General features: G+C 66.7%; 64 protein-coding genes (2 of these 64 running past the window's edge). 25 read left to right on the top strand and 39 right to left on the bottom strand.

What is annotated here, in order from left to right; translation table 11 throughout:
* Positions 1-28, top strand: the final stretch of a protein-coding gene (gene cbiE / locus NY1_RS06440) for a precorrin-6y C5,15-methyltransferase (decarboxylating) subunit CbiE (protein ID WP_084534713.1). Its footprint begins 1,340 nt before the window's first position; the window shows 28 of its 1,368 coding nt (coding positions 1,341-1,368); its start codon lies off the left edge, out of view; its stop codon occupies positions 26-28.
* A gap of 3 nt (positions 29-31) precedes the next feature.
* Here the strand turns inward: cbiE and NY1_RS06435 are convergent, their stop codons facing one another.
* From NY1_RS06435 to NY1_RS06420, 4 genes are all read right to left on the bottom strand, one after another.
* Entirely contained in the window at positions 32-2,131 is a 2,100-nt protein-coding gene (locus tag NY1_RS06435; RefSeq protein ID WP_067709429.1) for an amylo-alpha-1,6-glucosidase, read from the bottom strand.
* The gene (locus NY1_RS06430; RefSeq protein ID WP_233434231.1) at positions 2,128-3,255 is read right to left on the bottom strand and encodes a glycosyltransferase family 4 protein; all 1,128 of its coding nucleotides are present in this window, start codon (positions 3,253-3,255) and stop codon (positions 2,128-2,130) included. The genes NY1_RS06435 and NY1_RS06430 overlap by 4 nt, the downstream gene beginning before the upstream one ends.
* Positions 3,256-3,591: 336 nt before the next feature.
* Positions 3,592-4,608, bottom strand: coding sequence for a zinc-dependent alcohol dehydrogenase family protein (locus NY1_RS06425; protein ID WP_067709425.1), 1,017 nt, complete (start codon positions 4,606-4,608; stop codon positions 3,592-3,594).
* Positions 4,609-4,674: 66 nt separating this feature from the next.
* Positions 4,675-6,030 (bottom strand): TIGR01777 family oxidoreductase, encoded by a 1,356-nt coding sequence (locus tag NY1_RS06420; protein WP_067709423.1) that lies wholly within the window; start codon positions 6,028-6,030, stop codon positions 4,675-4,677.
* A 140-nt stretch (positions 6,031-6,170) separates the two neighbouring features.
* On the opposite strand from NY1_RS06420, the gene NY1_RS06415 reads away from it, so the two are divergent.
* Positions 6,171-6,848, top strand: a complete 678-nt coding sequence (locus NY1_RS06415; RefSeq protein WP_067709422.1) for an HD domain-containing protein — start codon at positions 6,171-6,173, stop codon at positions 6,846-6,848.
* Positions 6,849-6,859: 11 nt separating this feature from the next.
* The gene (locus NY1_RS06410; protein WP_067709420.1) at positions 6,860-7,489 is read left to right on the top strand and encodes an HD domain-containing protein; all 630 of its coding nucleotides are present in this window, start codon (positions 6,860-6,862) and stop codon (positions 7,487-7,489) included.
* Here NY1_RS06410 and NY1_RS06405 read toward each other — a convergent pair.
* A complete protein-coding gene (locus NY1_RS06405) occupies positions 7,429-8,490 on the bottom strand; it encodes a GlxA family transcriptional regulator (RefSeq protein ID WP_084534703.1) in 1,062 nt (353 codons plus the stop codon). The two genes, NY1_RS06410 and NY1_RS06405, sit on opposite strands and share 61 nt — an antisense overlap.
* Positions 8,491-8,517: 27 nt before the next feature.
* Positions 8,518-9,108, bottom strand: coding sequence for a hypothetical protein (locus tag NY1_RS06400; RefSeq protein WP_157762075.1), 591 nt, complete (start codon positions 9,106-9,108; stop codon positions 8,518-8,520).
* Between the two features lie 81 nt (positions 9,109-9,189).
* On the opposite strand from NY1_RS06400, the gene NY1_RS06395 reads away from it, so the two are divergent.
* Together NY1_RS06395 and NY1_RS06390 are read left to right on the top strand one after the other, a co-directional pair.
* On the top strand, positions 9,190-9,459 hold the full coding sequence (locus NY1_RS06395) for a hypothetical protein (protein WP_067709415.1): 270 nt from the start codon (positions 9,190-9,192) through the stop codon (positions 9,457-9,459).
* A 399-nt stretch (positions 9,460-9,858) separates the two neighbouring features.
* Positions 9,859-10,224, top strand: a complete 366-nt coding sequence (locus NY1_RS06390) for a hypothetical protein (RefSeq protein WP_157762074.1) — start codon at positions 9,859-9,861, stop codon at positions 10,222-10,224.
* Between the two features lie 20 nt (positions 10,225-10,244).
* Here NY1_RS06390 and NY1_RS06385 read toward each other — a convergent pair whose 3' ends face one another.
* The 7 genes from NY1_RS06385 to NY1_RS06360 form a co-directional block, all read right to left on the bottom strand.
* Positions 10,245-11,246 (bottom strand): Rpn family recombination-promoting nuclease/putative transposase, encoded by a 1,002-nt coding sequence (locus NY1_RS06385; protein ID WP_084534702.1) that lies wholly within the window; start codon positions 11,244-11,246, stop codon positions 10,245-10,247.
* A gap of 126 nt (positions 11,247-11,372) precedes the next feature.
* A complete protein-coding gene (locus tag NY1_RS06380) occupies positions 11,373-12,131 on the bottom strand; it encodes a serine hydrolase domain-containing protein (RefSeq protein WP_067709409.1) in 759 nt (252 codons plus the stop codon).
* Positions 12,053-12,436, bottom strand: a complete 384-nt coding sequence (locus NY1_RS45365) for a serine hydrolase domain-containing protein (RefSeq protein WP_218028319.1) — start codon at positions 12,434-12,436, stop codon at positions 12,053-12,055. Before NY1_RS45365 ends, NY1_RS06380 begins: the two co-directional genes overlap by 79 nt.
* Positions 12,437-12,548: 112 nt before the next feature.
* Positions 12,549-12,863: a hypothetical protein gene (locus tag NY1_RS06375; protein ID WP_157762073.1), complete on the bottom strand. Its 315-nt coding sequence runs from the start codon at positions 12,861-12,863 to the stop codon at positions 12,549-12,551.
* Positions 12,864-12,984: 121 nt separating this feature from the next.
* Positions 12,985-13,437, bottom strand: coding sequence for a hypothetical protein (locus tag NY1_RS06370; RefSeq protein ID WP_157762072.1), 453 nt, complete (start codon positions 13,435-13,437; stop codon positions 12,985-12,987).
* A 35-nt stretch (positions 13,438-13,472) separates the two neighbouring features.
* Complete coding sequence (locus tag NY1_RS06365) at positions 13,473-13,934, bottom strand: hypothetical protein (protein WP_067709403.1); 462 nt, start codon at positions 13,932-13,934, stop codon at positions 13,473-13,475.
* A gap of 26 nt (positions 13,935-13,960) precedes the next feature.
* Positions 13,961-14,533 carry a TetR/AcrR family transcriptional regulator gene (locus NY1_RS06360; protein ID WP_067709401.1) on the bottom strand — a complete coding sequence of 191 codons (573 nt, stop codon included), beginning with the start codon at positions 14,531-14,533 and terminating at the stop codon, positions 13,961-13,963.
* Between the two features lie 105 nt (positions 14,534-14,638).
* Here NY1_RS06360 and NY1_RS06355 point away from each other — a divergent pair, with 105 nt between their 5' ends.
* Positions 14,639-15,547, top strand: coding sequence for an alpha/beta hydrolase family protein (locus NY1_RS06355; protein ID WP_067709399.1), 909 nt, complete (start codon positions 14,639-14,641; stop codon positions 15,545-15,547).
* 121 nt (positions 15,548-15,668) lie between these two features.
* On the opposite strand, the gene NY1_RS06350 is transcribed toward NY1_RS06355, so the two are convergent.
* The gene (locus NY1_RS06350; RefSeq protein WP_067709397.1) at positions 15,669-16,256 is read right to left on the bottom strand and encodes a TetR/AcrR family transcriptional regulator; all 588 of its coding nucleotides are present in this window, start codon (positions 16,254-16,256) and stop codon (positions 15,669-15,671) included.
* A gap of 70 nt (positions 16,257-16,326) precedes the next feature.
* Here NY1_RS06350 and NY1_RS06345 point away from each other — a divergent pair, with 70 nt between their 5' ends.
* Positions 16,327-17,211: an NAD(P)H-binding protein gene (locus NY1_RS06345; RefSeq protein ID WP_067709395.1), complete on the top strand. Its 885-nt coding sequence runs from the start codon at positions 16,327-16,329 to the stop codon at positions 17,209-17,211.
* A 110-nt stretch (positions 17,212-17,321) separates the two neighbouring features.
* Here the strand turns inward: NY1_RS06345 and NY1_RS06340 are convergent, their stop codons facing one another.
* Complete coding sequence (locus tag NY1_RS06340; protein WP_439955998.1) at positions 17,322-18,965, bottom strand: MFS transporter; 1,644 nt, start codon at positions 18,963-18,965, stop codon at positions 17,322-17,324.
* Between the two features lie 328 nt (positions 18,966-19,293).
* A complete protein-coding gene (locus NY1_RS06335; protein ID WP_067709394.1) occupies positions 19,294-19,683 on the bottom strand; it encodes a hypothetical protein in 390 nt (129 codons plus the stop codon).
* A gap of 106 nt (positions 19,684-19,789) precedes the next feature.
* On the opposite strand from NY1_RS06335, the gene NY1_RS06330 reads away from it, so the two are divergent.
* Positions 19,790-20,224: a putative quinol monooxygenase gene (locus NY1_RS06330; RefSeq protein ID WP_067709392.1), complete on the top strand. Its 435-nt coding sequence runs from the start codon at positions 19,790-19,792 to the stop codon at positions 20,222-20,224.
* A 43-nt stretch (positions 20,225-20,267) separates the two neighbouring features.
* Complete coding sequence (locus tag NY1_RS06325) at positions 20,268-21,209, top strand: enoyl-CoA hydratase-related protein (protein ID WP_233434226.1); 942 nt, start codon at positions 20,268-20,270, stop codon at positions 21,207-21,209.
* Between the two features lie 69 nt (positions 21,210-21,278).
* Here NY1_RS06325 and NY1_RS06320 read toward each other — a convergent pair whose 3' ends face one another.
* Positions 21,279-21,782, bottom strand: coding sequence for a hypothetical protein (locus NY1_RS06320; protein WP_067709389.1), 504 nt, complete (start codon positions 21,780-21,782; stop codon positions 21,279-21,281).
* 108 nt (positions 21,783-21,890) lie between these two features.
* Between NY1_RS06320 and NY1_RS06315 the strand changes: the two genes are divergently transcribed.
* Both NY1_RS06315 and NY1_RS06310 read left to right on the top strand, forming a co-directional pair.
* Positions 21,891-22,505 (top strand): hypothetical protein, encoded by a 615-nt coding sequence (locus NY1_RS06315; RefSeq protein ID WP_157762071.1) that lies wholly within the window; start codon positions 21,891-21,893, stop codon positions 22,503-22,505.
* 98 nt (positions 22,506-22,603) lie between these two features.
* The gene (locus tag NY1_RS06310; protein ID WP_067709385.1) at positions 22,604-22,885 is read left to right on the top strand and encodes a hypothetical protein; all 282 of its coding nucleotides are present in this window, start codon (positions 22,604-22,606) and stop codon (positions 22,883-22,885) included.
* Positions 22,886-22,971: 86 nt separating this feature from the next.
* Here the strand turns inward: NY1_RS06310 and NY1_RS06305 are convergent, their stop codons facing one another.
* Positions 22,972-23,901 carry a zinc-binding dehydrogenase gene (locus tag NY1_RS06305; RefSeq protein ID WP_067709383.1) on the bottom strand — a complete coding sequence of 310 codons (930 nt, stop codon included), beginning with the start codon at positions 23,899-23,901 and terminating at the stop codon, positions 22,972-22,974.
* Positions 23,902-24,031: 130 nt separating this feature from the next.
* Between NY1_RS06305 and NY1_RS06300 the strand changes: the two genes are divergently transcribed.
* On the top strand, positions 24,032-24,667 hold the full coding sequence (locus NY1_RS06300) for a TetR/AcrR family transcriptional regulator (RefSeq protein WP_218028318.1): 636 nt from the start codon (positions 24,032-24,034) through the stop codon (positions 24,665-24,667).
* A 32-nt stretch (positions 24,668-24,699) separates the two neighbouring features.
* Here NY1_RS06300 and NY1_RS06295 read toward each other — a convergent pair whose 3' ends face one another.
* The gene (locus NY1_RS06295) at positions 24,700-26,619 is read right to left on the bottom strand and encodes a PBS lyase (protein WP_067709379.1); all 1,920 of its coding nucleotides are present in this window, start codon (positions 26,617-26,619) and stop codon (positions 24,700-24,702) included.
* Positions 26,620-26,826: 207 nt separating this feature from the next.
* Between NY1_RS06295 and NY1_RS06290 the strand changes: the two genes are divergently transcribed.
* The 3 genes from NY1_RS06290 to NY1_RS06280 all read left to right on the top strand — a co-directional run bounded on the left by NY1_RS06290 (position 26,827) and on the right by NY1_RS06280 (position 28,908).
* Complete coding sequence (locus tag NY1_RS06290) at positions 26,827-27,588, top strand: hypothetical protein (RefSeq protein WP_067709377.1); 762 nt, start codon at positions 26,827-26,829, stop codon at positions 27,586-27,588.
* 94 nt (positions 27,589-27,682) lie between these two features.
* Positions 27,683-28,285 (top strand): HAD family hydrolase, encoded by a 603-nt coding sequence (locus NY1_RS06285; protein ID WP_067709376.1) that lies wholly within the window; start codon positions 27,683-27,685, stop codon positions 28,283-28,285.
* Positions 28,286-28,422: 137 nt separating this feature from the next.
* On the top strand, positions 28,423-28,908 hold the full coding sequence (locus NY1_RS06280) for a hypothetical protein (RefSeq protein ID WP_157762070.1): 486 nt from the start codon (positions 28,423-28,425) through the stop codon (positions 28,906-28,908).
* A 75-nt stretch (positions 28,909-28,983) separates the two neighbouring features.
* Here NY1_RS06280 and NY1_RS06275 read toward each other — a convergent pair whose 3' ends face one another.
* The 3 genes from NY1_RS06275 to NY1_RS06265 form a co-directional block, all read right to left on the bottom strand.
* Positions 28,984-29,709: a hypothetical protein gene (locus NY1_RS06275; RefSeq protein WP_157762069.1), complete on the bottom strand. Its 726-nt coding sequence runs from the start codon at positions 29,707-29,709 to the stop codon at positions 28,984-28,986.
* Between the two features lie 99 nt (positions 29,710-29,808).
* On the bottom strand, positions 29,809-30,147 hold the full coding sequence (locus NY1_RS06270; RefSeq protein ID WP_067709370.1) for a histone-like nucleoid-structuring protein Lsr2: 339 nt from the start codon (positions 30,145-30,147) through the stop codon (positions 29,809-29,811).
* A 106-nt stretch (positions 30,148-30,253) separates the two neighbouring features.
* A complete protein-coding gene (locus tag NY1_RS06265; protein ID WP_169815311.1) occupies positions 30,254-30,838 on the bottom strand; it encodes a DUF4352 domain-containing protein in 585 nt (194 codons plus the stop codon).
* Positions 30,839-31,104: 266 nt separating this feature from the next.
* Here NY1_RS06265 and NY1_RS06260 point away from each other — a divergent pair, with 266 nt between their 5' ends.
* Positions 31,105-32,238 (top strand): nuclease-related domain-containing protein, encoded by a 1,134-nt coding sequence (locus tag NY1_RS06260; RefSeq protein WP_067709368.1) that lies wholly within the window; start codon positions 31,105-31,107, stop codon positions 32,236-32,238.
* A 56-nt stretch (positions 32,239-32,294) separates the two neighbouring features.
* Here NY1_RS06260 and NY1_RS06255 read toward each other — a convergent pair whose 3' ends face one another.
* Both NY1_RS06255 and NY1_RS06250 read right to left on the bottom strand, forming a co-directional pair.
* On the bottom strand, positions 32,295-32,519 hold the full coding sequence (locus NY1_RS06255) for a DUF4190 domain-containing protein (RefSeq protein WP_067709366.1): 225 nt from the start codon (positions 32,517-32,519) through the stop codon (positions 32,295-32,297).
* Positions 32,520-32,731: 212 nt separating this feature from the next.
* Positions 32,732-33,409 (bottom strand): PAS and ANTAR domain-containing protein, encoded by a 678-nt coding sequence (locus tag NY1_RS06250; protein ID WP_067709365.1) that lies wholly within the window; start codon positions 33,407-33,409, stop codon positions 32,732-32,734.
* A 235-nt stretch (positions 33,410-33,644) separates the two neighbouring features.
* Here NY1_RS06250 and NY1_RS06245 point away from each other — a divergent pair, with 235 nt between their 5' ends.
* The gene (locus tag NY1_RS06245; protein ID WP_067709363.1) at positions 33,645-34,382 is read left to right on the top strand and encodes a dienelactone hydrolase family protein; all 738 of its coding nucleotides are present in this window, start codon (positions 33,645-33,647) and stop codon (positions 34,380-34,382) included.
* Positions 34,383-34,544: 162 nt separating this feature from the next.
* Here the strand turns inward: NY1_RS06245 and NY1_RS06240 are convergent, their stop codons facing one another.
* On the bottom strand, positions 34,545-34,856 hold the full coding sequence (locus NY1_RS06240; protein ID WP_067709361.1) for a hypothetical protein: 312 nt from the start codon (positions 34,854-34,856) through the stop codon (positions 34,545-34,547).
* Positions 34,857-35,312: 456 nt separating this feature from the next.
* Here NY1_RS06240 and NY1_RS06235 point away from each other — a divergent pair, with 456 nt between their 5' ends.
* Together NY1_RS06235 and NY1_RS06230 are read left to right on the top strand one after the other, a co-directional pair.
* Positions 35,313-35,867 carry a DUF8020 domain-containing protein gene (locus NY1_RS06235; protein WP_067709359.1) on the top strand — a complete coding sequence of 185 codons (555 nt, stop codon included), beginning with the start codon at positions 35,313-35,315 and terminating at the stop codon, positions 35,865-35,867.
* 18 nt (positions 35,868-35,885) lie between these two features.
* Positions 35,886-36,605: a cobalt-precorrin-6A reductase gene (locus NY1_RS06230; RefSeq protein WP_233434225.1), complete on the top strand. Its 720-nt coding sequence runs from the start codon at positions 35,886-35,888 to the stop codon at positions 36,603-36,605.
* A 3-nt stretch (positions 36,606-36,608) separates the two neighbouring features.
* Here NY1_RS06230 and NY1_RS06225 read toward each other — a convergent pair whose 3' ends face one another.
* The 4 genes from NY1_RS06225 to NY1_RS06210 all read right to left on the bottom strand — a co-directional run bounded on the left by NY1_RS06225 (position 36,609) and on the right by NY1_RS06210 (position 39,903).
* The gene (locus NY1_RS06225) at positions 36,609-37,154 is read right to left on the bottom strand and encodes a PadR family transcriptional regulator (protein ID WP_067709355.1); all 546 of its coding nucleotides are present in this window, start codon (positions 37,152-37,154) and stop codon (positions 36,609-36,611) included.
* A 48-nt stretch (positions 37,155-37,202) separates the two neighbouring features.
* Positions 37,203-38,735 carry a precorrin-3B C(17)-methyltransferase gene (gene cobJ / locus NY1_RS06220; RefSeq protein ID WP_067709353.1) on the bottom strand — a complete coding sequence of 511 codons (1,533 nt, stop codon included), beginning with the start codon at positions 38,733-38,735 and terminating at the stop codon, positions 37,203-37,205.
* Positions 38,732-39,367, bottom strand: coding sequence for a precorrin-8X methylmutase (locus NY1_RS06215; RefSeq protein ID WP_067709525.1), 636 nt, complete (start codon positions 39,365-39,367; stop codon positions 38,732-38,734). The genes cobJ and NY1_RS06215 overlap by 4 nt, the downstream gene beginning before the upstream one ends.
* Before the next feature lie 98 nt (positions 39,368-39,465).
* Positions 39,466-39,903 (bottom strand): Lrp/AsnC family transcriptional regulator, encoded by a 438-nt coding sequence (locus NY1_RS06210; protein WP_067709352.1) that lies wholly within the window; start codon positions 39,901-39,903, stop codon positions 39,466-39,468.
* A gap of 138 nt (positions 39,904-40,041) precedes the next feature.
* On the opposite strand from NY1_RS06210, the gene ddaH reads away from it, so the two are divergent.
* A complete protein-coding gene (gene ddaH / locus NY1_RS06205; RefSeq protein ID WP_233434224.1) occupies positions 40,042-40,926 on the top strand; it encodes a dimethylargininase in 885 nt (294 codons plus the stop codon).
* Here ddaH and NY1_RS06200 read toward each other — a convergent pair.
* The 3 genes from NY1_RS06200 to NY1_RS06190 all read right to left on the bottom strand — a co-directional run bounded on the left by NY1_RS06200 (position 40,895) and on the right by NY1_RS06190 (position 43,200).
* A complete protein-coding gene (locus NY1_RS06200) occupies positions 40,895-41,446 on the bottom strand; it encodes a hypothetical protein (RefSeq protein WP_067709350.1) in 552 nt (183 codons plus the stop codon). The two genes, ddaH and NY1_RS06200, sit on opposite strands and share 32 nt — an antisense overlap.
* Before the next feature lie 119 nt (positions 41,447-41,565).
* Positions 41,566-42,882 carry a precorrin-3B synthase gene (gene cobG / locus NY1_RS06195; RefSeq protein WP_067709349.1) on the bottom strand — a complete coding sequence of 439 codons (1,317 nt, stop codon included), beginning with the start codon at positions 42,880-42,882 and terminating at the stop codon, positions 41,566-41,568.
* 63 nt (positions 42,883-42,945) lie between these two features.
* Positions 42,946-43,200, bottom strand: coding sequence for a hypothetical protein (locus NY1_RS06190; RefSeq protein WP_157762068.1), 255 nt, complete (start codon positions 43,198-43,200; stop codon positions 42,946-42,948).
* A gap of 274 nt (positions 43,201-43,474) precedes the next feature.
* Between NY1_RS06190 and cobN the strand changes: the two genes are divergently transcribed.
* From cobN to NY1_RS06175, 3 genes are all read left to right on the top strand, one after another.
* Positions 43,475-47,083: a cobaltochelatase subunit CobN gene (gene cobN, locus NY1_RS06185; RefSeq protein WP_067709345.1), complete on the top strand. Its 3,609-nt coding sequence runs from the start codon at positions 43,475-43,477 to the stop codon at positions 47,081-47,083.
* Between the two features lie 346 nt (positions 47,084-47,429).
* Positions 47,430-47,939: a DUF8020 domain-containing protein gene (locus NY1_RS06180; RefSeq protein WP_084534697.1), complete on the top strand. Its 510-nt coding sequence runs from the start codon at positions 47,430-47,432 to the stop codon at positions 47,937-47,939.
* 138 nt (positions 47,940-48,077) lie between these two features.
* Entirely contained in the window at positions 48,078-48,467 is a 390-nt protein-coding gene (locus tag NY1_RS06175) for a PPOX class F420-dependent oxidoreductase (RefSeq protein WP_067709522.1), read from the top strand.
* Between the two features lie 3 nt (positions 48,468-48,470).
* On the opposite strand, the gene NY1_RS06170 is transcribed toward NY1_RS06175, so the two are convergent.
* Positions 48,471-48,851 (bottom strand): PPOX class F420-dependent oxidoreductase, encoded by a 381-nt coding sequence (locus NY1_RS06170; protein WP_067709341.1) that lies wholly within the window; start codon positions 48,849-48,851, stop codon positions 48,471-48,473.
* Between the two features lie 101 nt (positions 48,852-48,952).
* On the opposite strand from NY1_RS06170, the gene NY1_RS06165 reads away from it, so the two are divergent.
* Together NY1_RS06165 and NY1_RS06160 are read left to right on the top strand one after the other, a co-directional pair.
* Positions 48,953-49,669, top strand: a complete 717-nt coding sequence (locus tag NY1_RS06165; protein ID WP_067709340.1) for a DUF8817 family protein — start codon at positions 48,953-48,955, stop codon at positions 49,667-49,669.
* A 262-nt stretch (positions 49,670-49,931) separates the two neighbouring features.
* Positions 49,932-50,582 (top strand): HAD family hydrolase, encoded by a 651-nt coding sequence (locus tag NY1_RS06160; RefSeq protein ID WP_067709338.1) that lies wholly within the window; start codon positions 49,932-49,934, stop codon positions 50,580-50,582.
* Here NY1_RS06160 and NY1_RS06155 read toward each other — a convergent pair.
* From NY1_RS06155 to NY1_RS06140, 6 genes are all read right to left on the bottom strand, one after another.
* The gene (locus tag NY1_RS06155; RefSeq protein ID WP_157762067.1) at positions 50,579-51,070 is read right to left on the bottom strand and encodes an NsdA family TPR-like regulatory protein; all 492 of its coding nucleotides are present in this window, start codon (positions 51,068-51,070) and stop codon (positions 50,579-50,581) included. The genes NY1_RS06160 and NY1_RS06155 overlap by 4 nt on opposite strands.
* Before the next feature lie 275 nt (positions 51,071-51,345).
* A complete protein-coding gene (locus tag NY1_RS06150; RefSeq protein WP_067709334.1) occupies positions 51,346-52,215 on the bottom strand; it encodes an AraC family transcriptional regulator in 870 nt (289 codons plus the stop codon).
* A gap of 162 nt (positions 52,216-52,377) precedes the next feature.
* Positions 52,378-52,890, bottom strand: coding sequence for a hypothetical protein (locus tag NY1_RS42660; protein ID WP_157762065.1), 513 nt, complete (start codon positions 52,888-52,890; stop codon positions 52,378-52,380).
* 64 nt (positions 52,891-52,954) lie between these two features.
* Entirely contained in the window at positions 52,955-54,037 is a 1,083-nt protein-coding gene (locus NY1_RS06145; RefSeq protein ID WP_067709332.1) for an S-(hydroxymethyl)mycothiol dehydrogenase, read from the bottom strand.
* Positions 54,038-54,158: 121 nt separating this feature from the next.
* Positions 54,159-54,296: a hypothetical protein gene (locus tag NY1_RS42655; RefSeq protein WP_157762064.1), complete on the bottom strand. Its 138-nt coding sequence runs from the start codon at positions 54,294-54,296 to the stop codon at positions 54,159-54,161.
* A 143-nt stretch (positions 54,297-54,439) separates the two neighbouring features.
* Positions 54,440-54,933, bottom strand: the 3' portion of a protein-coding gene (locus NY1_RS06140; protein WP_157762063.1) for a TetR/AcrR family transcriptional regulator. 166 nt of this gene lie beyond the right edge of the window; 494 of the gene's 660 nt are visible here — the last part of the coding sequence; its start codon lies off the right edge, out of view; the stop codon is at positions 54,440-54,442.

Raw genomic sequence — 54,933 nt, 5'->3', positions numbered from 1 at the left:
ATGGTCGGTGGTCAAGCCCACCGGGTGACCCTCACTGCTCCTCGAGCCGCCAGTCATCGGGCAGCCCGATGACTTTCGCGCTCGTCCCGGTGGCCTCGATGGTGATGGTCGCCGACCCCAGCCGCAGATCCGCCAGCCGCACCGTGCCCGCGCGTTCGGGCAGACGCGGCGCGATGGTGAGGGTGCGGCTGGGTGCATCGGGTTGCAACCCGAGGAACGAGCGCATGAGCAGCAGCGGCGCCGCGCTCGCCCACGCCTGCGGCGAACACGAGGTGGGATACGGTACGGGCGAACGGAATTCGGTCCGCGCGAAGCCGCAGAACAGCTCCGGCGGCCGCGCGCCGTATTCGAGAATCGCTTCGAGCAGCCCGGTCGCCAGCCGTTCGGCCAACTGCATCGCACCGGGAATATGCCGGTAGCGCAGCAGCCCCGCGATCGCGATGGCGGTGTCATGCGGCCACACCGAACCATTGTGGTATCCCATGGGATTGAACCGGCTGGCAGTGGAAGACAGTGTGCGCAAACCGAATCCGCTGTTGAGATCCGCGCCCCCGAGCCGCTCCACGAGTTCGGCCGCCCGCTCATCGGGCACGATCCCGGTCCACAGGCAATGCCCGGGATTGCTGGACACCGCGTCGACCTGCCGTTTCCGGCCGTCCAAGGCGAGCGCGTAACACCCTTCGCCAGCCATCCAGAACGCCTCGTCGAACCGCTCACGCAACTCCTGCGCCGACTCCCGCAGCCGCGCCGCGGTGCCGTGATCGCCGAACGCCTCCGCCAGATCGGCCCGCCCGAGCCGCGCGGCATAGGTGTACCCCTGCACCTCGCACAACGCGATCGGCGGTTCGGCCAGCTGCCCATCGGCGAATCCGACAGCGTCCCAACTGTCCTTCCATCCCTGATTCGCCAGTCCGCGATCGGTCTTGCGCCGATACTCCACGAACCCGTCCCCGTCACCGTCCCCGAACGTATCGATCCACGTCAACGCCGCATCGGCCGCCGGCAGCAGTTCCCGGATCGCCCCCGGCTCCACGCCCCAGCGCAGGCATTCGGCCAGCAGCATCACGAACAACGGCGTGGCATCGACACTGCCGTAGTACACGCTGCCGCCCAGCACCCGTTCACTGCCGGGCCCGTACCGCCGCTCGTGCATGATCCGCCCCGGTTCCTCCTCGGTTACCGGATCATCTTCCGTCCCTTGCAGTTTCGCCAGCTGTCGCAGCGTCCCCACGGCCAGCGCGGAATCGAGCAGCAATGCCATCCACGAGGTGAGCAGGCTGTCGCGCCCGAACAGCGCCATGAACCACGGCGCGCCCGCCGCCACGTACGCCGTCCCGTCCTCGGGATCGTCGAGCCGCAGCGCCCCCAGATCGGTTTCGGTGCGCTGCAGGATGGTGTTCAGCCCGCTGCCGCTGGCGGTCAGCGCGGTGGTGGTCGCGCGCCACTGCCGGATCTTGTAGGCCGGGCTGTCCTCGTCGGTGGCATCGAATTTCATCGGCGCCGCATGATGTTCGACGATGGGCTGGCAGTGCACCACGGTATGCCAGGCCCCGCGCGCGGGCACCAGGATCTGCCACGACAGCGATCCGGGCTGGATCTCCGGTTCCCCGTCGGCGGTGATGGCCAGTTCGCGGCCGGAGCCGCTGCGCCCGGTGAGCCGCAACGCCCCTTCGGCCACACTGTATTCGCACCCGTGCCCGTGACCGCGGCCTTCCTTGACCGCGAACAGATCCGCGAAATCGGCGTCGGCGGTCAGGGTTACGGTCATGGCGGTGTCCTCGGCGCCGAGATTGTGCACCGTGATGGCCTCGCGCATGCCCTCGCCGATCATCCGCCGTCGCTGCACCAGCACGGTCGCGTCGGCCACGCCGTGCGGCGGCGGTTTGCGCGCCACGAAGCGCGCCCGGTACGGATCGCGCAGCACCACCGAAAGCTGTTCCGGTGGTTGCCCGTCCAGGCGCAGTTCCCAGCGGGTGAGCACCCGGGCATCGCGATAGAACAGGCCGTGCGCGGTGCCCGGGTGGATGTCGCCGAGCTGATCGGACAGGCAGAAGGTGCTCGCCTCGACCAGCGTGACCAGACCGGTGCCGCCGTCGATGGGGGTCGGCGGCCCGGCATTGAGCACCGTCACGGGTACACGCTCGGCAACTGGGTGTCGCGGGGCGCGATCACCGGTTCACGACGGCGTTCGGCGGTGCGAATAACGGTGTGCGCGGGCCGGTTCGGGGCCTTGGCGACGGCCCGATGGTAGGCCGCTTCGTAGCCGGCGGCGAAACGGTCGGTGGCGAAGAGCCGTTCGACGCGTTCGCGGCAGGCGAAGGGATCGATCTCCCCGATGCGCGCGATGGCGTCGGGCAGCTCGTCCGGATCGTCGCAGATGAACCCGGTGACGCCGTGCTCGATCACCTCTTCGACCGCGCCGCCGCGCAGCGCGATCACCGGGGTGCCGCACACCATGGACTCGATCATCACGATGCCGAACGGCTCCTCCCACTGGATGGGGAACAGCAGGCAGCGCGCGCCGGCCAGCAATTGCCGCTTCTCGGTCGCGTCGGCCTCACCGAACACATCGTCGTCCGGGGTCAGCAGCGGGCGCACGAACTCGTCGAAGAAAGCGCGTTCGGGCGGCTCGTTGCATTTGCCCGCGAGGATGAGGCGCAGTCCGGCGGCATGGGCGGCTTCGAGGGCCAGATGCGGTCCCTTGTACGGCGCGTACCGGCCCAGGAACAGCGCGTAATCCATTTTCTCCGGCCGGAAAGGCCATTCCTCGGGCCGGATCGCATTGTGCACGCGCCCAATCCAGTTCAGGTCCGGCGCCAGCTCCCGCTGCCGGTCGCTGATCGCCACCAGCCGCACACTGCGATCGAATGCCCGGTAGTACTCGTACATTTCGGCATCGACGGGCCCGTGCACGGTCACCACGGTCGGAATGCCGAGCATGCGATACGCCGCCGCATTGCCGGGCCCGGCGAAGGTGTGGTCGTGCACCACGTCGATCGGATGCCGCCGGTGCAGTTCCTCGACCACCTGCCACGCCTTGAGTGCATTGACGATCTCCGGATACGGCTGGCCCAGCTGCTGGGTCTGCGGCTCATCCCACACCCGCACGAAATCGGCCTTGGTGCCGGCCCGGCCCGCACCCAGCAAGGTCACCCGATGCCCGTGGTCGACCAGTTCATCGGCCAGCGCGGCCACCACCGCCTCGACGCCGCCGTATCCGGCGGGCGGAATATCGAAATACGGGGGAGCCACCAGAACAATATGAAGGGAATTGTTTTCCGAATTGCCGAGCCGAAGCGGTGCGGGATTACCACGTTTGCTGCTCAGCAGCTCCAACGCACTTCGTATCGAAGCATCGGGGGAAAGCTTGTTACTCATTTCAAAACTCCTCGTCGTTGAGGTTGAATTGAGCCAAACCGCCCTCCACACTGTCACTGCGACGTGCGCACAGCAAGGAAGAATGTCCTGTTCACACCGGTTCGTGATCACATGGTTATAGGTATGTTTATGCCCGGTCGATACGGGGTAACACCATTAATCACCCCCGCATTTTTTCCCGTGTTTCGCACGGAACCGCGGGCGGGGCGAAACTCAGGGCAGCAGCAGTGTTTTGATGGCTCGCCGTTCATCCATCGCCCGATAGCCTTCGGCCACCTCCGACAAAGGCAGGGTCAGATCGAACACCTTGCCCGGATCGATGCGCCGCTCGAGCACCCGCGCGATCAGATCGGGCAGGAACCGCCGCACGGGCGCGGGCCCGCCGCGCAGACCCACGTGGGTGCGGAACAGCTCCTCACCGCTGATCTCGACATCGTGGGGAACGCCGACGAATCCGACGGTGCCGCCGACCCGGGTGGAATGCCGGGCCTGCACCATGGATTCGTTCGTGCCGACGCATTCGAGCACCGCGTCCGCCCCGACCCCGCCGGTGAGGTCCTTGATCCGCGCGACGCCCTCCTCGCCCCGTTCGGTGACGATCTCGGTGGCACCGAATTCCAAGGCCAGTTTCTGACGCGACTCGTGCCGGCTCATGGCGATGATGCGTTCGGCGCCGAGCTCCTTCGCGGCGAGCACGCCGCAGAGCCCGACCGCGCCGTCGCCGACCACCGCGATGGTCGAACCGGGGCAGACCTGGGCGGCCACCGCCGCGTACCAGCCGGTGCCCATCACATCCGACAAGGTCAGCAGGCTCGGGATCAGATCGGCCTCGGGCTGGTCGGGGAGTGCGACCAGGGTGCCGTCGGCCTGGGGGATGCGGATCAGCTCGGCCTGGCAGGTGCCCATGAAACCGCCATGGGTGCAGGCGGATTGGTATCCGTACCGGCAGTTCGCGCAGGTGTTGTCGGAGTAGGCGAACCCGCCGACCACGAATTGGCCCGGCCGCACCGAGGTGACTTCCGCGCCCACCTCTTCCACGATGCCGACGTATTCGTGACCGATGGGCCGGGGCTTGGTGACCGGGTTGATGCCGCGGTAGTTCCACAGGTCCGAGCCGCAGACGCAGGTGGCGGCGGTGCGGATGATCGCATCGGTGGGTTCGGTTATGCGTGGATCGGGGCGCTCTTCGAAACGGATGTCGAACGGCGCGTACAGGACGGTGCCTCGCATGAGCAAGATCGTACGGGAGCGGTGGTGGGCGGGATCCGTGAGGCGTGCCCACCACCGCACCCGTGGTCAGTCCGGCTGATTCGTGCCCAGCAGGTGGCTCAGCGTGGAGCTCAGATCCGGTGTGCGGAAATGATGTTCGGCGGCGAGGAGCCGGGTCGGCGAGACGTGCTGGCTGGCATTGGCCAGTTCTTGGGCGCCCTGTTTGCCCAAGAGCAAGGCCGGGCCGAAGCTGGGGACCGGGAGCAGGGCGGGGCGATGCAGGGCGGCGGCCAGCGTCTTGGTGTATTCGCTGTTGCGCACCGCCTCGGGGGCGACGGCATTGACCGGCCCGGACAGCTCGGTGTCCCACAGCGCCCGGTGGTAGATATCGATGAGATCGTCGATGCCGATCCACGACAGCCATTGCCGGCCGTCGCCGATGCGGCCGCCGAGCCCGAGCGAGAACAACGGGCGCATGAGACGTAAGGTCCCGCCGCGCGGTGATTGCACGATTCCGGTGCGCACCTTCACAACTCGGGTACCACTGTCGGCGGCCGGGCCGGTGGCGTCCTCCCAGTCGCTGACCACATCGGCCAGAAAACCCGCACCGCGCTCGCTGTCCTCGGTCAGGACGGTGTCGCCGCGGTCGTAGCCGTAGATGCCGATCGCCGAGGCGCTCACCAGCGTGGGCACGCCGGTCTTGGCCGCCAGTTCGGCCAGTTTCCGGGTGGGGCCGATCCGGCTGTCGGCGATCTCCCGGCGATGCTGCTCGGTGAATCGGCCCGCGATCGACGCGCCCGCCAGGTGGATGACCGAGTCGACGCCGTCGAGCAGGCCGGGGTCGGGCGCATCCGGATTCCATTGCCACTCACCGTCATCGCGCGGCGCGTGCCGGACCAGCCGCACCACGGTGTGCCCGCCGGTGCTCAGGAACGCCGCGAGCGCGGTGCCGACCAGTCCGCTCGCGCCGGTGATCGCGATGACCGAGGGACCGAACCCGTGCCGGGCGGCACGCTGGTGCGCGGCGAGATCATCGGCCAATTGCCGGTAGCGGTAGTCGAACGTCGCCGACAGCAGCGCCTCGGGAATCGGCGTATCGATCCGGTCGATGACGCGGGTGTGCCCGTCGTCCACGGCCTCGAATTCGTGGGTGTGCCGCCAGCGCACCGCCAGCGCCGCGGGCAGCGACGCCAGCCCGTCGCGCGCGATCTCGTCGACGAACCGATACGGCGGCGCGTACCCGTCCGGGTCATGGCGCGCCACCCAGCGCAATCCGCCCGGCAACCCCAGCACCGCCCGCCCCCGCGCGAGCGAATCCGTCTCCTCGCGTAGCGATATGGGCTGCCACGGTGGCGTGAGGCGCGTGAACGCACCGGGACGCGCGTACCAGTCGAAGACCTCCGACAGCGGCGCGGGAACAACGGCGGACCGTTCGATACCCATGCCTCGACTCTAGCGTGACTGGCCAGTTTTTAGCGATATCCGGCATTCCGGCCACTTTTCGGGTGTCCGGGGCGCGGTGAGAATCGAGAAGCTCGATCGAACAGAGCACGGTGGGGATGCGTCCCCGGGAGAGGATCACCATGACTATCGACGCTGCCGCCCGCGCCGGGTTCGCGGTTCCGGATACCGAATTGGCCACTGCCGCAGACGCTCTCGCGCGTTCGGTGTCGCCGACGTTCGTGTACAACCACACGGTGCGCAGCTACCTGTTCGCGCGCGAGCTCGCCGCCGCATCGGGTTTGCGGGCCCAGGTGGACTACGACGAGGAACTCGTCTACGTGGCCTGCATTCTGCACGACCTCGGGGTGACCGAATTCGCCAACAACGACAAGCGTTTCGAAGTCGATGGCGCGGACGCGGCGGCGGCGTTCCTCACCGCGCGCGGGGTGGAACCGGCCCGGGTGCAACCGGTGTGGAATGCGATCGCGCTGCACACCAGCGATGGACTGGCACCCCACTTCGGCCCCGTCGAGGCCGTCACGCAGCAAGGGATCGCCGCCGACATCCTCGGCTTCGGCAAGCAGCAGTTGCCAGCCGGATTCGCCGAGCGGGTGCACGCCGCGTGGCCTCGCGAGAATCTCGGTTACGCACTCGGTGAGCTCATCGCCGCCCAGGTGCACGCGAATCCGGCGAAGGGTAGCCCGCACACCTTCCCCGGGCAGCTGCGCTCGCTGTACTACAAGGACGCACCGGAACTCACCTGGTTCGACTTCGTCGCCGGGGCGGGCTGGGGCGACCCGACGCCTGCGGCGCACTGACAGGAGCGGCGATGACTTCACTCGAACTGCCCGAAAGCCCACTGGCCGAAGCGGTTCTGTCCGTCGTACGTTCCTCGGAGTCGGCTTCGGTCGCCAACCACAGTATCCGCAGCTTCTTCTTCGCCGAGCTGCTGGCCGCCCATGAGGGCGCGCTGACCGACGCCGCCTACGACCGGGATCTGCTGTTCGCGGCGACCGTCATGCACGACCTGGGCGCCGGTGAACTCGCCAAGGGCACAACACGTTTCGAGGTGGAAGGCGCGGACCTGGCCGCAGCGGTCCTGCGACAGCACGGGGTGCCGGAAAAGGACGTCGATGCGGTCTGGGAGGCGATCGCACTGCACACCTCGCCCGGCATCGCCGAACGGCGCGGCCTGCTGGCCTATCTCACCCGGGGCGGGATCGGAATGGATTTCGGGCGCGGCGCCGAAATCGCCGCAGCCGTGGGGGAGCGGATCCACACCGCCTATCCACGCCTCGACATGGTGCGCTCGCTGGTCGACGCGATCGTCGAACGCGCATCCCGCTCGGACGCCGCGGCACCGCGCTACACCCTGGGCGGTGAGCTGTTGCGTGAACGTCAGGAGCGCGGTGTGACCGATATGGAACTCGCCGCCGCGTCCTGCCTGTGGGGCGAATAGCGCCCCCACATCGACTCCGGCCTCGCCGGATGCGCCGACTCGGCCGGGCGAGCGGTGCGAAAATTGGCCCGGTAATGGTGCGGCGCGATACCGGTATGCCGGGTGAAATGGTGGCGCATCGCGGTCGCGGTCGCGAATCCGGTACGGCGGGCGACGATTTCGACGGAATGATCGGTCGTCTCGAGCAACTCCCGCGCGTACCGGATCCGCGCGTGCAACAGCCACTGCAAGGGCGTGGTCCCGACCTGTGCCCGAAAATGTCGATTGAGACTGCGCACGCTTAACGCGGCGTGATCGGCGATCTCCGCCAGCGTCAACGGCCTGTCCAGATTGGCGGTCATCCAATGCAATGTGTCGCCGAGACCGCTCGCACCCGAACCCGGATCGGGATGAACGATGAATTGTGCTTGCCCACCTTGCCGTTGGGGCGGCATCACGATGTGACGCGCGGTGTCGGCCGCAACCGCCGCCCCCAGGTCATTGCGCACCAAATGCAGGCACATATCCAGGCCGGCAGCGACTCCCGCGGAAGTGCACAAATTGCCATCCTCCACATACAGCACCGCCGGATCGACGGTCACGCGCGGATAGCGCCGCGCCAGCTCAGCCGCATCCTGCCAATGAGTGGTCGCGCGCCGGCCATCGAGCAACCCCGCCGCCGCCAGCACGAACGCGCCATTGCACACCGAAGTGATCCGCACGCCCCGAGCCCAGGCGGCCCGCAGCCCGTCCAGCACCGCCCCCTCGGGCTCGCTCAGCGGATCGCTGAGACCAGGCACAACGATCGTGTCGGCATCCGCGAGCGCCTCCAGCCCCCACTCGGTACGCAACTCGAGCGCCCCGAAACTGCTTGCAGTGCGCACACATCGCCCCGGCGCCGCGATCCGTATCTCGTACACCGGGCTGTCGACCATGAGATTGGCGGTGCCGAACACCTGCCCCGGAATCGCGAGGTCGAAGCCCACCACCCCATCCAGGGCCAGCACGACAACAGGTCTCATGGCTAGATTTTAGCGAACCGCATATTTCTAGCCATCGGGACGCTCTCGCTTCGAGAGCCGAACGAGCACGTAGATATTGGCGATCGCGATCACCAGCTGCGGGGTGACCGCGAGCAGGGCCGCCGGCGGCGAATACATCGGATGCCACTCGTACGGCCGCGAGCCGGAGCCGAAAGCATCGCTGAGAACAGCAACGACGACCAGGACGCACACGATCACAGCAGCCCCACCGGCCACCCTCGCGAACCAACTTCCCCTGCGAATGTCGTTATTTTGCAACGCAATCGCCCCGACCAGTGCCACCACCGCCAACGGGCCGAGTACGCACAGCGTCGAGAGCCCGAGGAAGTTGCTCATGGCGAGAATCTTCCCGACCCGTGTAGTGGGTTGATCCACAACCTTTTCGGCGATGACCGTCCCGGCAACGAACGCCATCGGCAGCAAAGCCACCACAGCAACCCTGATCGGATTCCCCGTCCGCCACCCCGGTTCACTCACCGCCGACCCGATCACCTGCGGGGCATCGGATTCATTCGTTCCTGCTGGTTCCACCTCGCCAGCCTGGCACAGAACCGTCCACAACGACCGAAACGCATTGCCGCCGAACGCGGTACGCAAACCCCCTATAAGCGATCAGCAAGGTTTCGTTAACACCCTCCCGACAGAGTGATCTTGTCACCCGATCAAGGAGAAACCGACATGAAAACCGCAATCGCCGCCGCCATGATCAGCACACTCGGACTACTGACCGCCGGCACCGCCGCCGCGGCAGCACCCGAAACCCCGCAGCCCGCCTACACCGCCGCTTCCAAACCCTCAGGCGGCGGCGGGGGCGGCGCCTCGGGCACCCCCTGCTCCTCTCCCGGCACCAAATCCAACACCAAGCCCTGCGAAACCCGAGGCGGCAGTGGCCAACAGGGCGGCGGCTCCGGCGGCGGCAGCGCCCGCCGCGGCGTCGATCAGCGCTAACGCCGTCGTGAGGGTTCGAGACGGGAACCATCGACTCTGGTATCTGCGGCGCAGGTTCACTCCGTGGCGGAGGGTGGTTCAGCCGTTCCATATCGCGATCGAGAACACCTATTTCCGCTACGCGGTGCCCGCGGGAGCGGCGCACCCCATGGGTCCGGAAGAGGGTCGAAAGCCCCTGCCGAGAACCCTTCGCAAGGAGCGACGGCAGGCCGAGCGCGAGGAGAGCCTGGACCGGCTCAACGGACATCCTCCTAAACACTCACCGTTATGTCTCGTGGTCGTCTATTGAAGTAATCGAACAGCGCATTTCGCCAAGCGGCGGAGCATAATTCGCTTGCGCCGCGGACGAACTGGTGTGACCGTCGCAACGAGCAAGAATCGTCTCGGGGGAGAAAATCGATGAAATCTCGAACTTTCGGAAGACTAGCAGCGATCGCTGGAATCACCTGCGCCACAGCAGTTCTGCTCGCACCACCCGCCACCGCGGCCTACTATGTGGCGCCCGGCGTCTGGTGCGAAGGGGCTACCTGCACCAACGACAACGACGAGACCTATCTGATCTCCGCGCAGGTCAGCTGCACCACCTTCAACGAACCCGGCACCACTCCGGCCTTCCAGACCACCAGCTACCCCACCAGTCAGTGGGTCGACCCGCATTCCAGCGTCACCTTCGATACCTCGTGCGGCGCACCCGCTCTAGAGGCGGGGTGGTCGATCACCAGCGCAGTCCCACGCTCCCAGGTGCCCACCGGCTCCGTGGGGTGATCCCTGACCTGGTCCCGTGGTCAGGAGAAGACATCCTCCAGCTGGGTTGCTGTGAGCACCCGCACCGTCCACGTACGCAGTTCCTCGGAGCTCGCCGCTGCGATGCTGGCGGTTATCGGCCCCGGCAGGGTCCCGAACTTGGCGGTCAGCAGCTCGGTCAACGCCTCAGCCCGGCCCTCGGCCCGCCCTTCAGCGTGCCCCTCAGCGCGCCCGCGTGCCGCGCCTTCGGCCCGGAGCTGGTCGGCAGTGGTCATCATCGCCTCCTTGGCCTGTTCGCCGAGCTGGTCGATCAGCGAATCGAGATCGGTGGCTTTCGTTTCTCCTACATAGAAAATGTACTTCAGGAGGCATCGCAGGTCATCGACCCCGGTGGGTCCCGCCAGCAGTCTGGCGAACTCGGTGATCAGCGGCATGAGTTCGGTGCCGAGCCGGTCGTTGGCAGGTGCGATTTTCTGTAGCACGAGCATCAACGTGGCCGCAGGTGTGGCGTGGCGAGCCCGGATGGCTTCGACATCGACTGTTGTGATGTCGTCGAGGAGGAAGCTCAGGTGCGGCAGGTATGGACCGAGCGCCGTTCGGGTCGAGTCGTCGAGATCGATGAGTTCGGAGACTTCGGTCGGTGCGGACCATGCGCTGCCCTTGCGGTCGCAGTGCACGACGATCGGGATCACGGCGGGCAAGGTTTTTGCGTCGGTGTTCTCACGCAGATAACGGCACCAGATGTTGACAAGGTATTCCAGCATGCGGAACGCCATCAAAGGGTCGCTGCCGCTTTGATGTTCGATCAGAGTGTACAGATATGCCTCACGGCCGTTGATCCTGGCGCGAAAGAGCAGATCGCCGTAGCGAGAACGTAAGTCCTCGGACACGAAGCTGGTTGACAACAGCTTGAGGGAATCCCACTCCACTTGTGCTGCAACAGGTCCGGGAAGAAGGGGGCTGATGATCGATGCCGCGTCAGCGGGGCGGGACAGTACGCGTCGGAAGTACGCATCATGCGGATTCTGAGGTGACGCGGGCATCTGCACAAGCTAACTGCGCTGCGGCATCGCCACGAGCGATGAGAGGGTTGTCGGATTTTGCTGGGGGAGTTCGGGTGTGCCGTCCGATGTCGCTGCGCTCGCCTACTGCCGAGGTCAGCCGCCGCGCTAACGAATGGTGTCCGGCCGAATCGATGGCTGCCCATCCCCATTCGCAGGGAGGCGCTCGCAGGCGACTTCCTGGCCGTTTTGGAGGAACACGAGCGTGTCGCCGTCGAGGCGGAGAGCCGTTTCGGTCGTGACCGAGACGAATAGTGGAGGTCCTTCGCTGTTCCCTTTCAGGGAGCTGAAGGTCATCTGTGGTTGTCGGTCGAAGGTGACCTGAAGGTCGTGGTGGGTTGGGGTGACTGTGAATTCGAATCCGGGGTGGAGCCGGTAGCGGCCCCCGAAGCTTTCCAGGGTCGATTCGGTGGGTAGGTCGGGAGTGTCGATCTCGATCGGGCAGTCCGGCCAGTCGTGGGCTTTGGCGATGGCGGCGAACACGCGTTGCATCGCATAGACTCCGAGGTCGCTGTTGGTCATCACCGCCGCCCCGACGCCGATCTCTCGGTAGGCCAGCAGGTGGCATCGGAAGCCTTCGTTCCCGCCGCTGTGGCCGAATCTCGCGGGGCCGTTCGTGGCGAGGAAGGGGCCGAGGCCGACCGCGTTCAGGTCGCCGAGGGGGTCCGGGGTGGACGAGATGATCTGTGGGGTCAGCATTTCGCGGGCGAGGGGTTGTGAGATGAGCGCATCCGGTGCGCCCGGGTCCAGCACGAGTTCGCGCATCAGCGCCGGGAACGGGGCGCCCGTCACTTCCTCGATGAGCAGCTGCATCGCGATCGTTCCGCCCCCGGAGTAACGGAATTGTGCGCCGGGGACGGTGTCCACTCGTATTCCGGCCGTATTCGCCGGAAACTCCCCTCGCAGAATCTGCACCGTGGTCTGTCGGCGTCCAGATCGAGCACGCCCTGATCGACCAGTCGCAACATCGCCAGCGCCACAACCGGTTTGCTGATCGAGCACGCTTGAAATCTCGTTGTGCTTGTCACCGGCCGCCGCTCGTCGGCGGTCTGAACTCCGGATACCCCGGTCTGTGCGATCCGGCCGTCGGCGATCACCGCCCAGCTGGCTCCCGGCACGCCGAACTGTCCGAACGCCTCGTCGATGGCAGCCTCGTCTACGGACCCGATCATCCCGACTCCCCCTTCGCCCAACGGCATTGCGACGTCAGGCAATAAGTCGAGACGTCAGATCAAGCATATTCAGCGCAGATCACCATGAACATCGCTTCCAATCGTCGCGGGATCAATGCCCCTGTCGCTCTTCGGGTTCGGGCCCGTCATCCGCGTGCTGGCGATGCCATTCGAGCGAAATCACCGCCACCGCACCCACGAACAGCAACCCGCAGGCGATGCCGGCCACCGTTGCCCATCCGGCGAAGCCATACCCGGCCGCGACCAGAGTGAGCGCCAGCGCGAGGATCCCCAGCAGGAACATGAACACGCCGACCACGTTGACGCCGTCCTCGATGCCCTCACCGGCATGGTGGCGTGGCCTGCGCCATTGCCGCGGCACCGGCTCACGCGAGGACGGATACATGGCTCCTCCGCTCGTCGTCATGCGAAATCTCCCTTCACTACCCGTGGACGTTGGAAATGCGGTCGTGAAGGTTGCGTACCCGCGATGGACCGGTCCAACCGCCGCTGAAGCGTGGCGCGCGAACGCCTGGCTAATCCACGTCTCATTGAATGGGTTGGCGGGGCAATCGAAGGGGAGTGGTCGTGATCCAGAAATCGGTCACGCGGGTGAGGTCTTTCGCGTGCACGATGAGTCTGCCGGGCTTCGCTTCGGCGATGGCTGTGTCGACGACATCGTCGGCGGCTTGCTCACGGGCTGGATCGGGGAACTGCCAGGAGGGCACCCAGACCTTCCGCGTGGCAGGGAAGGCTTCTCCGGCTAGCTCGGTGATCTGGTCGATCACCCCGGCCGGCACATGGGACAGCAGGTAGAGCCGGGAATCGATATCGCCGGGTTCGTACCGTTCGCCCATGAGCTGGAAATACCAGGATGATTCGGGCTGGGACAGGTCGATGAATCCTTCGAGGGGGCCGTCGTACCACCCGAGCACGAGCGCCCTGTGAACGATCACGTCCTGGGGGCGCATGCCTGCCAATCGACTTTCCGGGCGCGACATTCAGACGACCTCTTCTACGGTGGCGGAAGCACTGATCAGATCGATGCCGAGTCGCTCAGATCTTCGACCCGCACCGGTTCGTGATTCACGAAAACCACTGCCACGCCGTAAGGTTCGCAGATCGGCAGTCCGCCCTCGGCGAAGCGCAGCAACCATTCGGTGCCCTCGTAAAAGTTGAGCTGGGGGTGGTCGACGGGGAAGGTTGCGGGATCGAACCGCTCGAATCGACGTGCGTCCTCGGGTGTCGAGCCGAAGGATTCGGGGGCGGCGATAAGCTCGGTGTGCAGGAATCGCAGGCCGAGTAGCAGGTAGTGGTCCAGGTCGCCCAGCACCGTCGCGATGAGCGCGGAATCAGCCGACTGCCCCTCTGGGAGAAGAACGTTCACCTCGATCGGATCGTCGAACAGACTGCTGCCGATCGTGGCCGATGGCGACCAAATGCTCCCGCCTTCGGGACCTGGTTGCGCCGTGAACGGTCCGATGCCTGCGATGAACACGACGCCATCATAGTGAGCGCGCGGTTTTACTTCTGGCAGCCGGCGAGCAGCAGACGGAGGGTGAGGCGGGGGTCGTAGTTCGGGTCGGTCAGCTCGGCGCCCGCGCAGATATCGCCGATGGCGCGCATCAATTGGTAGGCGGTGAAATCGGTGGTGGCCTCGCCAGCGTTGCGAGCCGCGGTGAGGAGGTCCTCGAAGACGGGGACCAGGCGGTCCAGGAACAGGGCGTGCAGGGCGGTGATGCCGTCGGGGTCGCTGCGCATCGCGGCGGCGAGACCGTGTTTGGTCGTCAGGAAGTCGGTGAAGAGGTCGACCCATTGGCGGAGCGCGGTGAAGGGGGAGGGTGTGGTCGCGAGCAGGGTGGGGCCGGCCTCGGCGCAGGCGTCGATCTGATGGCGGTAGACGGCTGCGACAAGGTCTGCGCGCGTGGGGAAGTGGCGGTAGATCGTGCCCATGCCGACTCCGGCCTCGGCGGCGATGCGGCGCACCGGCGCGTCCACGCCATCGGTGACGAAGACTGCGGCCGCGGCGTCCAGCAGGGACTTTTCGTTGCGCCGGGCATCTGCGCGTTTGGCCTGGGCCGGCGACGGCTCACTCACGCGGCACTCCTTTCCTTCAACTGTACTTGTCAAGCGGAACAGTGCTCCGTATATTCGGAACAGTGCTCCGCTTGGGAGTCTATCGCCCTCGAAGGGATCTTCCGCATGTTCGCCCCCACTCCGATCATCAGTGTCAAGCCCGTCACGCTGCCGACGCCCGAGCGCGGCGTCGACCTGGAAGTTCGCGTGTCCGCGCCCGCTTCCGGATCCGGCCTGCCGGTCGTCATCCTCGCCCACGGGTTCGGCAAGTCCATGTCCTCCTATGACCCGCTCGTCGACCACTGGGCCGCACACGGATTCGTCGTCGTCCAACCCACCTTCCTGGATTCGCGGACCCTCGGCGTCACTCCTGACGATCCGCGCTACCCGGATATCTGGCGCATCCGCGTCACCGACGTCGTGCGGGTACTCGACGACCTCGATCAGATCCTCGCCGCGATTCCGGGCCTCGGCGAGCGCGTCGACCGCGAGCGGATCGCCGTCGCGGGCCACTCCTGGGGCGGGCAGACCGTCGGCATGTTGCTCGGCGCCCGCGTCCTCGGCGCGGACGGGCAGCCCGGTCCCGATCTGACCGACGCCCGCGTGAAAGCCGGTGTGCTGCTTGCGACTGCGGGCCTGGGCGGGGACGACCTCTCACCGTTCGCCGTCGCGAACTTCCCCTTCATGAACCCGGACTTCAGCGGCCTGACCACGCCGGTACTGGTGGTCGCGGGCGATCATGATCAATCCCAGCTCTCGACCCGCGGACCTGACTGGTTCACCGACGTGTACACCCACAGCCCCGGCGCCCGCAGCCTGCTCACCGCCTTCGGAGGCGAACACCTGCTCGGTGGCATCCACGCCTACAACGCCGCCGACACCACCGACGAAAACCCCGAACGCGTCGCTCTGATCCGCGAGGCTACCTGGGCCTATCTGTGCAGCGCCCTCGAAATCGACTCCGCCGCATGGGAAAAACTGCAGGCCGACCTGGCCGGCACCGCCGATCCGATCGGCCGGATCGACCACAAGTAGCACCTGTCGCCGCGAACTCGTTCGCCGTCGCCGAGCGGGCTATCGCGTCGGCGTCTTCTGGCCGCACGGCATCACCGCGAGCCGCAGCTTTCGAGCCGGTCGGCGAGTGGCGTATGAAAGGTCAACGCGCTGGATGGTTTTGGCGCCGCAATCCTTCGAGCGTCAGTGCGATCAACCGTTCCGCTTGGTCTTCTCCCGCGTGTTCGCGCGTCCACGCGGCCGCGTTGATGAGGGTGAACACATCCTGCGCGCTGGCGTCCGGTGCGAGTGTGCCCGTCCCTTCCGCGCGCCTGAGGAGTTCGGCGCCGATATCGCTGATCCGCACGCAGGATTCGTGCATTTCGCTGGCATCGTCGCCGAGACTTTCGGCAAGCACCACGGCCAGCCCCTGATAGGTGGCGGCATGCCGGACCACCGCGCGCACCCACTCACCGACGGCGTCGACGGTGACCACTTGCTCGATCAGCCGATCGCCATGGACGAACAGTTCCTGATTGCGTTCGGCCAGCAGCGCCGCGATGAGCGCGCGGCGAGTGGGAAAGTGACCGTAGAGGGTGCCGATGCCGACTTCGGCGCGCCGGGCGACCTGGTCGAGCGGTGCGTCCGAACCGCTCGCCCGGAACACTTCGTCGGCGGCGGCGAGCAGGCGCAGGCGGTTGCGCAGGGCATCCGCGCGCGGACGGCGCGGCTTCGAGGTGGCCTCTTCCATCAGACCCCTTTAAGTCGAGGGAGCCTCGAGATATATTCCGAGGGTTCCTCGATTTTAATGGGAGTTCGTGATGATCCTGATTACAGGCGCCACCGGCTCGATCGGACGCCATGTGGTCCGCCAGTTGCGGAAGCGCGGCACACGCTGCCGGGCGCTGGTGCGCGCACCCGAACGCGCACGCGACCTCGACTGCGATCTGGTGGTCGGAGATTTCGACGACCCCGCCTCGATCGCTGCGGCACTGACCGGTGTCGACCAGGTCTTCCTGTGCTCGGCCGGCGCGCAACCCACGCCCGGACCCCAGCCGATGATCGCCCACCAGAGCGCCGTGATCGACGCGGCGGTCCACGCGGGCGTGCGCCGCATCGTGAAGATCTCGGTCATGGGGGCACGGGCGGGCGGCCCGCTGGCCGAAGGCGCGCACGCCGAGATCGAAGCCCGGCTCGAACGATCCGGACTGGAGTGGGTGATTCTGCAACCGAGCGGATTCATGCAGAACTTCCTCACTGGCGCTGGCGCGTTCACCAGCGGCGACGACCTGCTCGGCGCATACGGCACCGGCCGCGTGTCCTACATCGATTGCGCCGATATCGCCGACTGCGCCGCGGCCATCCTCGACGACGACTCCCTTACCACCCGACGATTCGTCCTGACCGGCCCTGAAGCACTCACCCACGCCGAGATAGCCGCTCTGCTCTCGCGCGCGGTAGGGCGCACCATCTCCTATATCGACCGGCCCGCAAAGGAATTCGCCGACAACCTGATCACCCAAGGGCTACCGGTGCAGTTCGCCGCTGACGTGGCCGCATTGTTCGAAGGCGTCGCGAACGGCTCCGCCGCCGAGATCACCTCCACCGTCCGCGATCTCACCACCCGCCCCGCCACGACCTTCGCCGAATTCCTGGCACGCGAACAGGATTCGCTACGACAGTGGCCGCCCCGTCACTACGGGTGAACAGGGGGCCGAAAGTGCCGCTCCTGCAGCCACTCGCTCGCTGCATGTGATGGGCTCGACGGGCTACTCCCACAATGACTCAGGAGGTCATCATGGGAGCTTTGAACAAACTATTGGCTGCGGTATTGGGCATCCTCGGAGCCGTGCTCGGCGCAGTGCTGGGAATCGTGGCGGGACTGATCTGGCTGGTCGGAATCATCTTGTCCGTCACCATCATTCTCGCGCCCATCGGCATCCCGGTCGTGAAGCTCGGAAAGAGCCTCTTCACCACCGCCGGCAACCTGATGCACCTGTCGTAAGCACTGCCGGGGCAGGGAGAACATCAACGCCCACATCACCGTCAGCACGCCGCCGACCGCCCACAGCACGCCGATGAATCCGTCATGGTTCAGCACACGGTCGGACGAGCCGCCGGTGACAGCGAAGTACACCGGTCCGGTCAGCGCGCCACCGAACGCGGCGCCGAGTTGGAACGCGGTATTGAACAGGCCCGAGGCCGAACCGGCGCTCTCGTGCGGAACCTGCGCCATAGCCAGATCGGCGATCGGTCCGCCGACCATACCGAGCCCGAATCCGAGCAGCACGACCGGAGCGATCATCGCCGACAGGGTCAAATCACCGTGCCGGCCGCTGATCTGTAGTCCGTAGACCGTGATTGCGGCCAGCGCGATCATGACGCCGGTCTGCGGCAGGCGGCGGGCCGAACGTCCGGCAGTCTTCGCCGCGAGCGTCGCGCCGGCCAGTTCGCCGAGCGCGAGCAGCACGAACGCCGAGCCGGACACGGCCGGGCTCATTCCCAGGCCCCACTGCAGGTACAGCGCCCAGGTCATGAAGTACAGCCCGCACAGCAGTCCGAGCATCAACTGCGCGGACAGGCCACCACGGAAGTGCTTGTCCTGGAACAACGACAGATCCACCAGCGGGGTTCTGTCCGTGCCGTGCCGCAGATAGCGCACGAAGACCCCGAGTATGAGCAGGCCGGCGGCGAGCAGGAACCAGCACCACAGCGGCCAGCCATGGGTGCGTCCCTCGGTGAGCGGGAACAGGATCAGCACCATCGCGGTCGCGGACAGGCCCACCCCGATCAGGTCGAGGCGGTCGGCCTCGGTCGTGGTGGTTTCGGCGATGAACTTGCGCCCCAGCAGGATCACTGCGATTCCCACGGGCACGTTGATCAGGAAGATCGGCCGCCAAGACAATCCGAACAGGTTCGCTTCGGTGAGAAATCCGCCCAGCACCGGTCCCGCGACACTGCCCAATGACAGCACCGCGCCGTAGAGAGCGAAAGCCCGGCTGCGGCCGGCACCGGTGAAGGTCGCGTGCAGAGTGGCCAGGACCTGCGGAATCATCACCGCAGCGGCAGCGCCCTGCAGTGTGCGTGCGGCGATCAGCATCCCAGGGCCGGCCGCTAACCCGCACAGCAGAGAGGCGAGGGTGAACCCGAAGGCGCCCAGTAAGAACATCTTTCGCCGACCATGGATATCACCGAGCCTGCCGCCGGTGATCAACGCGAGCGCGAAGGTCAGCGCATAGCCCGCGGTCACCCACTGCACAGCCGCCGGACCCGCGCCCAGGGACTGTTGCAGGGTCGGGATGGCGGTGACGACGACAGAGTCGTCGACGATGTTCATGAGTTCGCCGGTCAGCAGGACCGCCAGGGCGATCCTGGCGGTAGTCGTCAGCTTCGACGGCACGCCGGTAGGCGTAGAGGGTGGGGTGTACTCGGGCTTGTTGTCGAGCGCGGGGGAGTGCACGGTGGGCTCCTGTTCGGAAATCGAGGGAGCTCGCCGTCGAATGCGCCAAGGTCGGAAGACACGAAACCCGGGGCAGACGGCAGAGCTGCACCCGGGAGTACTGCAGGGTAGGTGACGCAACTCAGGCCAGTGCGACGTCCGCCCCGTACATGTCCGCGTGATCGGGACATGGGGGAACACGGACGGCTACATGGCCTGGGATATAAGTCACCACCTCGATTCCGCTGAAGAAGATCACTGAACTCGCGTATTGCGCGCGCTCGCTTACAGATCCTACCGACAGCGAATAATCGGCCAGCCGCCGGTTGCCGGATCGGCGTGCCATTGATCAATAGGGCTCGCCGATGCCGGACATCGCCAGGATTCTGCCCGCAGTCCGCACGAATCCGACCAGCCCCACGGCAGCGCCCGCGATCACTGCGCCGATGAGCCATGCTCGACTGTCGGAGTACACGTTCGCGGTGCGGCCCGCCAACGACGCATGAACGGCCACACAGAAAACGAGTCCCCCCACTCTGAGACGATGCCCCGGAATCCGGGCGACCATGACGCTATCGAGATAGAAGGCGTAAGCGAGCCTGAGAGTGAGAAAACTCAGCACCTCGCAGATGATCACGGTCGGAACGATCGCAATCCACCCGCCGAGCCACGCTTTCAAGAGCAAGAAGACAAAAACGTAACTCGATAACCGCAGGAGGGGCACAACGATCATCGTCACATGTCCCCGCCGTTTGCACCGGCCAACGGACGTACGATGCTCTGGCCGCCGCTGATCTCGCAGGAAGACTGCGGCACGTGGAATCGCAACGGGCACAAACCATTCGATGCGGGCGACGTTCAAGCAGACGATTGGTGCGGCAGCCGGACGCGAGATTCACCCACGGCGGCTGGACTTCGGCGAGCCCTGCGCGGCCGTCGCCGCGGAGCACCGTGGTGGAATCTGTTGGGAGGAGCGATGGTTCATGCCGATCCAGCACATCGTCACGATTCAGGTAGCGCCGGGGCGGGCGGGCGACTTCGCCGCAGCATTCGAAGCTTTGAAGGCCGTCGTGGAGCGCGAGGATGGTTGCGAGCAGTACGACCTGCTCCAGAACATGGTCAGCCCGGACACTTTGGTGATTCTGGAGCGGTGGGCCGGCCAGGATCTGCTCGACAAGCACATGCGGGCCGAAGGCGCCGAACACCAGTCGCTGATCGACGCGCTCATCGCGCTGTGGGCGCCCGGCACGACGCCCTCGGTGCTGCGTTTCGACAGTTGACCCCGCGCGATCGTGTTGAGGTACCCACAGCTGGCCGGGTTCGGTGGACAGCCTGCCGACCCTCCGCTATAGGTTGAACGAAGACCATGAGGAAACATCTGTTTCCTTGCAGCGCTGCAGAGATGGGCCGTATCGACGCATGACGTACACGACGATCACCTATGCCGTGGCCGACGCCATCGCGACGATCACGCTCAACCGGCCCGAGGCGCGTAACGGGTTCACCGCCGAGATGGCCGATGAGCTGGGGGCTGCGTTCGTCGCGGCGGATGCCGACGATGAGGTCCGGGTGGTGGTGCTGGCGGCGACCGGCAAATACTTCTGTGTCGGAATGGATTTGGCCGAGGGCGCGGACGAGGACATGGATGCCCCGGAGTGGGTCGAGTGGGCGACCCGGGTGGCTCGGCCGATGACGAATCTGAACAAGCCGGTCATCGTCGCGTTGCAGGGGCCGGCCGTCGGTGTCGGGATCACGATGACCTTGCCCGCCGATTTCCGGCTCGCAGCCGACGATGCGCGGTTCGGGTTCGTATTCGGCCGGCGCGGATTGGTGCCGGAAGCCGGATCGCTCTGGTATCTCCCGCAATTGGTCGGCCTTGCCAAGGCGAAAGAGTGGATGCTGACCGGGCGTCTGATCGATGCCGAGGAGGCTTTGGCGGCCGGACTGGTCACCAGTTTGCATCCCGCGGAACAGCTCTCGGACGCGGTCTATGCCCTGGCCAGCGAGCTCGCCACCGAGATCGCGCCCGCATCCGCCGCGGTGATCCGGCGCGGCCTCACCGCCATGACGGCGTACGGCAGCCCGGAAGCCGCTTTCGCCTTCGACCGCAAGTCCATTCCGCATGCCTTGCGAAGCACCGACCTCGTCGAAGGCATTACAGCGTTCCTGACCAAGCGGCCCGCCGAGTTCACCGGCGTTGCCCGCACCGATGTTCCCGAGCTGTCGGACTGGCTGGATCCTCGCAACCAACCGCCGGGCCGCTGAGCCACCGCATCGCGAGGGAGGGAGAGTTGGATTTCGGCATGCCAGAAGCCGGTTGCGCGGTTGCCCGGGTCATCGAGCCCGATCGTCATGTGAGCCAGCGCGTTGCCCGCCCGGCGTCGCGTCGTTGAGCCAGCCGGCGGTGGAGCGGTGTCGTGCGAGCCCGAGGATGTCGAATTCGTCGCACCCGAGAATTCCCCCTGTCACTCCCAGTCGCAGCAGCGCCATGGAGATGGGCCCGCTGTAGGGATACCCCGTCTGGCTGAATACCACCCGCTGGTCTTGCCAGATCATCGCGGACTGCGATCCGAATCCGGCGTGGACATCGTTGCTCGCGTACACGATTGGGCCCGCGCCCGACCACTTCTGAAACAGCGGGTGCAGCTCGTGTATCTGTACGACCGCGCGGCCGCGATCGGGCAAAACCAGCTCTGCGGCAAGCTTTTTGATCACCGTGGCCACCAGTGGCACCAGGCCGAATCCTCGTTCGAGAGCGACGACAGGGAGTAAACGCTCTCGCGCCAGGTCGCTCAATACGTCGAATCTCGCTATCACCGCGTCGAGTTCGTGCGCCATGTGTCCTCATCGGGGTCGGTGAACAGACCAGCGCGATGATATCGATCCACGCCGGGGGAAGCGACGCGGTTGCTGCTCGATCCAGCCGCGTGGGTGAAACTGATCGGCATGGAACAGCGGACAGATCTCGAGCGGCTCGAGGCCGCGTTCGCCGAATTGAGCGAGCGCGGGTTCGGGGCCGATTTCGCTCTTGCGTGGCGGTGCTTCACCAAGCGGGACGCGGTGGATGAAACCCCGCGCGGGCCAAAGGGATTCCTCTACAGCTATGCGCAGGCCTACGCCGACGCGTTCTTCGCGGAGGAGGGGTGGGGTGTCGCCGAACAGCCTGTGCCCGAGTCGATCCGGCGCGAGATCGAGGACATGAAGCCGCGATTGATGGCGGCGGCGGGAATCGACCCGGAATTCCATGCCGAGACGCTCGCCGGGGTGGAACGCGGCGACTACGACCACGATGCCCTGCATGACGACTATCGTGCGCTGTTCGAAGCATGGCAGGAGATCGGGGACAACTACTCCTCGGCCCGGACGCTGATGCGCGATGAACGCCGCCACCGCTGGCACACCCTGCTGCGCCCGCTGGTGATCGGCTGGTACAGCCCCGAGCACCTCGACGAGGTCATCGAGGTGCTGCGGAGCAACGGCCTCGATGTCACTGCGCCCCACGATGATCGGACGGTGATCACCGTGAATCCATCCGTGAGGGTCGGTCCGGCGGCGGGGTGAGCCTTCGAAAACAGTCCCGCTGGCTTTTCGTGAAGGTTTCTCCACCACCCCGGAAATCGGGGCGACCGCGGCGATCACGACGACACCATAATGGCCGGATGCAGCCTGCCAACCGCATCGTCGGAAGCTTCGTGGTCATGCTCGCTGTGGCCGTTGTCATTCCGGTGCTGGCGGCGTTGGCCTTCGCGACCATCGGTCACCCCGAATGCGCCAGCATCCCCGAGGATGTCGGTCCGTGCGGGTATTGGGCCCGAGTGTGGACTTACGGGCCGTTCATCGTGTTGTGGGGGTCGGTCGTCACCGTAGGGTCAGGGGCTGCGTTGTGGCTGGCCGCCATGGCCGTCTACGGGCTCGTCAGATTCGCGCGGCACCGGCGATGAGGATCGTGATCCAGGTGGTTCGGCAGCGAGCCGACTGTGGGGCGCCGACAGATTCGACGGAGCACGCTCGCCGCAAAGTTCTTGTCTCACCGTAGGTCCAGGACTGCTTTGCCGTGCAATCGGCGGGCCAGCAATACCTCGGTAGCTTCCCCAACTCGGTCCCAATCTCCCCGCCAGGCGACGCCGGCGTCCAGGGTCCCTGCGGTCACCTGTTCTGCCAGCCAGCTCAGATCCGGGCCCAGGTTCGGGCACGACAGGAGGAAGAACGTCGCGATCGAGCGATCGTGACGGCCCTGATCACCGAAAAATGCTCCGAACTCGAATCTTTCGTCCTGCCCGGCGGCGTGACCGACGGCAACCAGCGTGCCGCCTTCGCTCAACCGCTGATAGGCGTCCACGAGCTGGCGGCCCCCGATCAGATCCACCACTCCGTCCACGGGATCGCGTAGGGCCGACGGATCGGTCACCACTTCGTTGGCGCCCAGCGCTCGCAGTTGGTCGCCGTGACGGGACGGATCCCCGGTCGCGGCCACGACGTGCGCGCCGCCCATGCGCGCGAGCTGCACCGCATACCGGCCGACACCGCCGGTCGCGCCGGTCACCAGCACCCGCCGGCCCACGATCGGACCGAGCCGGTGCAGCGCGCGCAGCGCCGTCGTGCCCGCGACGGGGATCGTGGCGAGCGTTCCCAGATCCGCACCGGCAGGGGCGATTCCGAGCAGGCCCGTGTCAACCGCGCGCAACTGCGCCCACGCCCCGGCGGCGCCCAGAGTGATCACCGGCGTGCCGGCCGCCGGACCGGAACCATCGGCCGCGGCCCGCTCCACGATCCCGGCCGCGTCCCAGCCCAGTACCGCTCCGTCGGCGGCGTCGGCGAGAACGAACCGGATCTCACCGTCATTGAGCGAGGTCGCCGTCACCCGCACCAGCGCCTGGTTCGGAGCTGGATCCGGATCCGGAACCTCACCGATCCGCAGACCCGAGGGAACGGAACGATCGACAACCAATGCGCGCATGCGACAACGCCTTTCAACGGTGGATACCCCTCCGGGTGCGGTCGCGATGCCGACCGCGAAGACAATGTGCCACTCAGTGGCAAACGCTGTCAATGGGCAAAAGCTGCTCATGGGCGCTAGGGTGATGACCATGGCTGACGCGACCGACCAGCTGCCCCTGCGCGAGCGCAAGAAACAACGCACTCGGCAAGCGCTCATCGACACCGCCTTGGATTTGTTCACCGACCGCGGGTTCGACCACACCACCCTCGATGAGCTCTGCGACACCGTCGAGGTATCCAAGCGCACGTTCTTCCGCACCTTCACCAGCAAAGAAGACGTCGCCATGGCGCCCCTGCAAGACCTTTGGACGGTCTTCCTCACCGAGCTGGCAGACCGGCCCACCGAACCCGGGCCGCTCCTACTGACACTTCAGGACACCCTCCTGGCCGCAGTCGAGAAGATGCCGACCGACGGCTGGGCCGACCGCGCCGCGCGCAGCCACCACCTCGCCCGCACCACCCCCGCCATGGGCGCACACAATCTGCAGTTCTGCGACACGACCATCCAACAAGCCCTGGCCATCCTGGCCGAACGTTTCGACCTCGACCCCACCACCGACCCACGCCCACGCCTGATCCTGGACATCCTCATCGCCGCGTTCCACCGCGCCCTCGACACCTGGAGCCACAGCCGGCCCCGACACTCCGGCACCCTCACCTCCGGATTGCACGCCGTATTCGCGGTCGTGCCCGAAGCGCTCACCATGACCCCGCCGGGGCGATAGCAGGCTGACCGCCGACGCGGCATGGTCGCTGGTCAGCGCAGCAGCGCGGACGCAGCGGTCCTGATTCGCTCGTCCTCGGTGAACGCGCGCCATCCTCCGAAATATGCGATCCGCCGCGGGTTTTCGCCGATGGCCCGGGCCAGCGAACGGGTGCGATCGTCGACCTCGCCCATGCCGGCCAGGTGACACAGGGCGGCAATGCGGGCGGGTAGGCAGTCGCCCTGTGCCAGGGGCTGTGACAACTCGGTGAGAACGGCGGCGGGTTCGGTCGGGTCGCCGGTGATCCGCCATAGCGCGTGGGCGGCCTCGACCCGTGTCCACTCGTCAGCAGAGCTGGTCAAGGTGCGGAGTGTGTCGGCACACGCGGCGGCGTCAGGGCCGAGGTCGGCGACCAACGCAATGACGTTGTGCCGGGGCTCCGTTCGGGTCAGACGGTGGATCAACGAAGTAAGGCCGAGTTCGGGGTCGGCGCCGGTGCGCCACAGCGCCCACGCCACCGCCGGCAGATCCACCTCACGAGGCAACATGCGCGCGGCGTCCGCGGCCGCCGGGCCGATGGCTCCCATCGCCATCGCGGCCACGGCGAGAAGCTTCCCGTCGGCTGCCGCGTCCACGACGGCGGGCAAAGCGGAAGCCGCGGAGGGTCCCCAGGCCTGGACCACCCGGCACAGGTTCGAGGCGAGGTCTCGTCGGGCAGCGAGCGGGCCGAGCAGCACCTCGACATGGTCAACCAGTGGGATCAGCACCTCGCAGATGGCCGGCTGAACCATCCTTGGCATGTCCCGTCCGAAGTGAACAAGCCTGGTGTCGAACCCCAGCCGATCGCCGGACAATCGTTCCAGCAGACCGGGCAGACAACCCGGATGGTTCTGCCGGGCCAGCGCCCACACCGCCGCGTCGCCGACGGTGCTCGGATCGGAAGAGTCCCGTGGCGCCGAATCGGTGGTGCGGGTGAGCAATTGGTCAACCTGTGCCGCGGCGTCCGGGCCCAGGCACGCGAGCAGCGCCGCCGCACGGTAGCGGACCTCTGGCGCATCATCGCCGAGACTCCTGGTCAGCAACGGCAGCAGGTCGTCGGTGGTGGTACGCCACTGCGAGAGCACCTGCTGGGTGTGCCCGAGGGCGGCCACCCGGCGTTGCGGATTGTCGTCGCGGGCTGCGCCGACGGCGAAAACGGCAGCCGCGACCGGATCGGCGGTAAGCAGCGCGCCGGTGGCGTGCACGATCGTGGCGGGTGTGCCGCCGATCCACGCGGACTCCGGCCACAACGCGGAGCCGGAGTCCAGCACCGCCTCCACCAATGTGCTGACCTGACGTGCCGCGACCATCGGGTCGGACCCGGCCAACGCGTGCACAGCGGCAAGGCGCAATTGAAGATCGTCATCAGCCAGCAGCGCGACCAGCTCGGCCCGCAGCGCCGCGTCCGAGGCCCACGTGCAGGCGGCGCCGAACGCCAGCACGAGATCGGTTCGGGTGGCCCGGTCGACCTCGACCGCCCAACGACGGCGCAGCGCCGCCACTGAGTCCGGGTGCCGGATGCCCTCCGCCACAAGCAAAGTCGCGTGGCGACACACGAGCACGTCCGGATCGCCCAGCAGCGTCAGCAACTGTGGCCTGACGGCGTCCAGCGCGGGCAGCCACTCGCGGTCCACGAACTCGCCGGACACTTTTACAGCCTCACGGGCGAGCAGACCGATCAACTCCACCACCTCGTGCCGATGGTGCACAGCAGGATCGGAGGCGAGCTCGGCCAGCAGCGGAAGCGCGGCCGACGCTGCCGAGCAGACCCAGCCGCCCTGGTGATAGAGCTTGTTGGACACGTCGGCAAGCGCGTGCAACGCCGTGTCGCCGTCAGGGTCGGCGCACTCCCTCAGCAGGCCCGGCATGTCCGAGGCGTCACCGTAATTGTGTTCCAGCTCAGACCAGATGAGGTCGTTTGCGGTGTCGCCCATTCCAGGGATAGTAAAGCCGCGTAGCGACCAGGGCGTCTCCGGATGCCCGTCCCTATAAACAGATCGGGGACGTCGACGGGTATGTCTGGCCGCGACTCGAATTCGATTGTGCCGCCGAACCGCCCGTGACAGGCTCGGCGCAGGGTGTGCAGGTGATCGAACAGGTCACCGGCGGTTCGAAGATCGGGGGACGGCGTGAGCGCGACTGTGGAATACGAGTGGTTGTCCAAACGTGTGATGCGTCCGAAGCGGGCCGACAACCCGGCCACTCTCACACCCGATCCGCGCCGCAGATTCCGGACCACCGAGCTGGTTGCATGCCCGCGCTGCAACGGGAGGGGAACTGTCGGCGGTTACGACTCGGACATGGAGTGGGAGGGGGACGCCTGGACCTGCGGGGACTGCGGGGCCATCGGTTCGATCGCCGCGCAGACCGTGATCACTGACGAGCCGCCGGTATCGGTGGCGATGGTGCTGGCCCAGGATCCGGAGGGAGTTGCCCGCGCTGAAGCGGCCGCGCGTCTCGCGGTCGAACATCTCGCTGGCTGGGGTGTGCCGGGCACCGATCACATCGTGTGGCGCGTCGGCGGCCCGTTGCCCGCTCCGATGCGCGCGACCATGCCACATCCGCGCGCTGAAGTGATTCGGCGGCTGTTCTCCGATCACCGCAACCTCGGTCATGTGCAGGGCCCCAACGTCTTACGCCCTGACCAGCACGACGCGTTCGTCAAACGTGCACTGTGGCATCTGAATCTGGACACGGCCTGGCGTCGTGCAAGCGAACAGGACCTGACGGTGCCGTCGACAGTGGACCGTCCGCAGGTGGCCGGGCGATCCTTCACCGAACTCGGGAACCCGTTCGCCGCCATCGTCGAGGTGTGGGCGGAAGGTTACGCGTTCACCGACATCATCGATGATGCGATCCACCTCATCGCCCCCGATACCGTCCAACGGGCCTTCGCAGGTTGAGTCAGCTGTTCGGCGTTGCGATGGAACCGGTCCGAGGGGGCTTGAGAGGTTGGCGCGCGGATCCAGCCGACCAGAGCACCGGTAGGCTCGAGCCATGGGGGTGCGGGCGGTCATTTTCGACATCGGTGGAGTCCTCGAGGTGAACTCGGAAATGACGTTCATCGCGGATTGGCTGGACCGATTGGGGTTGACGTTCGAGGACGTCGCACCGGAGCTGTTCGAGATCTGGGCCGAAGGTGAGCGCGGCACCGTCACCGAATCCCAAGTGCGGGAGGCGATCCGCACCGGATTGTCGGTTGACGATCGGATCGCGGATGCGGTGATGGCGGATATGTGGCAGCAGTACCTCGGTGTCGCGAACTTCGAACTTATCGACTACCTGGCCGGATTGCGGCCTCGATTCCGGACGGGGCTGTTGAGCAACAGTTTCGTCGGAGCGCGTGAACGTGAAAGTGCCGCTTATGGTTTCGAAGACCTTGTCGATGACATCGTGTACTCCCACGAGGTCGGGATGGCCAAGCCGGATCCGCGGATCTATCTGCTCGCGTGCCAGCGACTCGGTGTCGATGCCGGCGAGACGGTATTCGTCGACGACTCCGAGATGGCGGTGACCGGAGCGGAATCGGTGGGCATCACCGCCATCCTGCACGAGAGCAATGCGAGGACTATCGCGTTGCTCGACGCGGCTTTGTTGTAGAGCTCGAGCCGGTGTCACGTTTGCTGAAACCTATACACGTTCAAGAGCATTGGCGGTCCTTGCCGGATCCCGCTGCGCTACTGTGTCTTCCGGTAGGTATTCGAACTGCTCGGGGGTTTTGCGTGAGGTTGTCCGGCTTGCTCGCTTCGGCCGCGATGGCGAGCGTTATCGGTGTGATCGCCGCGCCGACAGCGGCGGGATACGCCAATCTCTACGACGGTGTACCGATCGGTGGCTGCGCCTCGAGGGACGTGGCGAGCAACACCGGCGGCCCCGCCGACTGCAACTCCACGGCGGCGAAATATCGCTTGATCGAGCAGTATCAGCTGACCGCCGACACCCAGGACCAGCGCTGCGGCCCGCAAGCGACACTGAGTTACCACCATCGCACCGACGACGGTTACCGTCTCGCCCTGTACTGCTTCACCTACAACATGACACCGGGCAGCTGCTGGAACTTCAGCGAGGACAGCAATCCCGAGCGCCTCGAGTGCGGCGCCCACCTCCCAGGAGCCGAACGCATCACCGAGGTGATCGACGGCGTCGCTGATGCAAACCGCTGCGGCACAACAGCCATCGTCTATCCCCGGCTCGGCTTCACTGTCTGCGTCGTGCCCGACTGACTCCATAGCGTTCACGTGGGATTGGTATCCCGACTCCCTCGAGAACACCGTGTGGTACTGCGCCCGCGGTGGTGGTCAGGCGATGGCTCGGCTGAGCCAATGGTTGTCGCGCGCATCGAGTGAGGCATCGATGATCGCGGAAACCCTTTCGAGTACCGGGCTTTCGACCTTTACTGCGATGTGTCCGGGCTCAGGAGTGCCGACTACTTCGAGAACCTGGGCCGCGATCTCGTCCGGGATCTGCCGTATTTCACGGTGGGTGAGGACATCGTCGTGTATGCGGGTGCTCGTCAGTTCCCACACCGTGGGTGCGTCGATGGGTTGGAGCATGGGGTCGCACAGGCGACACAGGAACTCGCCCTGGAAGACTCCGTGACGGACACAATGCTCCACATGATGCGGGTTCGGTGCGCGAGTCCAATCTCCGAAATCGGAGCTGGTCATCTCGTGGGCGTCGAACGCGCTCACCATCTGCGCGAATGCTTCGAGGCGGTCGTCGATCGCCGGAATGTACTGCAGTTTGTCCCATCCGGTGTGCTGTCGTGCGCGATCGAGGATGGCGAGGAAGAATTCCTGCTCTCGCCGATGGTCCGAGGTCCACGGGAGTTCGGCGAGATCGAATCCGCTGACGCCACGGGCGTATCGCGCCAGGTCGCAGAAGTGCAGCACCAGGTGCTGCTGCCACGGGGTATGCGCGAGACCGGAACCGGCCAGCGCCATCACGTCGCAGAACGCGTCGGTGCCGCCGTTGGCCAAGTAGACTTTCAGGCCGACCGATCGCGCGCTGAAAATATTGCCCACCACCGCGACCCTAGCGATTCGGTCGACTTCGAGGTGCCGTGCTGGTCGCTGTAGCGACCGATCCGCTCGGGATCGGCTCCTAAGGGCGAGCAGGCTCGGTCAGTGTCCTGCGGCGTGATAGGCCGCGAGGATCTCGGCGGAGATGCGGCCGCGCGCCGAGACCTGCAGGCCCTGCTCGCGGGCCCACTGCCGTGCTGCCGCGCTTTCCTGTCGGCTGGTGGCCGTGCGCTGTTTGGGGGCGGCGGGTCGGCGTTTGGCGCCGGAGATCTTGCGGGCGTGGGTGATCCAGTCGCCGAAGACCGCGCGCAGCTGTTCGGCGTGCTCAGCCGACAGGTCGATCTCGTAGCCGACTCCATCGATCGAGAAGGTCACCGTTTCGTCGGCGGTCGAGGTGCCGTCGAAATCGTCGACGAGTGTGACCACAATGCGCTTCGCCAAGGCCGTCCTCCAGCTCGTTCCTACTGCGAGCCAGATGGTAGCCCTGTCGCGATCCGGCCCCGGAGTGGGGCCGGTGGGAGCCGGATCCGCCATGCCGTCGGGGAGGCTATCGCAGCGCCACTTTCGCGCCACCGGAGAACATGGAGTCGTGGAACCGCATGTGCACCGGGACAAGGCCTTTCGGTACGTCGAACACGACGACGGTGGTGAATTGCTGGCCCGGATTGAGTTCTTCGCTGGCAGAGCCGCTCTCGAGCGCGATTCCGGCCTCGAAACTGGATTCGAAGCGCCGGTCCTGGTCATCGAAGAGTAGCTGGTTCGCGGCGAAGTACGTTTGCGCTCGTTTGCCGATGTTGCTGACCGAAATGTGGACGATGATGAACTCGCCCTTGGCCTTCGCGTCCCAAAGTCCGTTGCCTACTTGGGTTTCGCCCTGCTCGATGCCGAGGACGATGAACTCGAACTGTCCATCCCGGACCGCCGAACCTGCAGGCGCAGGTGCACCTTTCGGCTTGGTCGACGTTGGTGCGGGCGCGGGTGCCGCGGTTTGACCGTCGGGCGGCTGGGCGGGCGCGCTGCTGACGACGGCCTGAGTGGTTGTCTTGCCGCTCTTGGCTTTCGAGTCACCGCCCGCGGACAACGCGAGGACACCGCACCCTCCGAAACAGAACACGAGCATCCCGACCAGCACCCATCGTTCGGTGGCGGGTAGTTCACTGTTCCCCTGAGCTCGGTTCCAGCCTGCGTGTTTGCCTCGAGGTTGCAAACGGTTTCGGGAGCCTAACGCGCCACCGTGGTTCCCGTAACTGACAATCCGTGCCTGCTGATCGTGTTCGGGCGCAACAGTATTCGAAGACCGCTCAGTCTCCATCACGGTGATCGGCCGTAACAAGCGGCGGATATCTTGATGCGCTGTAGCTGGTTTCGGCATGGATCGTGCGAGGAAGGTGAACCCCGATGCTGGTCCTCAACGGGGATCGACGTGGCATTACCGATGCGGAGAAGGCGGTGCTCGAGCGGCTGCGCGGCTGGAACGGCGCCTTCCTGATCGGTGGGGTCGCGCTATCGGGGGCCTTCGTTTCCGAGCGCGGGGACGACGGCGAGGTGGGGGAGTCCGATCTGCTGGTCATCACCCCGAAGCTGTGTGTGGTGATCGAGGTCGAGGCCATTCGCCGGCCGGTCGACGGCACGCTGTCGTGTCCGGAGGATGAGGCCTGGTCGATGGCGGGCATCGACGGGGATCCGATTGTGTTGCGCGGCAACGACATCAATCCGGTCGACCAGGCTCGGGAAGGGGTGTATCTCGCCAAGGCGCTGGCTGCCGAGGTCGGCAATCATGACGCGTTCGTGCTCGGGCTGGTGCTGGTGGTGCCGCAGCCCAAGCACAAGCTGGCCCTGGACCGGGGTCGATGGTCGGCCAGCGCCGAGGTTCGTGTCGGCATGCTCAAGGATCTGCGGCGCTGGTTCCAGCGGTACGGCGAGGATCGCTCGATCTGCTGGACCGCCGAACAGGTCCACTCGCTGCTCTCGGTCCTGAACTTCGCGCATCAGATCACCGTGGATGAGCTCATCGAGCAAGGTTTCCCGGACGAGCTCACACCGCATTCGACCATTCCGCTGCCCGCGGTCGCCGTGCCCGCGACCGATCGCATACCCGTACCCGATGTGGCACCGACGCTGACTTGGCGCGGTGACCCGTTCTCCTGGCTGGACGCCTCCTCGTCCCCACCGCCGGAGCCTGCCATCGCCGAGGTGGCGCTCGGCCCGGACCCGCTGCCGGTCGAACCCCGGCCACGGGTGTCCGAGCCCAGATTGTTCCTGCCCGAGCCCCAACCGCTCCCGTCCCGGCTCGCCCGCGCAGCCACTCCACCGCAACGCCGGTTCAACCGCGCTCTCGCCGGAGTGATCGCGTTGTGCGCGACGGTGATCGGCGCACTGCTGGTGTATGTGAACGTCCAACTCGGGGCCACGCCGAAAGACTCCGGAGCCGGGGCCCCGATCTCCAGGCCGGCCGCCACACCCTCGACGCCGTCCGAAGCGCCGCACCCCACCACGCTGCCCGGGTGTTATCCATTCCAGCCTGACTGCTGAGGTACATGCGATCCGGACAGTCGATTGGTGCCCCGCGCACCGGCGAACTCGGCGGACTATGCGAGGACCGTGAGGACGGTGATCCAAGCGAGGCTGGCGAGCATGCCGGTGATGGCCAGGGCCCGGCCCTTTTCCCCGGTCTGCCTGACGTGGAGCAACGCGAAAGGACCCAGGAGCAAGGGAATGCAGCAGAAGCCGAAGAAGCCGGTCAGCATGGTGGCAATGGCCAACGGATTCGTCTTGCGCGGGGCGACAGCCGGCGGCGTCTGATGTGTGGTCATCGGGGGAGCCTTCCTGTGAACGAATCCGGCTGCGGGGAAACGCTTTCGGATCTCGTGAGGTGGACTACCCCCGAATCGGGACCGTATTGCGGCCCTGAGCCCATGTTCTTGCCCGCCCCTGACGTCGTCCCCGCGCCGACGGTCCGTTCCGCGGTTACGGCCTGCACCTGGTGGCGGCCGGAGCCCCTTTCGCGTGGGACAGCTCGCCGCGATCAGGTGTCTCGATGGTGGGTGCGTTCGTGAGCCGTCAGTAGCAGGTGGTCGAAGGTCGCGACGGTGGCGGCCGGTGGCGGTGGGAGCTGCCGGAGGTCGAGCAGGATCTGCTCGGCTAGGTCGCGCAGCTTGGTGTTGGTTTCCTGCGACCGCCACACCAGCACCCGGAACGCCTGATTGGCGTTGATGCCGTAGATGCGCATCAGCACCCCTTTGGCCTGCTCGATGAGCGCCCGGGCGTGCACCATTTCCGGCATGCGCACATTCAGGACATCGCGTTCGGCGTCGGAGCGTTCGTCGGAGAGATCGATGTAGAAGCCGGTAGTGCCGACCGGTCGTCCCTCGGAATTGAATATCCGATCGGCCACGACCATGACGTTGTGCTCCCCGCCCGCGGTGTCGAGGAAACGGTGATGGCTCGAAAACGGCTCGCCCTGATCGATCGAGCGGGTGATGGCCTCGGCGATATCGTGGTGGTCGTCCGGATGCTTGTGCTTGATCAGCAATTCGGTGGTCGGCTCGATCTCGCCCGGGTCGTACCCGTGCAACCGGTACAGTTCCGGCGACCATTCCCAGCGGTCGGTGGTGAACCAGAACCGGAAGCTACCCACCATCGGCCGCACCGCGGCGATGTGCTCCCACTCGGGTGTGTAACCCAATCCCGACGGATCGCTCACATCCGAAATTATGCCCCCAATCAGCTTCGACGCCATCGAAGTTCGCCGTCACGGCGCCGCCCCGGAAACTCGATGGCGCACCGTATGAGCGACTGCTACATTTCCGGGGCCGTGCCAGTGAACGAGGAGGTGGTATCCGTGAACGCAGTATCGACATGGGTGCTCCCCTCCGGGGTCACGGTCGGGCGATAGGTCGTCCGGGAGCGCCGTTCAAAAGCTCCCGAAAGGCACGACCGTGCAATTCATTACCGACAAGCGCCTCGACGACGACCTCCGCGAACGTGAATTCCAGCTCGGCGAAATCCCCGGCATCCTGTGGACTTCGGCCTCCGCGACCGCCCCGGCCCCTCTGGTCCTGGCCAGCCCGCCGCCCCTCGGCTTGCGCAAGGCCTACCCCCGGCTTCTCGACCGGGCCCGCCACACCGTGGCAGCCGGTTTCGCCACCGCCACCATCGAACTGCCCTGGAGCGGCGACCGTCCCCGCTCCGCCGCCGCCGATCAAGCCCTGGCCGACCTGCGACAGGCCCTGGCGGCCGGCGGACCGGTCGATGAGGAGATCATCGACCGGCTCATCCTCCCGCTGGTCGACCAGGCGGTCCCCGAATGGCAGACCACCCTCGACGCCCTCCTCACCCAGCCCGAAATCAGCGGGCCGGTCGGCTATTCCGGCGGGGTCATCTCCATCGCCACCCGGCTGGCGGCGGTCGATCCGCGCATCACCGCCGCGGTCCTGTTCGCCGGAAGTTTCGTCCCCCTGGCCATCGTCGAACAGGCCCGTCAGGTCACCATCCCACTGCACGTCCTGCTGCAATGGGACGACGAAGGAAACGACCGGCAGCGATCCTTGGACCTGTTCGACGCGTTCGGCTCCAAGGAGAAAACTCTGCACGCCAACATGGGCGGCCACACCGGCGTCCCGCACTACGCAGGCGACGAGGCCGGTCGGTTCTTCACCCGCCATCTGACGAGGTAAGCCCGGACCGCCGGGCTCGCGATGGCCGCAACACCGGAGTAGTTCGCCGAAGCCATTGCAGAACCTTGAGTCGTAGTCGGGGGAGACCGCTGCAAGCGGAATCCCCCGATCTGGGTCGAGATGGCCTCGGCGTGGTGCATCCGAGACCCACGATGTACGGCATCAGCCGCTGCGCCTTGCGCTGTACGCCGGGCCGTCGAATTCGATGCCGTGGCCTCTGCCGTCGTGTGCGGTGCGGGCGCGCGCAGGCGCCGCGATCCGATGACGTAGTGCTTCGAGTCGTTCGGCGAGTGTGGAGACCTCGGTAGCCACGTCCGAGATGCTCACTTCCGAACCGTGCTCGCCGTTGTAGCGCAAGCGATGTAGTTGGAGACCGAGATGAAATACCTGCTGCACGAGTTGATCGAGATCCGCAATGAATGCTTCGACTTCGGCGGTAGGGGTGGGGTCGGTCAGACGGGAAGGTCCGGTCATCGGTGATCAGTCCCTGACAGGGTGGGAGGGCGGCGCGCACACAGCGACGATCGGGCAGTGAAATCGTCGCGGCTGCGGCAGATGACCGGGGTTCGCCCGAAGAGAAGACCGGGTCACCTCACCGTGGGACCGGCCGCGGGAAAGCATCGGCTCGCGATGGCATCTACGCTGCGGAATTTACCGCTACCTCCACCTTCAAACGCATACTGGACACGTCTCGAATCGAGATGGACTGCGCCGCAAGAAGATACTGTCAACGACAACTGTCACCGAGGTCGTGAAGGCCGATTCGGGCGGGGTGCGCAATTGTGACATGCGGGTGGGGCGAGCGGTGCCTTTCCTCGAAATCCGGTGCGCGTGCGAAGCATTCATAGTGAAACATCGAATATTCAAAGGTAGGGTGCGGTGGGTGACCCGATTAGTAAGGGGTTGCGTACCAATCGCATTGGGAGATTCATGATCTACAAGAAGTTCGTGGCCACCGCTTTCCTGGCGGTTGCCGCCACCACCGTCGCCGCGGGGACCTCGACCGCCGCGCCCGCCGCTGTCGAGCAGGCGCAGTCGGCGCAGGGGCAGGCGCAGGGTGTCGATTACACGCTGAAGTCCTCGGAGTCGGGGAAGGAATTGCTCGCCGAGGTGACCGGTGGGGCGTTCAGCATGGATGCCGAGGGTAAAGTTGTCACGCTGAAGAACGGTGCGGGCGCTGTCGTCGCGGAGTTCCCGCTCGCGGGGCCGTCCGGGGTGCAGGCGGTGTCCGCGCGGATCGAGAACGACGGGCAGCAGCTGGCGCTGAGCCCGGCGGTCGCGCCGAGCGAGGCGAAGGATATTTCGGCGGGTTCGGATTGGTTCTGGCGGGAGCTGCAGCGCTCGGCCGTCGGCGGCATCGTCGGCGCGATCCTGGGTGCGTTCCTGTTCGGCATCGGCGCGTTCCCGGGCGCGCTGATCGGACTGCTGGTGGTCGGTGGACAGCCGCTGGTCGACTCCGGGTCGGCCGCGCTTCGAGGTGAATGAAGACTGAAGACACTGATATTGGGCGGTACCCGGGAAGCCCGGGAACTGGCCGACATCGTTTCCGGCGAGCGGGGATTCGAGATCGTCTCCTCGCTCGCCGGTCGTGTTCGCGAACCCGTACTGCCGGTGGGGGAAGTACGGGTCGGGGGGTTCGGGGGAGTGGACGGGCTACGGGAATGGCTGTCCGGCAACGGCGTCGAGGCGGTGGTCGATGCGACGCACCCCTTCGCCGGCGCGATCACCGCCAATGCGGCCGCGGCAGCCCTGGCGCTCGGATTGCCCGTGCTGCATCTGCGCCGCCCGGCCTGGCAGCAACGAGACGGTGACCACTGGGTGCGCGTGCCGGACCTGGCCGGGGCCGCGAAAGCGCTGACCGGGATGGGCGATCGGGTGTTCCTGACCATCGGCAGACAAGGTGTGGCGGCCTTCGCGGAGTCGGACGCCTGGTTCCTGATCCGCGCCATCGATCCGCCTGACGGCGCGCGGCCCGCACGCCACGAATTGCTGCTCGCGCGCGGACCGTTCACTCTCACCGACGAAACCGCCCTGCTCACCGACCGCCGCATCGAGGTGATGGTCACCAAGGACAGCGGGGGAGCGCTGACCGAAGCGAAGCTGGAAGCCGCCCGGGCCCTCGCCCTCCCCGTCGTCGTGATCGATCGCCCCGCCCTGCCGGAGGGTGCGCTCAGCGTGGAAACCGTTGCCGCAGCCTGGGATTGGCTGCGCGGTTTGCGCTGAATCTCAGGACAACCGGCTCTTGCGATCCAACAGCTCGGGCAATCGGTCGAACCAGTCGAGCACCGCGCGTTCGTAGCGGATCCCGAAATCCAAGGTGGCCCGTTCGAACGGCGAGAGCTGCTGCTCGTCATGACCGGAGAGATACCCGGCCAGGCGCTGTTCGTGAATCACCCGATTGGCGGCGATGATCCGATCCAGCCGGGACCGCTCCACGAACTCCCCGAACGACAGCGTCAGCAGCAACGGCACCCGGATGGTCTCCGCGCCGGGATCGCGGGCGATCCACTCGGCGAACGCATCGCGACCGGATTCGGTGATCCGGTACGGCGTGCGGTCACGCGCCCCGGACTCGCCCTTCTCGACCAATCCGATCTGATGCATGGCCGCCAGCTCGCGATACACCTGACTCTGGGTGATGGTCCAGAAGTCGCCGATGCGGGCCTGGGCCACCGCGACCAGGTCCCACCCGGACATCTCGCCCTGATGCAGGAACCCCAATAGCGAAGCGGCCGTCGAGTTGAGCGAGCGTCGGGCCTTGTCTTCTGCCACCGCGTCTCCTTACTCGGGTCGAGCCGCTTCACGTTCCACTATGGGATATTAGCTGCCGTAACGCCGGGAGGTGAACACCCGGGGCCCACCGGCGGCCTCGAACACGGTGGTGGTGGACGCGCCGACGATCAGCAGGGTGCGCATATCCACCTCCTCCGGATTCAATTCGGCCAGGGTGACCACACGGACGGATTCCGCCGGCCCGCCCACATCGCGGCCGATCACGACCGGGGTCTCCGGCTTGCGGTGCTCGAGCACCAGATCGCGCATGGCGGCCACCTGCCAGCGGCGCTGGGTGGAGGCGGGGTTGTAGACGGCGAACGCCATATCGGCCGAAGCGACCGCGGAGATGCGCTGGGCGACGGTCTCCCACGGCTTCAAGCGATCCGAGAGCGAGATCATGGCGAAGTCGTGGCCCAGGGGCGCGCCCATGCGGCTGGCGACGGCGCTCGCGGCGGTCACGCCGGGCAGGACGCGCACCGGCACCTCGCGCCACTGCGGATCCGAGGATTCCTCGATCACGGCGGCCGCCATGGCGAAGACGCCGGGATCACCCGAGGACACCACGACGACCTTCGCGCCGTGCTTGGCCAGGTCCAAAGCCATTGCGGCGCGCTCGGATTCGACCTTGTTGTCGCTGGCATGGCGGCGCTGGCCGGCGCGTTCGGGGACGCGGTTGACGTAGGTGGTGTAGCCGACGATGTCGGTGGCTTCCGACAGCGCCTGTGCGACCTCGGGGGTGGTCCAGCCCTGTGCGCCGGGGCCCATACCGACTACGACCACTTCACCGATCGCATTCGATTGCTCGGCAGCGGATTCCGTGACGGTGCCGATCGCATTGTCGCTCAGGGGAATCCGCGTCGCGGGCGTCGGCCCGGGCACCACGGTGATCGCGAAGTACGGCACGCTCGCCTCGTCCACGTCGGCGGCCCGCAGCACCCGCTGGCGGGTGGAGCTGGCGCGCTCGACGTAATACGCGTCATCCAGGCGACCTGAATCGGCCAGCGCCTGACGCACATTCGGATACGTGCGGCCCAGCTTCATGATCGCGGCGGCATCGGCATCACGCAGGCGGCGGGTGAGCTCCTCGGTGGACATGGTCCCCGGCAGCACCGACAGCACCTGATCGCCTTCGACCAGCGGCGTTCCGAGCGCCGCCGACGCAGCGCTGACCGAGGTGACGCCGGGAATGATCTCGGTGTCGAACCGGTCGGCCAACCGGCGGTGCATGTGCATGAAGCTGCTGTAGAACAACGGATCACCCGCCGCGAGCAGCGCCACCGACCGGCCCGCTGCCAGGTGCACGGCAAGGCGTTCGGCGGCCTGCTCGTAGAACTCGTCGATCGCGCCCTGATACCCGCCGGGATGATCGGTGGTCTCGGTGGTGACCGGGTAGACCAGATGCTCCTCGAGCTGCCCTTCCCGCATGTACGGCGCGGCGATGGCGCGCGAGATGCTGCGCCCGTGCCGGGCGCTGTGGAAGGCGATCACATCGGCCGCGCCGATGACCCGCGCCGCCTTCACCGTCACCAGTTCCGGATCGCCGGGTCCGAGCCCGACACCCCAGAGCTTGCCGCTCATTCTTGTTCACTCGCAATCGCATTGAGGGCCGCGGCGGTAATGGCGCTGCCGCCGCGCCGTCCCCGCACGGTCAGGAATTCGACGCCGCCGTACTCGGCGAGCGCCTGCTTGGATTCGGCCGCCCCGATGAACCCCACCGGAATGCCCAGCACCGCAGCGGGTTTCGGGGCGCCGGCGTCGAGCATGTCCAGCAGATGGAACAGCGCGGTCGGCGCATTGCCGATGGCCACCACCGCACCGTCCAGCCGATCGCGCCAAAGCTCCAGCGCGGCAGCGGATCTGGTATTGCCGAGCGATTCGGCCAGCTCGGGCAGGCGCGGGTCGCCGAGCATGCACAGCACGTCGTTATCGGCGGGCAACCGCTTGCGCGTCACCCCGGAAGCCACCATGTTCGCGTCGCACAGAATGGGCGCACCGGCCCGCAGCGCGGTGCGCGCCTTCGCCACCACATCGGTGCTGAACTCCACGTCCGCCGCCAGATCGACCTGCCCGCACGCATGGATCATGCGCACCACCACCTGCGACACATCCGCCGGGAATCGAGCCAGGTCGGCCTCGTCCCGAATGGTCGCGAACGAGCGCCGATAGATCTCGGCCCCGTCTTTGATGTAGCTGGTACGCACGTCGGACATGCCGTCCACCCTAGATTTCGCCGCCGGACGGCCGTGGAGCGGGTCACATCGGCAACCCCGCCAGCTACCCGGAGCCGGAAGCGGGACCGGTATCCGATTCAAGGGCGCGGGCGTTCCAGCAGCCGCGACATGACGATGCTGCTGCGGGTGCGGCCCACCCGGGCGTTCTCGCGGATGCGCTCGACCGTGGATTCGATTTCGGCCATATCGGTGGCCATGACGTGCACGAGCGCGTCCGCCTCACCGGCGATGGTCCACACCCCGACCACCTGCGGAATGGGTTCCAGGCCGCGCCGTAGCTCGGCCGGAGAGATGTTGTCGCGGTAGAAGACCTCCACGTACGCCTCGGTGCGCCAGCCCAGCGCGGCCGGATTCACCACCGCGGTGAACCCGGTGATCTGCCCGCCCGCGACCAGCTTGTCCACGCGGCGCTTCACCGCCGGCGCCGACAGACCTATCACCGCGCCGATCTCCTGGAAAGAGGCGCGCGCGTTCTTCAGCAGCGCGCCGAGAATCTTGCGGTCGAGTTCATCCATGCCACACCCCTGTCGTCCGGGCGCAATGAATCTCCGCGAAGTGCCGAGATCACGCAACGAATCGGTGTTCCGAGCGCAACGCTACGCCGATTACCTTCGTGGCAACCGCGCCACGCGCCCAACTCCAGAGGAGCCTCGTTGACCATCGCAGCCACGCTCCACACTCCCGAACCCGCCGGCACCCGCCGCCCGACCGCGCGGCGCTATCTCATGTGCCGGCCCGAGCATTTCGAAGTCACCTACGCGATCAATCCGTGGATGGACACCGCCACCCCGGTGGACCGGGATCTGGCCCTGGCGCAATGGGACGGCCTGCGCGCCGCGTTCGAAGCCCACGGCCACCAGGTCGAGACCATCGAGGGCGTGCCCGGCCTGCCGGACATGGTCTTCGCCGCCAACGGCGGACTGGTGATCGGCGACCGCGCCCTCTCGGCCCGCTTCGCCAACCCCGAACGCGCCGCCGAAGGCCCCGCCTACCACCGCTGGCTGGCCGGACGGAACTTCACCCGCGTCGCCCCCGCCACCGAAACCAACGAGGGCGAAGGCGATTTCGCCATCGCCGGGGACCGCATCCTGGCCGGCACCGGCTTCCGCACCTCCCCGGCCGCCCACCGCGAAGTCGAGGAATTCTTCGAATTGCCGGTCGTCTCACTGGAATTGGTCGACCCGCGCTTCTACCACCTCGACACCGCCCTCATGGTCCTGGGCGACACCGTGGCCTACTACCCGGCCGCCTTCAGCCCCGAGAGCGCCCGCCTGCTCGCCGACCTCTACCCCGACGCCGTCATCGCCACCGAGGACGACGCGAACGTGCTGGGCCTCAACGGCGTCTGCGACGGCTACCACGTCTTCCTCACCGACCGCGCTACCACACTCACCGCAGAACTGCGCGCCCGCGGCTATCTCCCGATCGGCATCGACCTGTCCGAACTGCTCAAATCCGGCGGCAGCGTCAAATGCTGCACCATGGAACTGCACGCGGTCCGCCCGGTCAGAACGGCAGCCGCGCCTTCCATGCACTGACCGCCGGATCGTAGAGCGGGTGCACGAGCACCAGAAACCGGAACAACATGAGCGCCCCGCTGATCAGCAGTGCCGCTAGCGGTATCTCGCCTATCAGCGCCGTGCCCACCGACACCCACATATCCCGCGAATCCGCCGTCATGATGTCGAACCAGGCATCCACCAGCAACAACAGCCCCGTCCCGCACGCGGGCAACGGCAAGATGGCCCACCGCCGCCAACCCACATAGGCGGTGGTGGCCATCATCACCACCAGCAGAATGTCGAACCCGACCCACGTGATCGACCAGTTCCTGGCGTGATACTCCATCGGCAACGTCATCGCCAGAAACACGATCCACGGAATCAACGCGATCGACCCACCTACCATGAGCGTCAACCGAATCCGCCGATTCCACGCCACCAGCCCCGGCCGCGGCAACACCCGCTCGGGCGGCAACCGCAACCGCGCGATCAACGCCCGCCGCTCCGCATCGGACATCCCCGCGATTTCGTCATCACTGAGTCCCGGCACCGCCATCCCGCCCTCCTGGATCCGCGTTTCTCCACTGTGCCAGCGTGACGCGCGAATCGTAGGAAGCATGGCCGAGGCGGCAGGTCGAGTCGTCCACGCACGGTACTGCCGCCCCCGCGGGAGACTTAGGTCGCCGGATCGATTCGGTAGCCGTCGGGGGTGGCGATGATGTCGGTGACCTCGCCCCGCGGGCGGCCGCAGCGGCGGTCACAGCCGGACCAGTGCTGACGGCCCGCTGCCACGACCTCGTCGGCGTCGAGTCCTTCGGCTTCGGATTGCCTTGGTGTGTCCGGGTTCTCGTGCACGACGCGGCCGGACTCGACCGCTGTGGTCACGTCCGCGCGCACGTCGGTGTGGGATTTGGCGCAGCCCGGTTGCCCGGCGCAGGCGGAGACCTCGAGCCAGGGGGAGTTCGCGTCGAAGATCAAACCCATGGGGGCCAGGACGCGCACGACCTGTTCGGCGGCCCATTCGTCGAGATCGGTGATGACCAGGCTGCGCCACGGGGTGACGTACACCGGGCGCTCGATCGCGGCGATGAATTCGGCGGTGCGGGCGGGTAGCGAGCCCAGGCGTACGCCTGCGCCGAGGGTGACGCGGTCGTCGGCCTGGGTCAGCCAGCCGATCGGAATATCCTGGCGCGCACTCGGATTCACGAGTTCGTCGATGGGTGACGGATCTGCCGCGTGCGGTGCGGCGGAGCCTTCGTCGTTCGGGGCCGAAGGCGCCGGGCTGGATGTTTCGGGTGCGGTCCCGTCCGTCTGGGCAGTGCTGTCGGAGTCGAGATCCGTACTGGCGGTGCGCAAGTGAGATGTGATGCGGGCGCGGCCGTCGGGGATCTCGTGTACTCGCCAGTGTCCGTCGCGCAGTTCCAGGAAGGCGTGGGCGGCACTGAGCATGAGGTCGACGGCCTCGTGGGGCGGGACGCGGATGCCGGTGTCGTCGCCGGCGAACAGGAGGGCGTAGGTGTTCTCGTCGAGGGCGTGGATGCCGATATCGCCGCCGAGGCCGCTGACGTCGCCGCGGCCGTCGTCGAGGGTGAAGAGCACGCGGCCGGGGAGGTCGGCCAGGTGCGGGTCGGCTTGCAGGCGGCGATCCAGGTCCGGGACCAGGGCGTGTACGTCGGTCCAGCCGCCGACCCGTCCGGAGAGCGGGGAGGCGATGATGTTCCGCACGCGCTCGTGGGTGGCGCTGGGCAGTAGGCCGGCGGCGGTGAGGCGGGCTTCCAGGGCGGGGGCGTCGTGGACCTGACGCAGCTGAATGTTGCCGCGGGAAGTGAGTTCGATATTGCCGTCGCCCAGATCGCGGGCGGCTTCAGCGAGCGCCTGCAGTTGCTCGGGCGCGAGATGTCCGCCGGGGACGCGGATGCGGGCCAGGGGGCCGTCGGCGGCCTGGTGCAGGCGGAGCACGCCGGGGCAGGAATCGGGATCGGTGCGCGTCATGACGCAAACAAGCCTACGGCGGGCGCCGGTGCGTGTGCGCCGACACCCGCCGCGGGATGGGGATCAGGCGGATTGATGCGGTTCGATGGCCTGCGGCGCACCCCGGCGGGTGGCGAAGGCCGGGGACTGTTCCCAGCTGTCCATCAGGAGGCTGGGCACATTGTGGCGTTGCACGTGATCGCGATGCACAGTCGTGCTGATGATGGTGATCGCGAAGAGGATCGTTGCCGCGCAGATGATGCCGGCGAGCATGGCGTACTGCGCGTGACCGGAGCCGGCGGCCGTCAAGGCCATTGCCAGCGTTGCGAAGGCAACCAAGGCGCAAAAGTATCCTGACCAGGCGGCAAAACGGTTCCGCCGGACCCATCCTGGAGTTTTCGGCATACCGGCAGCGTACGCCCGGACCGGACGGTCTCCTAGACCCGCGCGCTGCACCTTTGCAGCACCGTGACCCGGGCGCGATACCATCCCCTGGCTCGTCGGACCAGAAGAAACCGGTGCAATTCCGGTGCGGTCGCGCCACTGTGACAGTCAGACCTTCCCGGCGGGCGCCGTACCGTGCTGGGCGCGCAACCCCAAGGAAGGCCGAACTGTGATTCTGCTGCTGTCCACCTCCGACACCGATCTGCTGAGCGCGCGCGCCAGCGGGGCCGACTACCGGCTCGCCAATCCGGCGCGCCTGCTGCCCGCGGATCTGCCCGGCCTGCTCGAGGGCGCCGACCTGGTGATCGTGCGCATTCTCGGCGGCCGCCGGGCCTGGGAGGAGGGCCTGGACACGGTGCGCGCCAGCGGCATTCCGATGGTCGCCCTCGGCGGTGAGATCGCCCCCGACGCCGAGCTCATGGAGGTCTCCACGGTCCCGGGCGGCGTCGCGGCGGACGCGCACAACTACCTGGCGGCCGGCGGCCCGGAGAACCTGCGGCAGCTGCACAACTTCCTGTCCGACACCGTGCTGCTCACCGGTCACGGTTTCGAACCGCCGGTGGACATGCCGAGCTGGGGTGAGCTGGAACGCGATTCGCGCGAGCTGCCCGAGGGCGCGCCGACCGTCGCGGTCGTCTACTACCGCGCCCAGCATCTGGCGGGCAACACCGGCTACATCGATGCGCTGTGCACCGCCATCGAGGACAAGGGCGCGCGGGCGGTCCCGCTGTACTGCGCCTCGCTGCGCACCGCGGAACCGGCCCTGCTGCACCGGCTCCGGCAGGCCGACGCGCTGGTGGTGACCGTGCTGGCGGCCGGCGGCACCAAGCCCGCGACCGCCTCGGCCGGCGGTGACGACGAAGCCTGGGATGTGGGCGCGCTCGCCGACCTGGATGTGCCGATCCTGCAAGGGCTCTGCCTCACCAGCGGGCGCGCGCAGTGGGAAGCCAATGACGACGGCCTCTCGCCCCTGGACGTCGCCACCCAGGTGGCGGTGCCGGAGTTCGACGGGCGCATCATCACGGTCCCGTTCTCGTTCAAGGAATTCGACGCCGACGGCCTGTCGACGTATGTGCCCGATCCTGAGCGCGCGGCACGGGTCGCCGGCATCGCGGTGCGGTACGCGCGGCTGCGTCACATTCCGGCGGGGGAGAAGCGGGTCGCCATCGTGCTGTCGGCCTACCCGACCAAGCACGCGCGCATCGGCAATGCGGTGGGCCTGGACACCCCGGCCTCGGCGATCAAACTGCTGAACGAATTGCGTTCGGCCGGTTACGATCTCGGCGAACCGGGCGAGATCCCCGGCCTGGAGCAGCAGGACGGCGACGCGCTGATCCACGCGCTCATCGCCGCCGGCGGCCAGGACCCGGACTGGCTGAGCGCCGAACAGCTGGAAGGCAACCCGATCCGCATCTCCGCGGACCTGTACGCCGAATGGTTCGCCACCCTGCCCGCGGACCTGCGCGAGGCCGTCATCGAAGCGTGGGGGCCGCCGCCGGGCGAGTTGTACGTGGACCGCTCGCAGGATCCCAAGGGCGAAATCGTCATCGCCGCACTGCGATTCGGCAATGTGGTGCTGATCGTGCAGCCCCCGCGCGGCTTCGGTGAGAACCCGGTCGCCATCTACCACGATCCGGATCTGCCGCCCTCACACCACTATCTGGCCGCCTACCGCTGGATCGCCGCGCGCGAGGGTTTCGCCGCCGACGCCATGGTGCACCTGGGCAAGCACGGCAATCTGGAATGGCTGCCCGGCAAGACCCTCGGCATGTCCGCCTCCTGCGGCACCGACGCCGCACTCGGCGATCTGCCGCTGATCTACCCGTTCCTGGTCAACGATCCGGGCGAGGGCACCCAGGCCAAGCGCCGCGCCCACGCCACCCTGGTCGATCACCTGATCCCGCCGATGGCGCGCGCGGAAACCTACGGCGACATCTCCCGCCTCGAGCAGCTCCTGGATGAGCACTCCAATATCTCCACCCTGGACCCGGCCAAGCTGCCCGCCATCCGCCAGCAGATCTGGACGCTCATGCGCGCGGCCAAGATGGACCACGACCTCGGGCTGGCCGAACGCCCCGAAGAGGACGTGTTCGACGACATGCTGCTGCACGTCGACGGCTGGCTGTGCGAGATCAAGGACGTGCAGATCCGCGACGGCCTGCACGTGCTCGGCCAGGCGCCCGAGGGCGAGGCCGAGGTCGATCTGGTGCTGGCCATGCTGCGCGCCCGCCAGCTGTGGGGCGGCGAGGTCAATGTGCCCGGACTGCGAGAAGCGTTGGGGCTCAGCGAAAGCGGCGACGAATCGCGCGAGCGGGTCGACACCTTCGAGGCGCGCGCCCGCGAGCTGGTGTCGGCGCTGCAGCAGAACGACTGGGACGTGCAGGCCATCGATCCCCTGACCGAGGACCTGGTCGGCACCGACGAGCCCGTGCGGCTCGAGAACGTGCGCAAGGTGCTCGGTTTCGCCGCCACCGAGGTGGTGCCGCGCCTGCGCCAGACCGGCGTCGAGGTCGCGCGGATCCTGCACGCGCTCAACGGCGGCTTCATTCCGGCCGGGCCGAGCGGCTCGCCACTGCGCGGGCTCATCAACGTGCTGCCCACCGGCCGCAACTTCTACTCCGTCGATCCCAAGGCGGTCCCGTCGCGGCTGGCCTGGGAAACCGGGCAGGCCATGGCCGATTCGCTGCTCGAGCGCTACCACGCCGATCACGGCGAATACCCGCGCTCGGTGGGTCTTTCGGTGTGGGGCACCTCGGCCATGCGCACCTCCGGCGACGATATCGCCGAGGTGTTCGCGCTGCTGGGCGTGCGGCCGGTGTGGGACGAGGCCAGCCGCCGCGTCACCAAGCTGGAAGCCATCTCCCTCGAGGAGCTGGGCCGCCCGCGCATCGACGTGACCGTGCGCATCTCCGGCTTCTTCCGCGATGCCTTCCCGCACGTGCTCGCCCTGCTCGATGACGCGGTGCGGCTGGTGGCCGGCCTGGACGAGCCCGCGGAATCGAATTACGTTCGCGCGCACAGCCAGTCGGATCTGGCCGAGCACGGTGACGAACGCCGCGCCACCACCCGCATCTTCGGCTCCAAGCCCGGCACCTACGGCGCGGGCCTGCTGCAGCTCATCGACTCCAAGAGCTGGCGCACCGATGAGGACCTGGCGCAGGTGTACACCACCTGGGGCGGCTACGCCTACGGCCGCGACCTCGACGGTGCGCCCGCGGCCGACGATATGCGGACCGCGTACAAGCGAATCGCGGTGGCGGCCAAGAACACCGACACCCGCGAACACGATATCGCCGACTCCGACGACTATTTCCAGTACCACGGCGGCATGGTCGCCGCGGTGCGTGCGCTCACCGGCAAGAACCCGGAAGCCTATATCGGCGACAGCACCCGGCCCGACGCCGTGCGCACCCGCACCCTGTCGGAGGAAACCGCCCGCGTGTTCCGTGCGCGCGTGGTCAATCCGCGCTGGCTCGAAGCCATGCGCCGGCACGGCTACAAGGGCGCGTTCGAAATGGCCGCCACCGTCGACTATCTCTTCGGCTACGACGCCACCACCAATGTGGTCGCCGACTGGATGTACGAGAAACTGGCCGACAGTTACGTTTTCGACGAGGTGAACCGCAAGTTCATGGAGCAGTCGAATCCGTGGGCGCTGCACGGTATTGCGGAACGGTTGCTGGAGGCGGCGGAGCGGAAACTCTGGGAGCAGCCCGAAGCCGCCACCCTGGAGCGACTGCGCCAGGTCTACCTGGAAACCGAAGGCGAACTGGAGTAGGCGAATTCCGCATTTCGGTGCGGAATAACGACACGCGATGGGCGGCGTGTCGGGCGGCGCGCAGGACAAGGGCGGACAACCCCGGCACCTGATCTTCCCCGGGTGTGACATTAAGCGGATCATAAGAATGGTTCCGGTGTCACCCGGGGAGGCGCTGGGCAACCCAATCATCTTATTGGGCCGAAAAATTGGAAGTGTATTCCCGATTCGCCGCGTCCTCGTGTTCGCGCGATCGAGTCAACCCATTCGGTGTTCCCGTGCGGAAACGCCTACTCGAGTCTGGGGTGAATCGGCTCTTCGATTGCAGGTAACCATAATGCGAATTGCCAAATTAGCCGCTACAGCAATGCTTTCCATCGCCGCGCTCTGCGTGGCCACCGCCACCGCGCACGGTGAACCCGCCGTCGCCGGGCCGGGCATCAGCGGAGTCGACCGCGGAGTCGGATACCAGATCGCGCTAGCCCAAGACCGTTCCGCCGTCACCACCACCCTCACCGCGGGACATTTCGAATTCGCCGACGGCGCCGTGAACATCCTCGGCACCGGCGGTGAGGTGCTCGCCGCACTGCCGCTGACCTATCAGGCCGCCGAACGCACGGTCAGCGTGGTGCCCGAAATCGACTCCAGCGGAACCGTATTGACGGTGCGGCCGGAGAACGCCGCTGATATCGCCGCGCCCACCACCCAGGTGGCCGCGCTGGCGAACGTCGCCAGCGCCGGGACCATCGTCGCCGGCGCCGTCCTGGGCTGCCTGGTGGGCGTGCTGATCGGGATCTGGTTCTTCCTGATCGGCGCGATCATCGGCTGCGGTGTGGGCGGTCTGATCGGAGCCATCATCGCGGGGGACAACCCATGAGCTGACGCCGCGCGCGAACACCGGACCGGGTCCCCGGCGGTCCGGTGCTTTCGCGCGCCGGGCTACGTCCGCAGACGTAGCGGGATGGCCGTCCGCGGGCGGATGTGCCCGCACCGCCGGATTCCTACCGTGGAGGACATGACTTGGCATGATGTGGCACAGGGCAAATACGCGCTGATCACCACCTACCGCAAGGACGGCACCCCGGTCGGCACGCCGGTCTGGGTGGCCCCCGACGGCGACCGGATCGTGGTCTGGACCAATCCGGGCACCTGGAAGGTCAAACGCATCCGGCGCAATCCGGCCGTCACGCTACAGGTTTGCGACAACCGCGGCCGGGTGCGCGGCACCGAGATCATCACCGGCACCGCACAGGTGCTCGACGCCGACGGCACCGAACACGTGCGCATGGTGGTGGGCCGCAAATACGGGTGGATCGGCAGGCTGGCGATCAAGGGCCACAAGCTCTTTCGCGGCCCCGATCGCTCCGTCGGCCTGGCCATCACCCCCGATGCGGCCGCCGGATAGCCGCTAGGCGGGGGAGACCTCGATACCGATGGTCCCGCTCTTACCACGCCGGATGAGGCTGCCGCCGATGGCCAGAATGCCCATGATGCCGTAGCGCTTGCGGATCAGCGCCCGGGCGCGGTCGCTGCCGGCGGCATCGAGCACCACCGCGGTGCCCTTCACGATCTCCCCGTGCGTCTTGCCCCGCACATCGCACGGCTGCAAGGTGACCTGCGGATTGCGCCGGATCCGCTTCACCTTCCAGCTGTCGGTGACGGTCCAGATGTACATCTTCCCGTCGTCGAGCGCCGCCCACAGCGGGGTGCCGACGGGCGTGCCGTCCTTCTTGAAGGTGACCAGATTGACGTAGTTGGCGGTGCCCACGGCCCCGAACGGGTTCTCCACGCACGCAGCCTAACCGGGCCCGCGAAAATTTCTATGTGCATGGGACTCATGTCTCTCCGTAGCTTGGATCGCGGCGAAGCAAAACCGCGAGGAGGCACCCGATGGCGAACATCTCGACCCCCATGCTCTGGGGCGGCGACCTGCCCGAAACCCTGGATTTCTACCGCACACTCGGCTACACCGTCACCTACGAACAAACCCGCCCCTACACCTATGGCGCCGTGGCACGCGACGGCTTCCAACTGCACTTCGGACCCACCCCCAAAGGCATCGACGCCGAGGCCGCGCACATCGGCTGCGTGGTCTTCGTCGACGAGATCGAGCCCTGGCACGTGGAATTCACCGCCGCCCTGCGCGCCCGCTACGGCAAGATCCCCGCCCGCGGCACGCCCCGCATCACCCGCTTCAAACCCGGCCAGAGCCGCTTCACCGTGGTCGATCCGGTCGGCAACACCATCATCTACGTCCAGCACGACGAACCCGACCCCGAATACGGCGGCGCCAAAGCCCTCGAGGGCCTGGCCCGCGTCCTGGACAACGCCACCATCCTGCGCGATCAGAAACTCGACGACAAAGCCGCCGCCCGCGCCATCGAAGCCGGCATCCGCCGCTTCGGCGACACCGCCCCACCGGTAGTACGCGGCCGCGCCCTCGCCATGCTCGCCGAAATCGCCGCCGCCACCGAAAACCCCACCCGCGTCACCGAACTCGTCGCCGAGATCGAAAAACTCGACCTCGACACCGCCGACCGCGCCGTGGTCGCCGCAGAACTCCAACTGGTCACCGACCTGCGCGCCTGGCTGACCGCCGAAGACTAGCTCCCGAGCCTGCGGCGACCAGGCACAAGATCGCAGGGATTCTGGAGGGCGGATACCCTCCAGCGCCCCGATACTGCATGAAATACGCTGGTGCACAGCAGATTCGATGGACCACTGGCTCCCTGGTTGCCGCATGGCCGGCGGGTGGAGACCCTGGAGCAAGTGGCCCTCATTCGGGGGCGCAATCCGGTCGCGTCGAGCAGCGGGCGTGGCTCTACTCCGGCCCGGAGCGCCTATCGAATCGCCGCGTAGCGTGTGGCCCATGATCGGGGCTGTGGTGTTCGATGTCGGCGAAACGCTCGTGGACGAGACGCGTGAGTATGGGACGTGGGCTGATTGGCTCGGCGTGCCTCGGCATACCTTCGTCTCGGTCTTCGGTGCCACGATCGCGCAGGGCAAGGACTATCGCGAAGCCTTCCAGGTTTTTCGCCCTGGTTTCGACCTTGCCAAGGAACGTGAGGCACGTGCGGAAGCGGGTCAGCCGGAGACCTATGGGGAGGGCGATCTTTACCCCGATGTGCGGCCCGCGCTTTCGAAGCTTCAGGGCATGGGAGTGTGGGTAGGAATCGTCGGTAACCAGACGGTTCGATCCGGCAAGATCCTGCGGAGTCTGGCCCTTCCAGCCGATTTCATTGCGACTTCGGATGATTGGGGTGTGGAGAAGCCCTCGACCGCGTTCTTCGAAAAGGTGGTCGAGGTTGCGCCCTGCGCGGCGCACGAGATCGTGTACGTAGGCGACCGGATCGAGAACGACATCGCGCCGGCCAAGATGGTCGGGATGCGGACGGCCTATATCCAGCGTGGCCCGTGGGGGTGGATCCAGCGGGATATGCCGGAGGTCGCGGAGCTGTCCGATTGGAAGATCCACGACCTCAACGAACTGCCGGCCATCGCTGCGGCGGAGAACGGTTAGACCGTCAGCGACTTGATCATGGTGTGCCAGTTGTAGAGCTGGTTGTCGAGCTCGCGCACCTGCGGCAGTGAATCCCAGGCGCGCAGCGATTGCCGGACCGCCTTCACCCGGTCCATGGCAGTGGCGTACCAATGCTCGCCGAGTATTTGCAGCGCCTCGTCGAGAAGGTCGCACGCCCGCTCCGGTTCGTGCTCGAGGACTTCGGCAGCAGCCAGGTCCGCGAGGACGACCGCGCGCTGCTTGATCGCTTCGGGGGGAAGATCTTCCAGCACCTGCCGCAGGGTCTCCCGGGCTCTGGCTCCTTGGCCCGCGGCGAGGAGAGTGTTGCCCTTGAAACCTGCCAGACGAGCCGGGGAGAACCAGTCCATCCACAGTGGACTCGGATCCCGGTCCGGGTCGAACTCGCTGTAGGCGGTCTCGGCCTGCTCGAGGGCGCGCCTGGCTCCCCGAGACGGGTTTCCACCTCGGCCTCGACCGCGTACAGCCACGCCTGCATTTCCCCGTTCGCGCCACCACGGCGCGCGAATGTCCATGCGCCACGGATCTTGTCGCGCGCGTCCACGGCCTGTTTCGGGCCGACCGGTGACTGTCGCATGCCGAGGTGACCGAGAAGGTCGGCGCGATGAAGCGAAAGGTCAACTGGCTGTGTCAGTTCGGCGCGGAGGGACGGTTCGAACCGACGCAGCCGCAGAGCTTACGTTATGCCTCGGCTGTGAGATCGTGTTCGGCGCCTTTGATGATGTTCAGGGTCGTGCAGGGTTTGTCAGGCCGATTCGATGGGCAGCCACAGCTGGCAGGTGGCGGTGGCGAAGTCGTCGGCGTGCTCGAGGATTGCGACGATCGAGGGCCCGGGTCGCAGCCGCCAGGGGTTGGCGGGGAACCATTCGGTCGCGGTCGCGGCCCATGCATCCTGCAGGGTCTGCGGGTGGGGTCCATTGGTGTGGAAGACCGCCCACCTGCCGGCCGGTACCTCGATCGCGTCGAGGTCACCCGGGATCGCAGTGTCCTGGGAGATGGCGACTCCGTGCAGGTAGGTCAGTTCGCTGCCCTCGGTGGCGTCGGGGTCGACGTCGTCGCAGACCTGCAACAGGCCCGCCGGTTCGGTGTCGCCGAGGGCCTTCAACCGGGCATGTTCCTGCAGCGGTAGCGCGGCGATATGCCGCTGAATGTGCGGGTTGACGCCCCGGTGGATGAGCGGGACCCGGGCTGCGTGTCCGATGAGCCGGAAAGCGGGCCGGTCGATGATGCGGGTGTCCATGGGGATGCTCCCTTCGACGGTCAGGCGGAACCTGAGCTGTGGTTGTGTGCGAAGGGGGCCTCCGTCGCGGCGGACGTCGCTGGGGCGGGCGCCGTGAACTGCCCGGAACGCCCGCCCGAAAGCCTCGGTCGAACCGTATCCGTGCCGGACGGCGATGCTCAGCAGATCGTCCTGGTCCCGCACGACGTCACCGGCGGCGATTGTCATGCGGCGTCGGCGTACATATTCCGACAGCGGCATACCGGCCAGCGACGAGAACATCCGGCGCAGGTGGTATTCGGTGGTGCCGAGTGTCCTGGCGGCTGCGTTGACGTCGAACTCTTCGGTGAGGTGTTCCTCGATGAGAGCCACCAGCCGGTTGAGTGCCGAGATCATGAGGCCTCCCTTCGACATCGACTCTGGTGGAAGCCACCCCTACCGTGCCCGACTATTCCGATCCGATCCGATCATCTGATCACCCGCGTCGACTGGCGCACGCTCATGCCGCGTGTCGCGCGGTCTGGAATCACCACAGTCGCACCCTGGAAGATCAGCGGGTCAGGTCGATTCGCGAGGGCTCACCTTCTTCTGGTCAGGGGGATTCGGCAGGCCCGCCGCAGCGCGGTAGGTGGATGGCTCGTGACTGCCAGCTATCCAGCTCGCGAGCGCAATTGTCGCTGATTCGAACGAATCGGTGAACGCTGCCGCAGTGCCAACCAACCAGGACTGCGAGCGGACTTCGTGCGTATTGTGGTTCTCTTCGCACGAGCAACAGACCCCTATCGAAACATCTATCGCCAAGCGTGGCGGTTCCTTGCGGCTCACCTGCAGATCGAACTCGACGTCATCATCAGTGGGAGTCCGGTACAAGAACGCAATGCCGAAGATGACCCAACCGTGCCCACCGGGGTCCTTCGTTCGATTCGGGAACCAGGTCCACCCGGATCGCCCGGACCCCGGCTCCGGCACTTCGAGGCGGGCGGCAGCACGTCGTATACGAGTAGTTTCGCCCTCGGTAAGGTCCGGCAGTACCGCAGCCAGATCGATGCGGTCGAACGGTCGAGCATCCACCGCGCGAGCGTAGCCTCGGCCGTACAGAACTTGTCGAATCAGCGTCCAGCGCGCTAGGCGTTGCTTACGGGCGGATGACCGAGCGCAGTACTTCGCCGTTGCGGAGCTTCGCCAGTGCGGGGTTCACCTGGTCCAATGGAATTATCTCTGTGACAAAGGAATTCAGGTCGAAGAGGCCTTGGTGGTGCAGCCCGATCAAGGCGGGGAAGTCGCGGTCGGGGAGCGTGTCGCCGTACCAGGACGATCGGATGGAGCCGCCCGCGACCCGTAGTTCGAGCAGGGGGATGTCGAGAAGCTGGCCGGGTGCGGGGAGGCCGAGCATGACGAGTGTCCCGGCCGGGCCACGGGCATGGAATGCCTGCTTCCACGTTTCGAGGGACCCGACGGAGTCGATGACGACCTCTGCTCCGAGCCCTTCGGTGAGTTCGTGGATCCGGGTCACTGGATCTGCGGTTCGTGCGTCGATGCCATGGGTCGCGCCGAAGGTTATGGCCCGCTCCAGTTTTCGGGGATGGGAGTCGACGGCGATCACAGGGTAGGCGCCGGCGAGCCGTGCTCCGGTGATCGCGGCGGTGCCGATGCCGTCACAGCCGAAGACCGCGACGGCATCGCCGCGTTCGACGCCGGTGTTGAGTGCGGCGCCGATTCCGGTGGCGATTCCGCAGCCGAGCAGCGCGGCCGCCGTGGGTGCGATGTCGGGATCGACGCGGGTGCATTGCCGGGCGTGGACGAGGATCTTCTCGGCGAAAGCGCCCAGGCCCAGGACCGCGGTGAGGGCAGTGCCGTCGGTGAGAGTCATCGGCTGGGTGGCGGTCAGTGGTGACAGGCAGTTCCAGGGTTTGTTCTTGCGGCAGGCACGGCAGGTGCCGCAGACTGCGCGCCAGTTCAAGATGACGAAGTCGCCGGGCTGTACCTCGTGTACGTCGGGGCCGACGGCTTCGACCACACCGGCGGCTTCGTGTCCGAGCAGGTAGGGGAAGGCGTCGCCGACTCTGCCGTCGCAGTAGTTCAGGTCGGTCTCGCATATACCGCACGCTTGCACTCGGACGACGGCTTCGCCGGGTCCGGGGTTGGGGACCCGGATCTGGGTCACCTCGACCGGTGCCTGCTTGGCTCGGGTGATCACTGCTTTGACCAGCTGCGTCATGGCGACCCCTGCTTCTGCGCACGCCGACCACTGGGTGGGATGCGCTCGGTGAAGTGGAACAGTCCAGCCGTGCCGGGTCAGCCTAGAGGCAGACTCTGCCACGCGGGTTCCTACTCCCCAGCTATCGCTGCGGCGCCTGGCCGATTGCGGCACGTACGCCGTCGAGGATGACCTCGGCGTCCGGTCCGGCGATGTAGCTGCCGTGATCGCCGTGCAGAGTGAACTTCTGCAACTCGAGCGTGTCGGCATCAATGGACATGGAGCAACCTCCCTCGCGGACAGGAGATTTCGTCTACAGCCAGGAGCTGATCCTCGACCGAGGACTTAGCCATCGTCGCGGGAGTTGGTCCATCGCTCCCTGCGGATTGCCTGTATTTCGAGATCTCTGCCCGCCGTCCCGCCCTAGGACTGGAGCACCCCGGCCACCCGCAGCGCGGCCACCGCGTTGTCTTCGCCGATCTGCGCCGGGGTGCGCCGGTAGCCGGGCTGATACCAGCGCGCGGTATCGACGCACAGCGAGGTCAGGGCGAGGGTGGTCGCGCCGGGATCGGCGACATCGAAGTCCCCGGTGCCGGCGCCCTCGGTCACCAGCGCGGCCATGATCTCGTAGATGGCCTGCTGGATCTCGGTCACCTGGGTCCGATGCTCGGGGGTCAGGTCCGTCAGATGGTGCAACACGATCCGCACCGTGGCCGCATGCTCGGCGTGCCACACCGTCAGATCCCGCACCATGGCCGCCAACCGTTCCACCGGCGTCCCCGGTGCGGACGCGGCGGCGCTCACCACGTTATGGGTGAGCCGCACCGATGACACCGAGATCTGATGCAGCACTTCCTCTTTCGAGCCGAAATGCACATACAGCCCGGCCGGACTCAGTCCCGCTCGCGCCGCGATAT

It is taken from the genome of Nocardia yamanashiensis NBRC 100130 (assembly GCF_001613325.1).
GTDB classification, from domain to species: Bacteria; Actinomycetota; Actinomycetes; order Mycobacteriales; family Mycobacteriaceae; genus Nocardia; species Nocardia yamanashiensis.
This window is presented reverse-complemented; position numbering and strand designations above follow the sequence as displayed.

Coding starts and splice junctions, on each gene's coding strand:
- NY1_RS06425 (WP_067709425.1), bottom strand. CDS start 4,608: ATGCGAGGCACCGTCCTGTACGCGCCGTTCGACATCCGTTTCGAAGAG.
- NY1_RS06420 (WP_067709423.1), bottom strand. CDS start 6,030: ATGGGTATCGAACGGTCCGCCGTTGTTCCCGCGCCGCTGTCGGAGGTC.
- NY1_RS06415 (WP_067709422.1), top strand. CDS start 6,171: ATGACTATCGACGCTGCCGCCCGCGCCGGGTTCGCGGTTCCGGATACC.
- NY1_RS06410 (WP_067709420.1), top strand. CDS start 6,860: ATGACTTCACTCGAACTGCCCGAAAGCCCACTGGCCGAAGCGGTTCTG.
- NY1_RS06405 (WP_084534703.1), bottom strand. CDS start 8,490: ATGAGACCTGTTGTCGTGCTGGCCCTGGATGGGGTGGTGGGCTTCGAC.
- NY1_RS06395 (WP_067709415.1), top strand. CDS start 9,190: ATGAAAACCGCAATCGCCGCCGCCATGATCAGCACACTCGGACTACTG.
- NY1_RS06390 (WP_157762074.1), top strand. CDS start 9,859: ATGAAATCTCGAACTTTCGGAAGACTAGCAGCGATCGCTGGAATCACC.
- NY1_RS06385 (WP_084534702.1), bottom strand. CDS start 11,246: ATGCCCGCGTCACCTCAGAATCCGCATGATGCGTACTTCCGACGCGTA.
- NY1_RS45365 (WP_218028319.1), bottom strand. CDS start 12,436: ATGATCGGGTCCGTAGACGAGGCTGCCATCGACGAGGCGTTCGGACAG.
- NY1_RS06375 (WP_157762073.1), bottom strand. CDS start 12,863: ATGACGACGAGCGGAGGAGCCATGTATCCGTCCTCGCGTGAGCCGGTG.
- NY1_RS06370 (WP_157762072.1), bottom strand. CDS start 13,437: ATGTCGCGCCCGGAAAGTCGATTGGCAGGCATGCGCCCCCAGGACGTG.
- NY1_RS06355 (WP_067709399.1), top strand. CDS start 14,639: ATGTTCGCCCCCACTCCGATCATCAGTGTCAAGCCCGTCACGCTGCCG.
- NY1_RS06350 (WP_067709397.1), bottom strand. CDS start 16,256: ATGGAAGAGGCCACCTCGAAGCCGCGCCGTCCGCGCGCGGATGCCCTG.
- NY1_RS06345 (WP_067709395.1), top strand. CDS start 16,327: ATGATCCTGATTACAGGCGCCACCGGCTCGATCGGACGCCATGTGGTC.
- NY1_RS06330 (WP_067709392.1), top strand. CDS start 19,790: ATGCGGGCGACGTTCAAGCAGACGATTGGTGCGGCAGCCGGACGCGAG.
- NY1_RS06320 (WP_067709389.1), bottom strand. CDS start 21,782: ATGGCGCACGAACTCGACGCGGTGATAGCGAGATTCGACGTATTGAGC.
- NY1_RS06315 (WP_157762071.1), top strand. CDS start 21,891: ATGGAACAGCGGACAGATCTCGAGCGGCTCGAGGCCGCGTTCGCCGAA.
- NY1_RS06310 (WP_067709385.1), top strand. CDS start 22,604: ATGCAGCCTGCCAACCGCATCGTCGGAAGCTTCGTGGTCATGCTCGCT.
- NY1_RS06305 (WP_067709383.1), bottom strand. CDS start 23,901: ATGCGCGCATTGGTTGTCGATCGTTCCGTTCCCTCGGGTCTGCGGATC.
- NY1_RS06300 (WP_218028318.1), top strand. CDS start 24,032: ATGGCTGACGCGACCGACCAGCTGCCCCTGCGCGAGCGCAAGAAACAA.
- NY1_RS06295 (WP_067709379.1), bottom strand. CDS start 26,619: ATGGGCGACACCGCAAACGACCTCATCTGGTCTGAGCTGGAACACAAT.
- NY1_RS06285 (WP_067709376.1), top strand. CDS start 27,683: ATGGGGGTGCGGGCGGTCATTTTCGACATCGGTGGAGTCCTCGAGGTG.
- NY1_RS06260 (WP_067709368.1), top strand. CDS start 31,105: ATGCTGGTCCTCAACGGGGATCGACGTGGCATTACCGATGCGGAGAAG.
- NY1_RS06255 (WP_067709366.1), bottom strand. CDS start 32,519: ATGACCACACATCAGACGCCGCCGGCTGTCGCCCCGCGCAAGACGAAT.
- NY1_RS06240 (WP_067709361.1), bottom strand. CDS start 34,856: ATGACCGGACCTTCCCGTCTGACCGACCCCACCCCTACCGCCGAAGTC.
- NY1_RS06235 (WP_067709359.1), top strand. CDS start 35,313: ATGATCTACAAGAAGTTCGTGGCCACCGCTTTCCTGGCGGTTGCCGCC.
- cobJ (WP_067709353.1), bottom strand. CDS start 38,735: ATGAGCGGCAAGCTCTGGGGTGTCGGGCTCGGACCCGGCGATCCGGAA.
- NY1_RS06215 (WP_067709525.1), bottom strand. CDS start 39,367: ATGTCCGACGTGCGTACCAGCTACATCAAAGACGGGGCCGAGATCTAT.
- NY1_RS06210 (WP_067709352.1), bottom strand. CDS start 39,903: ATGGATGAACTCGACCGCAAGATTCTCGGCGCGCTGCTGAAGAACGCG.
- NY1_RS06200 (WP_067709350.1), bottom strand. CDS start 41,446: ATGGCGGTGCCGGGACTCAGTGATGACGAAATCGCGGGGATGTCCGAT.
- cobG (WP_067709349.1), bottom strand. CDS start 42,882: ATGACGCGCACCGATCCCGATTCCTGCCCCGGCGTGCTCCGCCTGCAC.
- NY1_RS06180 (WP_084534697.1), top strand. CDS start 47,430: ATGCTTTCCATCGCCGCGCTCTGCGTGGCCACCGCCACCGCGCACGGT.
- NY1_RS06175 (WP_067709522.1), top strand. CDS start 48,078: ATGACTTGGCATGATGTGGCACAGGGCAAATACGCGCTGATCACCACC.
- NY1_RS06165 (WP_067709340.1), top strand. CDS start 48,953: ATGGCGAACATCTCGACCCCCATGCTCTGGGGCGGCGACCTGCCCGAA.
- NY1_RS06160 (WP_067709338.1), top strand. CDS start 49,932: ATGATCGGGGCTGTGGTGTTCGATGTCGGCGAAACGCTCGTGGACGAG.
- NY1_RS06150 (WP_067709334.1), bottom strand. CDS start 52,215: ATGATCTCGGCACTCAACCGGCTGGTGGCTCTCATCGAGGAACACCTC.
- NY1_RS06145 (WP_067709332.1), bottom strand. CDS start 54,037: ATGACGCAGCTGGTCAAAGCAGTGATCACCCGAGCCAAGCAGGCACCG.
- NY1_RS42655 (WP_157762064.1), bottom strand. CDS start 54,296: ATGTCCATTGATGCCGACACGCTCGAGTTGCAGAAGTTCACTCTGCAC.